Below are 56186 nucleotides of genomic sequence, written 5' to 3'. Positions count from 1 at the left end.
TGACGAAGACCACCGGCGCCAACGTGCCGGTGCTCGGCTCGATCCCGATCGACGTCCGTCTGCGCGAGGGCGGCGACGACGGCCGGCCGGTCGTCCTCTCCGACCCGGACTCCCCCGCGGGCGCGGCGCTGCGGGCCATCGCGGGCAAGCTGGGCGGACGCCAGCGCGGTCTGTCGGGCATGTCGCTGGGGATCACCCCCAGGAACAAGTTCTAGAGCGGCACACTACGAGTAAGGGGCGCCCGGCAACTGTCGGCGCCCCTTACTCATGGCCGCGCCCGAGGCGGACCGACCTAGGCGTACGACGTGATGTCCACCACCGCGAACCCGAGTCCGTAGGCGCTCATCCCCCGCCCGTACGCCCCCAGGTGCATGCCGCCCCCGGCGGAGCCGGCCAGCACCCACCCGAACTCGGACTCCCGGTAGTGGAACGGCGTCGCGACCCCGTCGACCGGCAGCGAGAGCGTGGTCCAGTCCGCCCCGGCGAGGTCGTCCGCCAGCTCCCAGGCCGCCTCGGTCTGCTGGTCCAGCCACTCACCGCGCCGCACGTGGTCCATTTGGGCGGGCCAGGTGAAGGAGAGCAGCCCGGACCCGGCGAGCCAGGCCGCGGAGGAGACCGTGGTGGCCTCCAGCACTCCCGTACCGTCGCCGCTGCGGCGCGTGGGGTTGGCCGGGACGTTCACCACCACCGCGAAGCGCTCGCGGTCGGCCGAGCGGTCGGCTGTGTCTTCGCGGGCCGGCCGTATCGACGGCTCGTCGCCGTGGCCGATGGAGCCGTGCTGCACGGTGCCGTCGGCCGCCGTGGCCACCTGCATCAGCCAGCGCGGCCCGGTGAAGGCCTGATCAAGGCCGTACCAGGCGAACGGTGCCCGCAGAAAGCCGTCGACCGTACGCCGGGCCGCCGGCACCCCTTCTGGTGTGGACGGGGTGTCCTCGGTGGACCCCTGTGCCGAAACCCGACTCGTCGTCTCCACTGCCCGGCCGCCTCCTCATCCGTAGGTGTCCGCAGCGGCCCGCCCCCCTCGGGCGTCCTGGCTGCCGGACCTATGGAGGATAGCCACCCCGGTCGCGTCCACCGGGAATGACGGTACGGACGTGGCTCGGATTGACGGTGCGTACGGAATTCGGGGGGTGGTGTCAGGTCGCGTCGGCGTCGAACGGGGGGCGCTCGCCCGGGTCGAGCTTCTCGCGCTTCTTGAGGAGGTCGGGCGTACCCGGCACACCCGCGGCCGAGCCGTTGGCGGCGGTCGTCGGGGCGGCGGAGGCGCTCTCGCGTCCGTGCACCGCGTCCGCGACCTCCTCCATGTCCTTGCGCAGGTCGAAGCTGTTGCGGATCTCCTTGAGACCCAGGTCGTCGTTGTCGAGCAGCTGCTTGCGCACGAACGTCTTCGGGTTCAGGTCCTCGAACTCGAAGTCCTTGAACTCGGGGCCGAGTTCGGCGCGGATGTCCGCCTTGGCGGTCTCCGAGAAGCTGCGGATCTTGCGGATGAACCCCGAGACGTCCTGGATCAGCTTGGGCAGCTTGTCCGGGCCGAAGATGAGCACAGCGAGGACCACGAGGGTGACGAGCTCCATGGGCCCTATGTCGTTGAACACCTGCTGCTCCTCGTGGCTGCTGCTCCCGGGTCCAGTCATGGACCGCTCCACGGTACCCGCCGAAACTGTCGAAACGGTACCTACCCGGTGACCTTTGGCCGCCGCTCACCCGTCGGGTGACCGATAGGTGACCCGGGGTGCGGGCCGCGGCGGCGTCCCGGGCGCACGTCAGGACGTGGCGGAGCCCAGTGTGAGGGTCAGCCGCTGCTCCTGGCCGCCCCGTCTGAGCGTCAGCTCCAGACGGTCGCCGGGGCGGTGCGCGCGGATCTTGACGATGAGCTCCTCGGCGCTGTGCACCCGCTGGCCGTCGACCTTGGTGATCACGTCCTCGGGCCTGATGCCCGCGGTGGCGCCGGGGCCGCCGGGGGTCACGGAGGGCTTGCCGTCGGCGGCCTTGGCACCGACCCGGGCCCCGTCGCCGGAGTACTTCATGTCGAGGGTGACCCCGATGACCGGGTGGGTGGCCCTGCCGGTGTTGATCAGCTCCTCGGCGACCCGCTTGCCCTGGTTGACGGGGATGGCGAAGCCGAGCCCGATGGAGCCGCCCTGGCCACCGCTGTCGCTGTTGCCCGCGGCGCGGATGGCGCTGTTGATGCCGACGACGTGCGCGCGGGAGTCGAGCAGGGGGCCGCCCGAGTTGCCCGGGTTTATCGGGGCGTCGGTCTGGAGCGCGTCGACATAGCTGACATCGCTGCCGTCGCCCTTCTCGCCGCCCGCGGTGATCGGGCGCTCCTTGGCGCTGATGATGCCGGAGGTGACGGTGTTGGAGAGGTCGAAGGGGGCGCCGATGGCCACCACCGGGTCGCCGACCTGGACGTTGTCGGAGTTGCCGAGCGGCAGCGGCTTCAGCCCGGAGACACCGGTCACCCGGACCACGGCGAGGTCGTACCCGGAGTCGCGGCCGACCACCGTGGCGCGGGCGCTCTCGCCCCCGCTGAAGGTCACGCTGATGTCGCCGGACGAGCCCGCGGGCTGCACGACGTGGTTGTTGGTGAGGATGTGTCCGGCGTTGTCGAGGACGAAGCCGGTGCCGGTGCCGGACTCGCTCTCCCCGCTGACGTGCAGCGTGACGACGCCCGGCAGGGCGCTCGCGGCGATCCCGGCGACGCTGTCGGGCGCGCGGCCGATGGGCCCCTTGCCGGCCTGCGGGAGGCTGACGTGGGTGGTGCCGGTGCGCTCGACGTACGCGCCGACCCCGCCGCCGATGCCGCCCGCGACCAGCGCGAGGACGACGGCCCCGAGGACGAGCGGCCCGCGCCGGGGCCTGCGCCCGAGCGGCGCCCCGGCCGTGCTCAGCGGCTGCTGCCCGGCCGCGCCCCACGGGTCGTACTGCACCCACTGGGACGAGGGCGGGACCGGCGGCGCGCTGTCCGGTACGACGTACGGAGCCGGGGCCTCCGGCGCCGGGTACGCCCCCTGGGGCGGCACGGCACCGGCGAGCGGCGCCGGATGCTGGACGGGCGGCGCGGGCGCCCACGGGCCGGGCCCGCCGTACGGCGGTGTCCCGTACGGATCGGGCTCGTGCAACGGCCGCCGGGGCGGCACGCTGCCCTCGGCCTCCGGGCCCGGTCCGTCGAAGGATGCCTCGACCGGGGCGGGCGGCTCATGGGCGACGGCTCCGACCGACGCCGGCCCGTGGCCGGCCGGGGCGGGGGCCACGGACCCAGACCCGGCGGGCGCCACCGGTTCCGGGCCGGCGGGGGCCCCAGGTCCAGTGGGCGCCACGGGTCCCGGACCGGCGGGCGCGGGTGGCGCCAGCCGGTACGCGGACTCGTCCTCGACGGGCGCCCCCGGTGCCAGTCGGTACGGCACGTCCCGGTCGCCGGAACCTTCCGGCACGGCGGCTCCGGGCGCGGCCGGCCCGTCCGGAGCGGACGCGTCCGGCGTCGCGCCCCCGGGCGGGGCCAGGTCGTACGTCTCCTCGGCCGCGGAGCCGTCCTCGCGCGGGGTGGGACGGCTCCACCATCTCGCCTTGGGCCCGGTGGGCTTCCCGTCGTTCATGCTCTCCCCGCAACTGTCCCGCGTGCCCCATGAGGCACCCCTCCCAGGGATTCAATCAGGTTTGCCGGGAGGAGCGCAGGGCAGGCGGTCAGTGCCGGGGAGCCGCCAGCCGCGTCGGCGACGAGGACGGACTCGCCCCCGGCTGCACGGACAGCGGCGGGACCGGCCGCTCCGCCAGGGTGGAGACCGCCGGCCGTATCAGCGGAGGCAACGCCGAGGTGCTCATCAGCGCCGCGCGGAACGGGTTGCCGAACTGCTGCGGCGCGGGCTGGGACGGTATGCCGTTGAGCCCGGCCAGCCCCATCGGAGCCGGCGCACCGCTCTGCGCGGCCGACGGCGCGCTAGCCGCGCCAACACGTCTGCGCTGCGACTCCAGGGACAGCGGCGACCCCGAAGCGGCACCGGCCGAGGGGCTCTGGGCCCGCACCGGGGTGACCTTGCTGCCCGAGCCCTCGCCCCGGGCGGTGGTGTCCGCCCCCGAGTCCGAGGGGATCGCGCCGCCGAGCGCGATCGCCGCCAGGGAGACCGCGCTCGCCGCGGCGAAGGCGATCCTGCGCCCGCGCCACGGCGAGCCCGAACGCTCCTCGGCGCGGGCCACTTCATGGATGCGGAAGCCCCGTCCGGGCAGCCCGCCGAGGACGGCCGCGTGCGCCCCGTCCGGCGCGTATCCGAAGCGGCCGGCCGGGTCGCCCGGACCGCTCAGGGCGCCGGGGGTGAAGACCCCTCCGGCGAGGCGGCCCCCGCCGAATGGTCCCCGACCCTCGTCGTCACCTCCGGGGCCCCCGGGCAGCCCCTGGAGCCGCGCCAGCAGCCCCTCGGAGGGGGTGGGCTGCGTCGTCTGCGCGAAGACGCTCTTGACGCGGCGCTGGGCGTCGGCCTCGACCTTGCACTTGGGGCAGGTGGCCAGATGCGACAGGACGCGCTCGCGCGCGTCATGGCTGAGCTCGCCGTCGACCAGGGCGGCGAGGCGGTCCCCCAGATGCTGCTCTGCGGGGGTGGGACCGGTGCCGGTCACGCGGTCCCCTCTCCGGCCGCCCCCGGGGCGCCGGGCGCCACCCCCGCGAGGGCACGCTGCTGCTCGGCACGGGCCTCGGGCGAACGGTGCTTGAGGGCCTTGCGCAGATGCGAGCGGCCACGGTGGATCCGGCTGCGCACGGTGCCGAGCTTCACCCCGAGGGTGGCGGCGATCTCCTCGTACGACAGGCCCTCGATGTCGCAGAGGACGACGGCCGCGCGGAACTCGGGCGCGAGGGTGTCCAGCGCCTGCTGGACGTCGGCGTCGAAGTGCGCGTCGTTGAAGACCTGCTGGGGGGAGGGGTCGCGGCTGGGGAGGCGCTCGGCCGCCTCGTCGCCCAGCGCGTCGAAGCGGATGCGCTGGCGGCGGCGGACCATGTCCAGGAAGAGGTTGGTGGTGATGCGGTGGAGCCAGCCCTCGAAAGTGCCCGGCGTATACGTGGACAGGGAGCGGAAGACGCGGACGAAGACCTCCTGGGTGAGGTCCTCGGCGTCGTGCTGGTTGCCCGTCAGGCGGTAGGCCAGGCGGTAGACGCGACCGCTGTGAGTGCTGACGATCTCCTCCCACGTGGGAGGGGTCCACGCCGGGGATTCCGCGTCGGCGAAGGTCGCGGTGGTTGCGGAAGGTGCGGCGGTGATGGGGGTCCCTCCCAAGCCATGGGGGCCCTGGGGGCGGTCAGCGGTCTCGGTCACGGATTTCGGCTCACCCGCCGACCTGAGAAAGCGCCGCAGCACTCCACCCCGATCCACAGGCGCAGCCGCACCTCCCCTGTCGGCTCTGGTGGTGTCCAGTGGAGCCCCTACCATAGCCACCTCGCCCGTTAGCTCCGGATAAGAATCTTTACGCGCATTTGGGACTGGCTTCCCGCCCCGTCGAGCGCGCTGCTTCACGGCCCGTTCGCGGACCGGGATTTGGTACTCGTCCGTCTCGTCCATGTATCCCCCCGCCCTTCATAACGCCCGGTCCCATCTGCGGGTTCCCGGGTGCAGCGGATACAGTCACCGTTGCGCGCCAACTACGGGGACAGGAGAGGGCCATTACCGCCAACCGGCAGACGAGCTGGGCGTTCGCCGACGCCTTTGTCGCCGAGGACGACGCGCTGCGCTGGGCCCGCGAGCGGTCCCGGGAGGCAGGACTGCGTTCGGTGTCCCCGGGGACCGGTGCCGCGCTGCGCCTGCTCGCTGCCACCGCCGACGCCAAGGCGGTCGCCGAGATCGGCACCGGAACGGGCGTCTCCGGGATCTATCTGCTCCAGGGGCTGCGGCCGGACGGCGTGCTCACCACCGTCGACCCCGAGGCGGACCGCCAGCAGTTCGCCAAACAGGCGTTCCGGGCGGCGGGGTTCGCCGGGAACCGGGCGCGGTTCATCCCCGGGCGCGCCCTGGACGTACTGCCGCGGCTGGCCGACGGCGGATACGACCTGGTGTTCTGCGACGGCGACCGGGCGGAGTCCCTGGACTACCTCGCTGAATCGTTGCGCCTGCTGCGGCCCGGCGGAATCGTCTGCTTCGAAGGGGTCTTCGCCGACGGCCGTACGGTCGACTCGGGCGTCCAGCCCGCCGAGGTGCTGCGGCTGCGGGACCTGCTGCGGACCGTGCGCGAGAGCCAGGAGCTCGTCGGGTCGCTGCTGCCGGTGGGCGACGGGCTGCTCTGCGCCGTGAAGCGGGCGTAGCGCCGGCACCGCGGGCGCCACCGGTCTCCGTACGCCGCAGGTCTCTTCCGTCCGGCCACGCGCCGGGAGCCGGCCGTCCGTGCCGGGAGCCGGAAACCACTCCGCCCCGGGCCGGTACGTGCGTACCGGCCCGGGGCGGGCACAGATCGGGGGTCAAGCCTGCTGAATCAGCCGACGACCTTCTTGAGCGCGTCACCGAGCGCCTCGGCCTCGTCCGGGGTCAGCTCGACCACAAGCCGTCCGCCGCCTTCGAGCGGAACGCGCATGACGATGCCCCGCCCCTCCTTGGTCACCTCGAGCGGGCCGTCGCCCGTCCGCGGCTTCATGGCCGCCATGCTGTTTCCCCTTCCTGAAACCAGCTCATCGCAGCCGGCGGCCCCATGACAGGCACCGTGTTACCGGCATCGAACACATTGCTTCCAGGTCATTATCCCGCATCGCAGGACCCGATGACCAACATCGGTCGGCATCGCTTGCGCAACGCGCTCTATCAAAACCACTCAATTCGGCGATCCGCCTGCGATACTTCGCCACCCCCGGTCCGGATGGTGCCCGGGTTTGTTTGACGCAGGTCACATGTGCGGCGTCGATGATCTCCGCCATGCTGGGCGGACACGACACCGCAACGGAGGGGATCCATCCCAATGGCCGACACCGTGCTCTACGAGGTGACCGACGGGCTCGCGACGATCACGCTCAACCGTCCCGACGCCATGAACGCCATGAACACCGAGGCCAAGGTCGCCCTGCGGGACGCGGCACGGGCCGCCGCCGCGGACCCCTCGGTGCGGGCGGTCCTGCTGACGGCGACCGGCCGGGCGTTCTGCGTCGGCCAGGACCTCAAGGAGCACGTGGCCCTGCTGGCGGCGGACCGCGAGGCGGGCACCAAGGTCACGATGAGCACGGTCCGCGAGCACTACAACCCGATCGTGGAGGCCCTCACCGGGATGCCCAAGCCGGTGGTGGCCGGGGTGAACGGCGTCGCGGCGGGCGCGGGCCTCGGCTTCGCGCTGGCGGCGGACTACCGGGTGGTGGCGGACACCGCCGCCTTCAACACCTCCTTCGCGGGGGTCGCGCTGACGGCCGACTCCGGCGTCTCCTGGACGCTGCCCCGACTGATCGGCCAGTCGCGCGCCGCCGACCTGCTGTTCTTCCCGCGCTCGATCTCCGCGCGCGAGGCGTACGACCTGGGCATCGTGAACAAGCTGGTCCCGGCGGACGAGCTGGCGGCCGAGGCGGCGGCCGTGGCGCGCGCGCTCGCCGACGGTCCGACGCTCGCGTACGCGGCGCTCAAGGAGTCACTGTCGTACGGGGCCGGGCACTCGCTGGCCGAGGCGCTGGAGAAGGAGGACGAGCTCCAGACGCGGGCGGGGGCCTCCGAGGACCACGGGATCGCGGTGGCGGCGTTCCTGGCGAAGGAGAAGCCGAAGTACGTGGGGCGCTGAGCCATCCGTGGCGGCCCGGCCCCGGGGACGGCGGCCAGGCCCCCGTCCCCCGGGCCGCCGCACGGCTCCCCCCGCCCCGGGAGGGCTCTGCCGGGCGCCTCAGACAGCGCCGCCCCGGGACACACAGTTCTCCAGGTGGTCGTCCACCAGGCCGCACGCCTGCATCAGCGCGTACGCCGTCGTCGGGCCGATGAAGCGCAGGCCGCGCTTCTTGAGGGCCTTGGACAGCGCCGTCGACTCGTCGGTGACCGGGGGGACGTCCGCCAGGGTGCGGGGAGCCGGGCGGGTGGCGGGGTCCGGGGCGTACGACCAGATCAGCTCGTCCAGTTCGCCGGGGGCCCAGTCGGCCAGTACGCGCGCGTTGGCGAGGGTCGCGTCGATCTTGGCGCGGTTGCGGATGATCGTTTCGTCGGTCAGCAGCCGCGCCGCGTCCTCCTCCGTGAACGCGGCCACCTCGGCGATGCGGAAGCCCGCGAAGGCGCGGCGGAAGCCCTCCCGGCGGCGCAGGATGGTGATCCACGACAGCCCCGACTGGAAGGCCTCCAGGCACAGCCGTTCGTAGAGGGCGTCGTCGCCGTGGACCGGCCGGCCCCACTCGGTGTCGTGGTAGGCCACGTAGTCCGCGGTGGACAGCCCCCACGGGCAGCGCGGTCGGCCGTCGGGTCCGGGGATGGCGGCACTCACTTGCGGGGCTCCTCGTCACGGCGGGTGTGGGCGGCGCTGAGCGCCTGCTGGAGGCCGGCGATGCGGGCGTCGCGCTCGGCGAGCTCCGCGGCGAGGCGGCTCAGTACGTCGTCGACCTCGGCCATGCGGTAGCCGCGCGCGGCCACCGGGAGCCGCAGGGCGTCGATGTCCGCGCGCTCCACCGGGCGGTCGCCGGGCAGCGGGTCGGCGAGCCGCTCGGAGCCCGTCTCGGGCAGTACGGCGTCGTCGCCGCCGCCCACCACGGCCAGCGTCACCGCGGCGACCACCACGACCATGGCGATCAGCAAGAACCAGAACACGCGCGAAGCCTCTCCCCGCCAGCCGGAAACCGTCGGGTCCGATCGTGCCATGCGGAGCTGGGAGTTAGGGTCTGTCGGGCGGCACAGGCCCGGCCCACCGGCCACGGAACCAGAGGTCACGGGCGTCTTACCCGAGGAGGAAACAGCGGATGCTGCGGCTGGGACGGCGCGAGTTCGACGCGTACGAGCCGGTGATCATGGCGATCGTCAACCGGACCCCGGACTCCTTCTACGACCAGGGCGCGACCTTCCACGACGAGCCCGCGCTGGCGCGCGTGGAGGAGGCGGTGTCCCAGGGAGCCGCCATCGTCGACATCGGCGGGGTGAAGGCGGGCCCCGGCGAGGAGGTGACGGCCGAGGAGGAGGCGCGGCGCACGGTCGGCTTCGTGGCCGAGGTCCGGCGGCGCCATCCGGACGTGGTGATCAGCGTCGACACCTGGCGCCACGACGTCGGGGAGGCGGTCTGCGAGGCGGGCGCGGACGTGCTGAACGACGCGTGGGGCGGGGTCGACCCCAAGCTCGCGGAGGTCGCGGCGCGGTACGGCGCCGGTCTGGTGTGTACGCACGCGGGCGGCGTCGAGCCGCGTACCCGGCCGCACCGGACCGCGTACGAGGACGTGATGGAGGACATCCTCCGCGTCACCGTCGGGCTCGCGGAGCGGGCGGTCGCGCTCGGGGTGCGGCGGGACGGGATCATGATCGATCCCGGTCATGACTTCGGCAAGAACACCCGCCACAGCCTGGAGGCGACCCGGCGGCTCGGGGAGATGACGGCGACCGGGTGGCCGGTCCTGGTCTCCCTCTCCAACAAGGACTTCGTCGGGGAGACGCTGGACCGGCCGGTCAAGGAGCGGCTGATCGGGACGCTGGCGACGACGGCGGTGTCGGCGTGGCTGGGAGCGCGGGTGTACCGGGTGCACGAGGTCGCGGAGACGCGTCAGGTGCTGGACATGGTGGCGTCCATCGCGGGCCACCGTCCGCCGGCCGTCGCCCGGCGCGGACTGGCCTGACCCCCGCCCGCGCCCCTGGCCGCGCAGGGGCGCGGGCGGTGGGTCACCGCCCGGCGGGGCCTACCGCCCCACCTCCTTCGTCACCAGTGCCACCGCCTCCTCCACGCTGTCGGTGACGTGGAAGAGCAGCAGGTCGCTCTCGGAGGCCTTGCCGCCCGCGACGACCGTGTCGCGGAGCCAGTCGACCAGGCCGGTCCAGTACTCGGAGCCGAACAGGACGATCGGGAAGCGGGTCACCTTGCCGGTCTGGACGAGCGTGAGCGCCTCGAAGAGCTCGTCCAGCGTGCCGAGGCCGCCGGGGAGCACGACGAAGCCCTGGGCGTACTTCACGAACATCGTCTTGCGGACGAAGAAGTAGCGGAAGTTGACGCCGATGTCGACGTGCGGATTGAGCCCCTGCTCGAAGGGGAGCTCGATACCGAGGCCGACCGAGACGCCCCGCGCCTCGCGCGCCCCCCGGTTCGCCGCCTCCATCGCCCCCGGCCCACCGCCGGTGATCACCGCGAAGCCCGCCTCGACCAGCGCCTGGCCGATGCGCACGCCCGCCTCGTACTCCAGCGAATCGACCGGGGTGCGGGCCGAGCCGAAGACGCTGATGGCGCTGGGCAGTTCGGCGAGGGCGCCGAAGCCCTCGACGAACTCGGACTGGATGCGCATCACCCGCCAGGGGTCGGTGTGCACCCACTCCGAGTCGCCCTCGGTGTCCAGGAGCCGCTGGTCGGTGGTTCCGGGCTGCACCTGCTCGCGGCGGCGCAGCACCGGTCCGAGCCGCTGCTCCAGCCGCTGTTCGCCCGGAAACTCTCCCTCGGGATAGGCCATTGCGTGCTCCCTTCCGCTGACTGAAGTCATATGACGCGTCCGGCCAGGGTAGGACGACTTACGTGACGAATGATGAAATTCAGGCGGTCAGCCAGGCGTGAAGTCGCCGTTCGCAGTGGGTGATCCGGTCGACGGCCACGTGTTCGTCGCGCTTGTGCGCGTACAGGGCGTCGCCGGGGCCGTAATTGACGGCCGGGACGCCGAGCTCGCCGAAGCGGGAGACGTCGGTCCAGCCGAACTTGGGCTGCGGGGTGCCGCCGACCGCCGCCATGAAGGCCGCCGCGGCCGGGTGTGAGAGCCCGGGCAGGGCAGCGCCGGAGTGGTCGTCGACGGTGAACTCCGTGACACCGCAGTCCGCGAAGACCTCGTGGACATGGGCCAGCGCTTCCTCGGGGGTGCGGTCCGGGGCGTAGCGGTAGTTGACGGTGACCGCGCACGCGTCGGGGATGACGTTGTCGGCGACGCCGCCCTCGATCCGTACCGCGTTCAGGCCCTCGTGGTACTCCAGCCCGTCGATCACCGGCCGGCGCGGCTCGTACGCGGCCAGCCTGGCCAGGATCGGGGCGGCGGCGTGGATGGCGTTGGAGCCCATCCAGGCGCGTGCGGAGTGGGCCCGCTCCCCCGCCGTGTGCAGGATGACCCGTAGGGTGCCCTGGCAGCCGCCCTCGACCTGGGCGTCGGAGGGCTCCAGGAGCACCGCGAAGTCGCCCTCGATCCAGTCGGGGTGCGCCTCGGCCACGTGCCCGAGCCCGTTGAGGTGGGCCGCGACCTCCTCGTTGTCGTAGAAGACGAAGGTGAGGTCGCGGTTGGGCTCGGGGACGGTCGCCGCGATGCGCAGCTGCACGGCCACGCCGGACTTCATGTCGGAGGTGCCGCAGCCCCACAGGACGCCGTTGTCGTCGAGGCGGGAGGGCACGTTGCCGGCGATCGGGACGGTGTCGATGTGCCCGGCGAGGACGACCCGCTCGGCGCGCCCCAGGTTCGTGCGCGCGACGACGTTGTTGCCGTGGCGGTCCACGGTCAGATGCGGCAGCGTCCGCAGCGCCGCCTCGATCGCGTCCGCGAGCGGCTTCTCCGTTCCGCTCTCGGACGGGAAGTCGACGAGCCACGCGGTGAGCGCGGGGCCGTCCAGGGTCAGGTCGAGTGCGCTGTCTGCCATGGCACCGACCCTAGCGCGACCGCCCCGGCCAGGGCCGGGGCGTCCACGGGCACCCATGTGGCGCCCGGCCCCGGGGTCCCCGCCCCGCCCTCCAGTACGGTGGTCCCCGTGTCCCAGCCCCGCACTCCCGAACGACCCGCACGCCGCGGCCGTCTCTTCCGTTTCGTGGCCGCGGCCGTCGTGCTGCTCGCCGTCGCCGGTTATCTGGTGGTGCAGTACCTGAGCGGGGGGCCCGGGGCGCCGAGGTGCACCGTGGGGTCCGGGGACGACACCTTCCGGCTCAGCCCCGAGCAGGCCGAGAACGCGGCGACGATCTCCGCGGTCGGCACCTCGCACGGGATGCCCGAGCGGGCGGTGACCATCGCGCTGGCCACCGCGCTCCAGGAGTCGGGTCTGCGCAACATCACGCACGGCGACCGCGACTCCGTCGGGCTCTTCCAGCAGCGGCCCTCGCAGGGCTGGGGCAGCGTGCAGCAGATCATGGACCCGGTCTACTCGGCCGGGAAGTTCTACCAGCGCCTGGCCGAGGTGCCCGGCTACTCGCGGCTGCCGCTGACCGTGGCCGCGCAGCGGGTCCAGCGCAGCGGCTTCCCGCAGGCGTACGCCAAGCACGAGCCGGACGCGGCGCTGCTCACGGCCGCGCTCACCGGCCGCAGCCCCGCCTCGCTGACCTGCACCATCGCCAAGGACACCCGCCCGGGCGACCCGGCGCAGGTGCGCGCCGAGCTGGCCCGCGCGTTCGGCGCGGGGGTGGTCCCGGACAAGGGCGAGGGGCGTGAGCTCAGCGTGCCGGTGCGCACGCCCGCGCGCGCCGGGGCCGACGCCGAGGACGGCGCCGAACAGCGCGGCTGGGAGCTGGCCCACTGGGCGGTCGCGCACGCCGCGGCGTTCCGCGTGGAGCGGGTGTCGTACGCGGGGCACACCTGGCGCGTGGACGGCTCCCGCAAGGGCTGGCACACCGACGACGCCGAGGCGGACACGGGTGCCACCAGCGGGAACACGGCCGACGGGACGGCCGGCGCGGGCAGTTCCGGCGCGGTCGGCCGGGTCCGTATCCAGCTCGCCCCCTAGCGCGCGACACCCGTTCGGGCAGCCACTCGTACGGGGCACAGACACCTTTCGCGTACACCGTTTCGTACACCCACCCCCGCACCCGTCCGAAGAATCGTCAATTCCCTTGGGAACAAAGGGATGTGGCGGCGTTCAGCCTATTGTCGCCACGGCTCGTTTGCCCGTTTTTATCCGAACCCGATAATGCGACGCATTGCGAACTCTTTACCCGGGCCCTCCGCAACCTGAGCCGCACCCCGAGGAGTTGTCACAGCGTCCGAACGCCGTTCCTCCCGTCTCAAGGAGCATCATGTCCCTCCCCCTGACCCGTCGGATCGCCCGTGCCGCGCTGCTCGTCGCGGCGGGTGCAGTTCCCGTGGTCGGCGCGGCCGGCGCGGCGAGCGCCGCTGCCCTTCCGGAGACCACGAACCTGGGCGGTCTGACCGCCCTCGACGGCGCGAACCTCGGCAACACCGTCGACGGCACCGCGCAGAAGGCCACCGGCCTGGCGGGCGACACCGGCGGCAAGGCCGTCAAGCAGGCGGTCCCGGCCGCGGGCAGGACCGTCGGCAAGGCGGGGAAGACGGCGACCCCGGCGGCCCAGAAGGCGGCGGGCGACGCCGCGGGCAACGCGGGCGACCTCCTCGGCTCCACCGCCAAGTCGGCCAGCCTGGACGGCCTTCCGGTCGGGGGGCAGCTGCCCACCCAGGGGCTGCCCTCCACCGACCAGCTGCCGCTCAAGGGCCTGCCCGTCGGCTGAGCCGCGCTGCCGCGCACCCCGCGCGGCGCAGCGCCGAAGGGGCCCCGGGAACTCTCCCCCCGGGGCCCCTTCTCATGCCGTCCCGGCCGCGCGGTGGCCGCCCAGCCGCTTCACGGCCGCCTCGACGCGCTCGTCCGTCGCCGTGAAGGCCACCCGGACGAAGTCCGCGCCCGCCTCGCCGTAGAAGTCACCGGGCGCCACCAGGATGCCGAGCTCGGCGAGGTGGGCCACGGTCTGCCAGCAGCCCTCGCCGCGGGTCGCCCACAGGTAGAGGCTGGCCTCGCTGTGCTCGATCCGGAAGCCGTGCCCGACCAGCGCCTCGCGCAGGGCGGCGCGGCGGGCCGCGTAGCGCGCCCGCTGCTCGCGCACGTGGACGTCGTCGCCCAGCGCCGCCACGGTGGCCGCCTGGACCGGCGCGGCCGTCATCATCCCGCCGTGCTTGCGGATCTGGAGCAGCTCGCCGAGGACGGCCTCGTCGCCCGCGATGAACGCGGCGCGGTAGCCGGCCAGGTTGGAGCGCTTGGAGAGCGAGTGGACGGCGACGAGACCCTCGTACGTACCGCCGCAGACGTCCGGGTGCAGCACCGAGACCGGCTCGGCCTCCCAGCCCAGCTCCAGGTAGCACTCGTCGGAGACGACCAGGACGCCGTGCTCGCGCGCCCAGGCGACGATCCGCACCAGCTCGTCCTTGGCCAGCACCCGGCCGGTCGGGTTGGACGGCGAGTTCAGCCAGAGCAGCCTGAGCCCGGACGGGTCGAGCTCGGTGGGGTCCTCGTAGACGACGGACTCCGCGCCGCAGAGCCGGGCGCCCACCTCGTACGTCGGGTAGGCCAGCCGCGGGTGGGCGACCTTGTCGCCCGGGCCCAGGCCCAGCTGGGTCGGCAGCCAGGCCACCAGCTCCTTGGAGCCGACCACCGGCAGCACGTTGCGGTGGCCGACGCCGACCGCGCCGAGCCGGCGCCCGACCCACCCCGTGAGCGCGTCGCGCAGCTCCGTGGTCCCCCACACCGTCGGATAGCCGGGCGAGTCCGCGGCCTGGGCCAGCGCCTCGCGGATCAGCTGCGGGACCGGGTCGACCGGGGTGCCCACGGACAGGTCCACGATGCCGTCCGGATGGGCCGCGGCCGTCGCCTTGTACGGCTCCAGCTTGTCCCAGGGGAAGACGGGCAGGCGTGCGGAGACTGCGCCCACGGGAGGTGCTCACTTTCTTCTGCGGAATGCCGTGCCGGGCAAACGCCTCGGTCCCGCAGGGCGCTGGGCGCCGTACGGGACCGGGCGGACACGTGGTGCGGGTGTCAGTGCTCGCTGTCGGCGTTGATGTCGGCGGGGAGCGCCGCGATGAAGGGGTGGTCGCGCTCGATCAGGCCGAGCTTGGAGGCGCCACCGGGCGAACCGAGCTCGTCGAAGAACTCGACGTTCGCCTTGTAGTAGTCCTTCCACTCCTCCGGGGTGTCGTCCTCGTAGAAGATGGCCTCGACCGGGCAGACCGGCTCACAGGCGCCACAGTCGACACATTCGTCCGGGTGGATGTAGAGGGACCGCTGGCCCTCATAGATGCAGTCGACCGGGCACTCTTCGATGCATGCCTTGTCCTTAAGGTCGACACAAGGCTCCGCAATGACGTAGGTCACGCTGTCGTTCCTCCTCGATAGGGCGCGGCGGGCCGGTCTGCGGCTCCGTCCACGTGGCGCGCGGGAGCGCGGCGTCGTCGATGCCCGCACCTAGTATCTCCGTTCCGGGGCGCGATCCGAACAGGAGGGGCGAAGAGAGCTGTGGAGTTCACCACCGGCGGACGGCTGGTCGTCAGAATCACGCCGGAAGATCAGGGCAAACGCGTATCAGTCAGACACCTGACGGGGTCCGGGGAGCGGGGCCCGAAGTTCACCGACACGGTCGGCGTTCTCACATCGTGGGATGCCGGGGTGCTGTCGATCGTCCGCAGGAACGGCGAGGCGGTACGCGTCCCGGAGAGCGAGATGGTCGCGGGCAAGGTCATCCCCGCCGAACCCGCCCGGCGCCGTGGCCCGGCCGCCACCTTCCGGGAGTTGGCGCTGGTCAGCGCACGTGCGTGGCAGCCCGTGGAGAGCGCGGAGCTGGGCGGCTGGACCCTGCGGGCGGCCGGCGGATTCACCCGGCGGGCCAATTCCGTGCTGCCGCTCGGCGAGCCGGGGATGCCCCTGGAGGACGCCCTCGCGTACGCGCGCGCCTGGTACACCGCCCGTGGTCTTCCCACGTACGTACAGACGTCCACCGGCGCCGAGGGGACCCAGGAGGCCCTCTGTGTCGATCTTGAAAAGTTTGGGTGGGTTCGCGAGGTAAGCGCCCAACTGCGGATCGCCGCACTTGCCCCGATCGGGGACCTCGACACGGACGTCTCACCGGTGGAACTGTCCCGTTCCGTCGGTTCCGCCTGGCTCGCCCGCTACCGGCGCACCGGCACGCCCGGACCCCATGTGCGCACGGTACTGGAGAGCGGCCCCTCCACCTGGTTCGCCACCGTGGCCGGGGACGGGGACGTTCCCGCCGCGATCGGCCGGTGCGTGGTCGACGGCCGCTGGGCGGGGTTCATGGCGGTCGAGGTGGACCCGGCGCAGCGCCGCCGGGGGCTCGCCACGGCCGTGATGACCGCGCTGGCCCGGCAGGCGCTCTCCGAGGGCGCCTCGGCGGCCTGGCTCCAGGTCGAGGCGGACAACGAGGGGGCCCACGCCCTCTACGAAGCCCAGGGCTTCGCCACCCACCACACCTACCACCACTTCCGGCAGGGCTGAGCGCCGGACTTTCCGATCTCCACGAACGGGTACGAGGCGGTTATGGAACCCGAAAGCCCCGGCGCCGAGGACTGGCGGCGGCAGTTCACCGAGGAGGCCCGGTCCGCGCGGCCGGACCTGACCACGCTGTGCCTGCTGATCGGCGCGGTGGCCGATCCCGGCCTCGGCCGGCCCGGCCTGGACGCGGCGCAGATGGAGCTGGACCGGCTGGCCGGCCTGCTCCCCTACGGCGTCGCCGGGGCCCGCCCCTGGGCGCTGACCCTGGCCGCGCTGCTCGGCGGCGACTGCGACTTCCGGGGCGGCCCGGCCGAGTACCAGCGCCTGGAGTCCTCGCTGCTGCCGGAGGTGCTGCGGCGCCGCCGGGGGCTGCCGATCCTGCTCTCGGTGGTCTGGATGGAGGTGGCGCGCAGGGCCGGGGCCCCGGTGTACGGGGTGGCCCTGCCCGGCCACTTCGTGGTGGGCTTCGGCAGCCCCGAGGAGCGGGTGCTCGCGGATCCGTTCGACGGGGGCCGGCCGCTGTCCGGTGCGGACGCCGAGCTCCTGGTGGCCGGGGCCACCGGCGCCCCGCTCGACCCGTCGATGATCACCCCGGCCGACCCGCTGGCGGTCGTGCTGCGCGTCCTCAACAACATCCGCGCCTGGGCCGCGGCCCGCCCGGAGCGGAGCGACGTGGCCCTGTGGGCGCTCGATCTGTCCCTGCTGCTGCCCACCCACCCCGCCCGGCTGCGCTACGACCGCGCCCAGCTCCTGGTCCAGCGCGGCGACTTCCTCACGGGCGCCGCGGAGTTCGACAGTTACGCGGACATCCTGGAGCCGGTGGAGCCCCGCACCGCCGAGACGGTCCGGGGCCGGGCCCAGGCGGCGCGGGCGATGCTGAACTGACGCCGGGTCCGCGTCAGAGCCAGCCCTTCTCGCGGGCGATGCCCACCGCCTCCGCCCGGTTGCGGGCGGCCAGCTTCTGGATCGCCATGGAGAGGTAGTTGCGGACCGTGCCCTGGGAGAGGCGGAGCGTCCGGGCGAGTTCGGCGTTGGTGGCGCCGTTCGCCGCCGCGCGCAGGACGTCGCGCTCGCGGTCGGTCAGCGGGTTGGCGCCCTCGGCGAGCGCGGCGGCGGCCAGCGTCGGGTCGATCACCCGCTCCCCCGCCAGCACCCTGCGCACCGCCGCCGCGAGCTGCGCGGCCGGGGCGTCCTTCACCAGGAAGGCGGCGGCTCCCGACTCCATCGCGCTGCGCAGATAGCCGGGGCGCCCGAAGGTCGTCAGGATCACGATCCGCAGCTCGGGCAGCTCGCGGTGGAGGACCGCAGCGGCCTCGATGCCGGTCATCCCGGGCATCTCGATGTCCAGGAGCGCCACGTCGGGGGCGCAGGCGCGGGCCGCGGCCAGCACCTCGTCGCCCCTGGCCACCTGGGCGACCACGTCGAAGTCGGGCTCCAGGCCGAGCAGGGCCGCGAGGGCTTCGCGGACCATGGACTGGTCTTCGGCCAGGAGAAGGCGGATCATGCCCGGATTCTAGGCGCCGTCGCGGTGTCGGCGTCGCCCGGTCGCGGGCCCCGCGCCCACCGGCCGTGTCCGTGCGGCGGAGGAGCCGCACCCGGCTTCCCCCGCGCCCCTAGGGGGTGGCCAGCGGGACCCTCGCCGTCAGGGTGAAGCCCTTGCCCTTGTGCGCCGACGGCTCCAGTGTGCCGTCCACCTCCGACAGACGTTCCGCCAGGCCCGTCAGCCCGTTGCCGGCCGTGACGGCGACGGCGCCCCGGCCGTCGTCCGCGACCTTCAGTTCCAGGAAGCGGCCGTCCAGGGTCTGGCACTCCCCGAGGCTGATGGCGCAGCTGCGGGCGCCGCTGTGGCGGACCACGTTGGTGACGGCCTCACGGACCACCCAGGCCAGGGCCTCCCCCGCGCCCGGGGAAAGACCGGGCGGGAGTTCGTCCGTCACCGGCAGGTCCGCGGCCACTCCCGCCGCCGTCAACGCGGTGCGGGCACCCGCCAGTTCCCCGGTGAGGGTCGCCCTGCGGTAGCCGGTGACCGCTTCCCGTACGTCCACCAGGGCCTGGCGGCTGACCTGTTCGATGTCGGCGACCTGCTGGGCCGCCTGGTCGGGACGGCCCGGGAGCATCCGGCCCGCCAGCTCGCTCTTGAGCGTGATCAGGGAGAGCGAGTGGCCCAGCAGGTCGTGCAGGTCGCGGGCGAGGCGCAGCCGCTCCTCGTTGGCCGCGAGCTGGGCCACGGTCGCCCTGGCCTGGCGCAGCTCCACGGTCGTACGGACGAGGTGGCGCACCCCCGTCATGGCGAAGCCGCCGAGCAGGGCCGGGATCGCCAGGCCCGGCACGAAGTCGCCCCAGACGCCCCGGGTGGTCAGGCCGATGAGGGCCATCACCGCCGTGGCGCCCGGGATCGCCCAGCGGGCGAGCGGCAGCGGCAGCACCGCCCCGCAGCCGACCGAGACGTACACGAAGAGCACCAGCCAGGGCGCGTCCAGGGTGAGCGACGTGGCCACCGCGATGCCGGTCAGGAAGACCAGCATCGAGGCGACCGTGACGCGGGCGAAGGGGCGGGCGGTGTGACGGAAGACCAGGGCCAGATAGACCGCCACGAACGCCACCAGGGCGAGCCAGCCGAGCGCGGTCGCCCACGCGGTGTGCTCCTCCTTCAGGAGGTCGGAGACCGGGGCGCCGAGGAACGCCAGCCAGATACCGATCCACAGCAGCTTGCGCAGCGCCTCCTGGCGGTTCTGCGGCGGGCGGCCCGGCAGGGGTCCGCGGTCTTCCCTCACGCTCGTCACGCCTTCAGGGTGTCCTTCCGGTACAGCCAGGCCGCGCCGCCCGCGAAGAGCAGGAAGTAGGCGACGAGGACGGCCACGTCCTTGGTGTGCGGGGCGCTGCCCGCCTCGATGGCCTGCCCGAGCGCAGCGTACGCGTGGGTGGGCAGCCAGGTGGCGAGCGACCGCAGCCAGGGCGCGAACGTCGTGGTGGGCATCCACAGACCGCCGAGGATGGAGAGGCCGAAGTAGATGATCATCGTGATCGGCCGGACCGCGTCACCGCTGGCGAGGTAGCCGATGGCCACGCCGAGCGCGGCGAAGCAGAGCGAGCCCGCCCAGATGGCCCCGGTCAGCGCCAGCCACTGCCAGGCCGCGAACCGTACGTCCTTGACGGTGGCCGCCACCAGGAAGACCACCAGGATGCACGGCAGGGTCACCACCGCGGCGCTCGCGATCTTCGCCAGGACGTAGCCCCGGCCGGGCAGCGCGGTCAGCCGCAGCTGGCGCACCCAGCCCTTCTCGCGCTCCTTGGCGATCTTCTCGCTGTTGCCCATCAGGACGGCCGTGATCGCGCCGAACGAGGCCATGGAGACCATGAAGAAGGCGGGGAAGGTCAGATCGGTGCCGCCGATGGTGTCCGTGGTGTTCTGCGAGCCGGAGATCAGCAGGTAGAGCGCGGAGGGGTAGATCACCGAGAAGAACATGAACTTCTTGTTCCGCAGGGTGCGGACGACTTCGAGCCTGATCAGGGTGTTCATGCGGTCCTGGCCTCCTCGGCCTCGGTGATGGCGACGAAGGCCTGCTCCAGGCCGAGGCCCGCGACTTCGAGGTTGCGGGGGTAGAGACCGAGCCCGTACACCGCGTGGACGGTGGCGTCGGCGTCCGTCGACTGGAGGCGGACCGTGCGGCCGGAGACGTCCAGGGCCGCCAGGAAGGGCAGTCCGCGCAGGACCGCCTCGTCGATAGCGCCCTCCAGGTCGAAGGCGATCCGGCGGGCGCCGGCCTTCGCCTTGATCTCGGATGCGGTGCCGTCGGCGAGGAGACGGCCCTTGTGCAGGACCAGGACGCGGTCGGCGATCGCGTCGGCCTCCTCCAGGTAGTGGGTGGCGAACAGGACCGTACGGCCCTGCTGGGCCTGCTCGCGCATGGTCGCCCAGAACGCCTGGCGGGCGGTGACGTCCATGCCCGTGGTCGGCTCGTCCAGGACGATCAGGTCGTTGGCGCCGGCGGTCGCGAGCGCGAAGCGCACCCGCTGCTCCTGGCCGCCGGAGAGCTTGTTGACCATGCGGTCGGCGATCTGCGTGACACCGGCGCGGTCCAGCACCTCGTCGACCGGGTGCGGACGCGGGTGCAGGTCGCAGGCGAGCCTGACCAGTTCGCGGACCTTGACCTCCTCCATCAGACCGCCGCTCTGGAGCATCGCGCCGACGCGGCCGTCCTGGATGGCCCGCTCGGGCGTGGTGCCGAACAGGCGCACCGCGCCCGCGTCGGCCTTGCGCAGCCCGAGCAGCAGGTCGAGCGTGGAGGACTTGCCCGCGCCGTTCGGCCCGAGGAGCGCGACCGTCTCGCCGGGGTGCAGCTCCAGGGAGAGGTCCGCGACGGCGCGGACGTCCCCGTAGCTCTTGCTCACGCGCTCGAAGCTCACCACGGAGGTGGTGGTGGAGGTGGTGGTGGTCATGCCCCAAGGGTGGCCCGCGGGGCCGGTCCGGGGTCAGTGCCGGGTGTCGTGACTGTCGGATGACAGATGTCATGCGCCCGGCATGACACGGCCCCCGTACGCGCCGGGGCGTACGGGGGCCGGAGAACAACCGCGGGTCAGCTCGGGTTCAGCTCGATCGTCACGACCCGCTGCGCCGGGGTCTTGCCGCGCAGCGCGCTCTGCATCGCCTTGGCCACGTCGTCCGCGGTCAGCTGGTGCTTCTGACCGTCACCCTTCATGATCATCACGCCGTCGAAGGCGCTGCCCATGAGCTGGTCGATGGCCTTCTTGTCGTAGACCTCGATGAGCTTCCCCTCCACCGGCTTCATGGAGAGGATCTTCGGGAGCGACTTCACCGGACCGAAGTCGATCTTCTTGCCGCCCGCCTTGATGGTGATCAGACCGGACATGGCGGGCTTGGCGAACTCGTTCATCGCCCGGTCGATCTCGGCCTCGGTGATGGTCGGGCGGCGCCCGGTGACCGGCAGCTGGACCTCGTTGGGCCGGCCCGTCTGGACCTGCGCCCGGTACGCGTCCTTGACCGCGATCATCGAGCGGGCGACGTCGAGGCTCTTGCCCGCCCTGCCGGGGACGGCCACGGCCTTGCCGGGGACGAACTTGATCGTGCCCTCGACCGCGGAGCCCGAGGCGCCCGCGAGGTCGGTGAGCGCGACGCCGAGCTTCTCCTCGTCGACCGGGATGACCGGTTCGGCGACACGCTTGCCGCCGAAGAGCGAGGAGATGACGGAGACCGGGTTGTAGTCGCTGCCCGCCGCGTTGCGCACGGTCGACTGGCTGTCCAGGGTGAGACCCGCCTTGTCCGGCGCGAGCGTCTCCTTCTTGCCGTCGACGGTGAGCCGCAGCGGCTGGGCGGCGCGCTTGCCGAGCGTGGCGTCGAGCTTGGCGACGGCCTGCTCCTTGCTGCCGCCGCCGATGTCGACGCCGAGGACCGTGGTGCCCTTGGGGACCTCGGAGTGGTTGAGCAGCAGCCCCGCGCCGTACGCGACGACCGCGGCGCCGACGGCCGCCACCGCGAGCAGGACCAGCTTGGAACGGCCCTTCTTCTTGGCGGGCGGCGCGCTCGTACGGGCCGGGGCGGGCGGCTCCTGGACCGGGCGCGGCCCGTCCGGCGTCCCGGGACCGAGGTCGGGCCCCGGGCCCGCGCCGGGCGGGAACGAGGAACGGTTCTCCTCCGGTACGACCGGAATGCCGCTGGTCAGCGTGTCCCCGGAGACATGGCCGGCCGGCGGCGGCGCGGTGACGCGCGGCGCGCCCGGCACCGGGGCGGGGGCCTGCGGCGTCAGGATCGCCGTGTCGTCGGAGAGCGGCGGCACCGGCGCGACCGGGCCGGGCCGCACACCCCGCGGGCCCGGGACCGGGGTGCCGTGGGCGGGCGTACCGCCGGGACCCCGCGAGCCCGGGACCGGGGTGCCGTGGCTCGGCGTGCCGCCGGGGCCGGGGCCCTGCCCGTCCGGGGCGCCGCCGAGCCGCTGCTGGCCCTTGCGGGGGCCGACCGGGCGGGTGGGCAGCGCGGAGGTGCCGGTCACGGGTCCGGTGGTGGGTCCGGCGGGGCCGCCGTTCCCGCCGGAGGAGGCACGGCCCGAGCCGTTGGCGGAGGCCGGACCGGGGCGGAAGCCGCCGGTGGCGTCCGGGCCGCCGGCGGCGAAGCCGTGGTCCTCGGCGCCGGAGCCCGCGGGACCGGCCGGGCCGGCGGAGAAGCCGTGGCCGTCGGTGCCGCCCGGGCCCGCGAAGCCGTTGCCGTCGCCGTCACCGCCCGGCCGGGCGAACGAGCCGGTGGCCGAGCCGTCGTCGGGCGCGCCCTGCGGGCCGTCCGAGAAGTACGGAAGGCCGGAGCGCGGGGTGCCGGACGGCGGGGTCGCGCCGGAGCCCGCTCTGCGGGGCGCGAACCAGTCGCTGGCCGGCTTCTCCTCGGCCGCGGCGGCGGTCGCCGCCTCCTCGGCCTCCGCGGCGGCCCGCTCGCGCTCGCCGCGGGCGGCGGACGCCTTGTCGGCGTCGCTCACCGGCGTTCTCATCACGACCGGCGGGATGGGCCGGGACCCGGGGATGTTGATCCGGATACGCGTCGTCAGCGTGGTCTCGGTCTTCGGCTCGTCCGGCTGGGCGGCGGCTTCCGGGGCGTCGTGCGCCGGAGAGTGCGGCGTTCCGTACGGCGGGGTACCCGACGGGTACGCGGCTCCGCCGCGCCCCTGGGGGCCGGAGGTCGAACTGTCAGTTTCACGACTCAAGGCAGGTTCTCTCCCGATCGGCTCCGCCACCCGCTCTTGTCTCGTGTGCCTGTGCGCGGACGGCTCGGCGGCGCGCACCACCATACTGGCCGCCGCCGACGCGCACCGGACGGCCCGGGGAAGCGGGGCACCACAGCCTGTACTGCGCCGCCGAAGCCCCGCACGTCACTCGCCCGTTCGGGCCGAAACTCCGGGCGGTCGCACGAGATTTCCGACCGTGGCACAGATCACAGCCGCCAGCATGCCGCCGAGCAGGAAGACGTACGAGCCGAGTCCCGCGCCGAAGACGAAGTCGCCCTCGGGCCGGGTGGCCGTCAGGAACAGCACCGCGACCAGCCATCCGGCGGCCGAAGAACCGACCCCGGCGCGGCTGCCCGTCAGGGCCGTGCCGGTCCAGAAGAGTCCGGCGGAGGCGGCCAGCGAGAGCAGCAACCCGCCGGGGAACCAGGCGGCTTGGACGAGCGCGCCCGCGGCCCCGGTGAGCGCGCCGAGCAGGAACAGCCCGAGGAAGGCGGCGATCCGCCCGGGGCGGGCGCCCGCCGGACGGGAGTTGACGGGCGCGGGGGAGGTACGGGACGCGGCGCTCATCACAGCCCCAGCCCGGCGAACAGGTCGTGCTCGCGCTCGCCGGCCGGGGCCCCGGACACGCCGTCCACCAACTCGTAGTACTCGGTCGTGAAGAGGGGCTGCGCCAAGTCGTTGGAGAGCGCGAAGACCGGGCCGTCCACGGTGATCTGGGTGGCGTGCGCGCGCATCGCGGCGGCCTTCGCCCCGGCGTGGGCGGTTCCGTCGATCTCGGCGGTGACCCGCCCGTCCTCGATGACGCCCGGGATGTCGGCCACGTCGGCGACGCCGGGGAAGGGGGTGCCGGTCTCCCGCAGCCGCGCGAAGCCGGCCTCGGCCACCGAGCGCGGCACCCGGTTCCAGTAGGTCTTGGCGATGGTGTGCGGCTCACCGAGGCCGGGGCGGTAGGCGGGGTCGGCGGCCAGCTCGGCGGCGCGCATCGCCACCCGGTGGGCCTGGATGTGGTCGGGGTGGCCGTAGCCGCCGTCCGGGTCGTAGGCGACCAGGACCTGCGGGCGGACCTCGCGGATCACCTCGACCAGATGGGGGGCCGCCTCGTCGACGTCGGTGCTCCAGAAGGCGCCGGGGCGGTGGTTCTGCTCCAGGCCCGCCATCCCGGAGTCGCGGAAGTGGCCGGGGCCGCCGAGGAAGCGGTGGTCGGTGACCCCCAGCTCCTTCATGGCCGCCGCGAGTTCCTGGACGCGGTGGGCGCCGAGGCGGTCCTCCCGGTCGGCGGTCAGGTGCGCGAGATCGGCCGGGATGACCTCGCCCTCCTCGCCGAGGGTGCAGGTCACCAGGGTGACCAGCGCGCCTTCGGCGGCGTAGCGGGCCATGGTGGCGCCGTTGTTGATCGACTCGTCGTCGGGGTGGGCGTGCACCAGGAGCAGCCGCCGGGCGGGGAGATCCGTCATACGGGACAGCCTACGAGGCATGCCTCGGATCCCCCGGCCGCGCCGGGCGGCGGCGTGGCCCTGGAACTTGATGTCGCTAGAACTTGATGTCGCTGATCATGCCCGCGACGTTGTTGCTGAGGTCGTTGATGGTGGGCGCCATGGACGAACTGGCGAGGTAGAACCCGAGCAAGGTGCAGACCACCGCGTGTCCGGCCTTCAGTCCGGACTTCCTGACCAGCAGGAAGACGATGATCGCCAGCAGCACCACCGCCGAAATCGAGAGTGCCACGGCGGTTCACCTCCATCTGTCGGTCGGGCAGGGCCAGTCGGTCGGGCAGAACAGCGTGCCTGGGGGCATGCAGATGTCATACCCACCCCCCACTATGGATCATAACTATCCGGCGGAACGCATTGATCGGTGCACGGGCGCACAAGGGGCGCACACCCCTCACGTACGAGCAGGTGCGGGCGGCTGCCGCTAGGTTCGCCCCATGACCTCAATTGCCCCCGGAAAGACCTCGTTTCCCCGTCAGTACGCCAGGACCCAGCGCTTCACGCTCGGTGCGCCCCGCGCCTTCACGGTGGCCCCGGACGGCAGCCGGGTGGCCTTCCTGAGGGCTCCTGGGGGTACGGATCCGGCCAACAGCCTCTGGGTGCTCGATCTGGCGGACGGCGCGCGCGAACGGCTCGCGGCGGACCCCCGGGCGCTCCTGGGCGGCGCCTCGGAGGAGCTGTCGGACGAGGAGCGGGCGCGGCGCGAGCGCAGCCGCGAGGGCGCGGCGGGCATCGTGGGGTACGCGACGGACGCGACGGTGGAGCTGGCCGCGTTCACGCTCTCCGGGCGCCTTTTCACGGCCGAGCTGCGCGCCGGAACCACCCGTGAACTGCCCGTTCCCGGGCCGGTGATCGACCCGAGGCCGTCCCCCGACGGCCGGTTCGTCGCCTATACGGCGCGGGGCGCCCTGCGGGTCACCGGGGCCGGCGGCGAGGGCGACCGGGCGCTCGCGGAGCCCGAGGCGCCCGAGGTCACCTATGGGCTGGCGGAGTTCATCGCGGCCGAGGAGATGGACCGCGCCCGGGGCTTCTGGTGGTCGCCGGACTCGGACGCGCTGCTGGTGGCGCGGGCCGACGAGAGTCCGGTGCGGCGGTGGTGGATCTCCGACCCGGCCAACCCCGACCGTGAGCCGCAGCGGGTCGCCTACCCGGCCGCGGGCACGCCCAACGCCGAGGTGCGGCTCTTCCGGTACGGGCTCGACGGGACCCGGACCGAGATCGTCTGGGACCGGGCGCGCTATCCGTACCTGGCCCGCGTGCACTGGTCGGCGGCGGGCGCCCCGCTGCTCCTGGTGCAGGCGCGGGACCAGCGCGTCCAGCTGCACCTGGCCGTGGACACCGCCTCGGGGACGACCCGGACCGTCCACGCGGACGAGGACGAGGTGTGGCTGGATCTCTTCCCCGGCGTTCCGGCCTGGGCGCCGGACGGACGGCTGGTGCGGATCGCGGACGAGGGCGGGGCGCGCGTCCTGGCGGCGGGCGACCGTCCGCTGACCGGCGAGCAGGTGCAGATCCGGGCCGTGCTCGACATCGGGGACGACGACATCCTGGTCTCGGCGTCGGCCGGGGAGGCGGCCCGTGCACCCGAAACCGGCGAGATCCATGTGTACCGGGTCAACGAGCTGGGTATCGAGCGGGTTTCGGAGGGTGCCGGGGTGCACTCGGCGGTCCGGGGCGGACCGGTGACGGTACTCACTTCGGCCCGTCCGGACAGCCCGGGCACCACGGTCCGGGTGGAGCGGGACGGCAAGACGGTCGCGGTGATCGACTCGTACGCCGAGACCCCGGTGCTCACGGCCCGGGTGCGGCTGACCGAGGGGGGCGCGCGGCGCATCCCGTGCGCCGTACTGCTCCCCACCGATTACTCGGAATCGGATGGTCCCCTTCCGGTGCTGATGGATCCGTACGGAGGGCCCCACGGCCCCCGCGTCCACGCCGCCCACAACGCCCATCTCACCTCGCAGTGGTTCGCGGACCAGGGCTTCGCGGTGATCGTGGCCGACGGGCGCGGCGCCCCCGGCCGCTCACCCGCCTGGGAGAAGGCGATCCGCGACGACTTCACGCTCACCCTCGACGACCAGATCGAGGCGCTGCACGGCCTGGCGGGCGCCTTCCCGCTGGATCTGGGGCGGGTGGCGATGCGCGGCTGGTCCTACGGCGGCTATCTCTCGGCCCTCGCGGTGCTGCGCCGCCCGGACGTCTTCCACGCCGGGATCGCGGGCGCGCCGGTGACCGACTGGCGGCTCTACGACACCCACTACACCGAGCGCTACCTGGGCGACCCGCAGGGCAACCCCTCGGTGTACGAGGCGAACTCGCTGGTCACCGACGCCGGGCTGTCCCAACCGGCCGAGCAGCACCGGCCGTTGATGATCATCCACGGTCTGGCGGACGACAATGTGGTGGCCGCCCACACCCTGCGGCTCTCCTCGGCCCTGCTGGCGGCCGGCCGTCCCCATGAGGTCCTGCCCCTCACGGGCGTGACCCATATGACCCCGCAGGAGCAGGTGGCGGAGAACCTCCTCCTGCTCCAAGTGGACTTCCTGAAGCGCTCCTTGGGGATCTGACCGGCCGCGCCGGGCCTCCCCGGCGTCCTCACCAGCCGGGCGGCGGCGAGGAGGGCGGCGGGGGCGGTCCGAAGCCCGGCGGCGGCGGTCCGAAGCCGCCGGCGGCGTCGTGCGGGGGCTGCGGTGAGTACGGCGAGTAGGGCGAGTGCGGCGGGTACCGCGGGGCCCACGGCGCCCCGGGGGTGTCCGCCGGGTCCCCGGGCCCGCGCCGGGCGAGCACCGGCACCAGCAGCAGGCCGGCCACCAGCTGGAAGAACCACGTCACGATCTGCAACTGCGGCGCGGTGTCCAAGTCCCCGAAGCGGTCGAGGAGTTCGAACCGGGCCGCCAGCGCCACGCCTTCGGCACCCACGGCGATGAGGGCGGCGGCGGCGATCAGCCCCAGCGGCCGTACGTGCAGGGCCCGCGCCGGGCCGCCGGCCGCGGCCGTCAGCGCGATGACCGCGAGGACGACGGCCACCCAGCCACCGGGCATCCACAGCAGCGGCAGATGGGCGCCGGTGAACCGGGCCCGGTACTCCTCCCCGGACAGCTCCACGGCCCAGAACAGCTCCCAGGCGACCGTCACCAGACCGGCCGCGCCCAGCACCAGCAGCGCGGTGACCGCGGCTCCCGGACCCGGCCGGGCCCGCGACACCGGGCCGGACACCGGACCGGAAACCGGACCGGACATTGGACCGGGCACGGAATCGGCCACCGGATTGGGCCGGCGTCCGGCAGCGGCCGTGATCACCAGGGCCAGCCCGGCCGCCAGCGCCGCGAAGGTGCTGAGCAGGGCCCGCCGGTGCAGATCGTGCAGCGCGGTCGAGTCCGTCCAGTCGTCGTGGTGGAGCACCCACAGCGAGGAGACCCGCAGCAGCGCGGTGACGGCCCCGACGCACCACAGCACGGCGGTGGCGGAGGGCGAGCGCGGCACGACGGCCGCCGCCACCGCGTAGACCAGCAGGAGGACGGGGTCGAGGATGCCGGTGGTGAGCGGGGTGCCGCCGCCGTGCTTGGGCGCTCCGCCCCAGAACCACCCGAGGTCCGCCAGACTCCGGGCCGCGTGGATGTCGCGGCCCACCCAGGCGGCCGTGATCAGCGCGAGCAGGGCGCACAGGACGGCGCCGGTCAGCCGGGCCCCGGCCGTGAGTGTCTGTGGCTGCCTCATGCCCCTTGCCGTCCCCCCGGTTGGCGTGGCGCGTGCCTGCTGGGCGAATCCTCCACCCGGGCGCTCGGATGGACAAGAGGGGCGCGCGGCAAGGGCGTTGGACGGGCGGTCGGCCGGGACGGTCTGACCGCCCCGGCCGGCCTACGGCACCCGCACGGCCGTACGGTGTTCAGCGTGGCGCGTTCGTATATCGGTGTTGCGTCAGTCAAGTTGCCTGCTTGTTAACGAAATTGATGGGCATTTATGGAGCCATGTCGCCCGCTCCGTCGTACTGTCAAGCACGCAGTCGCCTCGATGTGCGAAATCTTGTGCCAAGTTCTCCCGTGATCACACATAAGCACGCTCAGACCTCTTGACGCACAAGGCCCGGGCCCATGAATGTTCCGGTCAATCAATGACGCCTTCGGGCGCCGTTCGACTCTCTCGGTGCGGGGGCTATGCGCGATGACGAGTTCAACCCAAGCCGCCACTGAACCAACCGATCCCCTTCCCTCCGGCGGGGATCCGGGCACGGGCACGGGACTCAAAGCGACCGAACTCATGGGACGCTCTCCCGGCCGCCTCGCATGGGCGCGGTTCAAACGCGACCGGGTGGGCATCGCCTGTGCCGTCACGGTGCTCGCGTTCATTCTCATCGCCTTCGCGGCGCCCTTGATCGCGAAGCTGTACGGGAAAGATCCCTACCAGCTCTACGGACAGGACCGCGGGCTGCTGAACAGCTACGGCATTCCGCTGAAACCCAACGGGGGCGTCGACGCGGACTTCTGGTTCGGTGTCGAACCGAACCTGGGCCGCGATGTGTTCACGCTGCTGATCTACGGGATCCGGACCTCGCTGTTCATCGCGCTGGCGGTCACCGTGGTCTCGGTGGCCACCGGTGTGCTGATCGGCCTGGTCCAGGGCTATCTGCACGGCAAGGTCGACTACTTCCTGGGCCGGTTCTCGGATCTGATGCTGTCGTTCCCGCAGCAGTTGTTCTTCATCGCCTTCACCCCGGTGATCGTCGCGCTCTTCGTCTCGCCGCGCGACGAGGAGCCCACCTATGTGCGGATCGTGGCGCTGATCCTGGTGCAGTTCCTGCTCGGGTGGATGGTGGTGGGCCGCCTGGTGCGCGCCCAGGTGCTTTCGCTGCGGGAGCGCGAGTTCATCGAGGCGGCGCGGCTCAGCGGTGCGTCGAACTGGCGGATCATTCGAAAAGAGATCTTGCCGAACATCTGGTCGACCGTCCTCGTCCAGTCCACACTCCTCCTTCCGGCCAATGTCACGGCGGAGGCGGGACTTTCCTTTCTGGGCGTCGGCATTCAGCCGCCGACCCCGGACTGGGGACTGCTTTTCCAGTCGGGCGCCTCGTACTTCGAGTCCGACGTCACCTTCATGTTCTTCCCCGGCATCGCGATGCTGATCTTCGTCGTCGCCTTCAACCTGCTCGGGGATTCGGTCCGGGACGCACTCGACCCCAAGACCGTCCGCTGAACCGTCCACATCCTGACAGGCAGGAATCAATGAGAATTCGCAAGGCGCGCTACGCCTCCGCGTTTCTGGCGGTGGGTGCTCTGACACTGTCTGCTGCGTGCAGCAGCGGCGGGGCCGACGACGGGAAGAAACCCGCGGGCGACGACAAGAAGGCGTCGGTGCAGAACTTCGGCCTGGGCACCAAGGCCGACTCCACCGGCCCGGCGGTGCCCGTCGCGGGCGCCAAACCGGGGGGTACGGCCTACGACCTGGACCAGGCGGGCTTCGACTACCTCGACCCCGGCCAGCAGTACGTGAGCGACATGCTCTCGCTCCAGCTGCTCTACAACCGCTCGCTGACCGGCTACAAGATCGACGCCAAGACCGGCAAAACGATTCTGGTGGGCGACCTCGCCACCGACACCGGCACCTCGTCGGACGGCGCCAAGACCTGGACGTACACCCTCAAGGACAACCTGAAGTTCGAGGACGGCACGCCGATCACGTCCAAGGACATCAAGTACGGCATCGAGCGGCTCTTCGCGGACTACCAGACGCAGGGCCCGCAGTACGTCCAGAAGTGGATGCTCGGCACCGACTACCGCAAGGCCTACAAGGGCCCGTACGACGGCAAGGAGCTGCCCGACACGGCCCTGGCGACTCCGGACGACAAGACCGTCGTGTTCCACTTCAAGGAGCCGCACGCGGACGCCCCGTACGCGATGTCCATGCCCAACGTCTCGCCGGTGCCCAAGGCCAAGGACGACAAGCAGAAGTACAACAACCACCCGGTCGCCTCCGGCCCGTACCGGATCGCCGACTACAAGCCCGGCAAGTCCCTCTCCTTCGCGCGCAACACCAACTGGGACCCCAAGAGCGACCCGATCCGCAACGCCTACCCCGACAAGTGGGAGTTCCAGCTCGGGATCTCCGAGCCGGGCCTCACCAACCGGATGGCCGCCCAGTCCGGGCCCGACAAGTACGCCGTGAACATGTCCGGCTCCGCCGACCCGTCGAAGATGCAGACGCTGACGACGGACTCGCAGTACAAGTCGCGGATCGTCAACGAGTACCAGCCGTACGTCGAGGTCATCAACATCAACACCAAGCGGATCACCAACCCCAAGGTCCGCCAGGCGATCATGTACGCCTTCCCGATGCAGCAGGTCCAGCAGGCCTTCGGCGGCGGCGCGCAGGGCGAGCTCGGCACCACGCTGATCAGCCCGACGGTGGCCGGCTGGAAGAAGTTCGACCCGTTCGGCAAGCTCGACAAGCCGATGGGCGACCCGGAGAAGGCCAAGCAGCTCCTGAAGGAGGCCGGGGTCACCACCCCGGTCAAGCTCTCCTACGCGTACGCCAACACCCCGCGCTGGCAGAACGTCTCGCTGACCCTGCAGAAGGCACTGGAGAAGGCCGGCTTCCAGGTGGAGCGCAAGGCCATCGACCCGACCTCGTACTACACGGTGGTCGGCAAGGTGAACACGCCGTACGACATCTACCGCACCGGCTGGGGCGCCGACTGGCCGAGCGCCTCCACCGTGGTGCCGCCGACCATGGACGGCCGCAACCTCCAGGACGGCACCAACAACTACGCGTTCCTGAACGACCCGAAGGTGAACTCCGAGATCGACCGGATCATGGCGCTCACCGACATCAACAAGCAGAACGACGAGTGGCGCAAGCTCTCCGAGTACGTGCTCCAGTCCGACACGTCGCAGATCCCGTTCATCTACGACAAGTACTTCAACCTGCACGGTGACGGCCTCGGCGGCGTCACCTACAACCAGGTCTTCGGCACCATCAACCCGAGCACCATCTTCGTGAAGCAGTAGCAGTGGCGGCCCGGTCCCCGGCCCGCCCACGGGCCGGGGACCGCATACAGACGGAAGAGTCCGATGCTCCGTTTCCTCGTGCGACGACTGCTCGGCGCCGCGGTCATCCTGCTGCTGATCAGCGCCATCACGTACTTCCTCTTCTTCTTCCTGCCCTCCGACCCGGCGCTGCTGTCCTGCGGCAAGAACTGCGACCCGCAGAACGTCGCCCTGATCCGCAAGAACCTCGGGCTCGACCATCCGATCTGGGTGCAGTACTGGCACTTCATGGTCGGCATCTTCGCCGGGCGCGACATGCCCGTCGGCAACTGCCCGGCGCCCTGCTTCGGCTACTCCTTCGCCGACCAGCAGCTGGTGTGGAACACCATCTCCGACCGCTATCCCACGACGCTCTCGCTGGGCGTCGGCGGCGCCGCGATCTTCCTGACCGTCGGCGTCGGCCTCGGCCTGGTCTCCGCCTGGCAGCAGGGCAGGCTCTTCGACCGGGTCGCCAGCGCGGCCTCGCTGCTCGGCCAGTCCGTGCAGATCTACTTCATCGGCCCGATCGCCATCCTGCTGCTCTCCACCAAGGTGCACCTGCTCGACCGCGGCCACGACCCCCACTGGACCAGCGACCCCGCCGGCTCGGTGTCGGGACTGCTGCTGCCCTGTCTGATCCTCTCGGTGATCTTCTGGTCCAACTACAGCCGGCAGACGCGCTCGCTGATGGTCGAGCAGATGTCGGAGGACCATATCCGCGCGGCCCGCGCCAAGGGCATGAGCTCGCGCTACGTCTTCCTGCGGTACGCGCTGCGCGGCGCGATGGCCACCGTCGTCACCATCTTCGGCGTCGACCTCAGCGCGGTGCTCGGCGGCGCGATCATCACCGAGGTCACCTTCGGCCTCCACGGCCTCGGCTCGCTCTCGGTGCAGGCCGTGCTCCGCAGCGACCTGCCGCTGGAGATGGCCGTGATGCTCATCGGCGCCACGATCATCGTCCTGTGCAACATCGTCGTCGACATGGCGTACGCCTTCATCGACCCGCGGATCCGGCTCTCCTGAAAGAGCACGTCGACCCTCACGGTCCCGGAACCCCGGGACCCAGGCACCTGCGGAGGAGAAACCGTCCGTGAGCACCCTCAGCCAGCCAGCGGCGAAGCCGGCCGCCGACACGTCCCGCGGCTTCCTCTCGGTCCGTGACCTGTACGTCCACTTCGCCACCGAGGACGGGATCGTCAAGGCCGTCGACGGGCTCTCCTTCGACCTGGAGCGCGGCTCGACCCTCGGCATCGTCGGCGAGTCCGGGTCGGGCAAGTCGGTCACCAACCTCGCCGTCCTCGGGCTGCACAACCCGCGCAACACCACGATCCGGGGCGAGATCCTGCTCGACGGGCAGGAGCTGACCGGGGCCTCGGAGCGCCGGCTCGCCCAGCTGCGCGGCAAGAAGATGGCGATGATCTTCCAGGACTCCCTCGCCGCGCTCTCGCCGTACTACACGGTGGGCCGCCAGATCGCCGAGCCGTACATGAAGCACATGGGCGCCTCCCGCAAGGAGGCCAGGGAACGGGCCGTGCAGATGCTCGGCAAGGTCGGCATCCCGCAGCCCAAGCTGCGCGTCGACGACTACCCGCACCAGTTCTCGGGCGGGATGCGCCAGCGCGCGATGATCGCGATGGCACTGGTCTGCGACCCCGAACTGATCATCGCGGACGAGCCGACCACCGCGCTGGACGTGACCGTCCAGGCCCAGATCCTCGACCTGCTCAAGGACCTCCAGCGGGAGACCGGATCGGCCATCGTCATCATCACGCACGACCTGGGCGTGGTGGCGAAGACCGCGGACCAGGTGATGGTGATGTACGCGGGGCGCTGTGTGGAGCGCGGCACGGTACGGGAGATCATGCGCACCCCGCGCCACCCCTACACCTGGGGGCTGCTCGGCTCGATCCCCCGGCTCGACTCCCCGGTCGACCTGCCGCTGGTGCCGATCCCAGGCACTCCGCCGAGCCTGCTCTCGCCACCGCCGGGATGCCCCTTCCACCCCCGGTGTGCCTTCCCCGCCCAGGTGCCGGGCGGGGCCTGCGGCTCGGTGCGTCCGGCGATCGAGGAGGGCGAGCCGCACGGGGCGGCCTGCCATCTGACGTCCGACCAGAAAACCACCATCTTCGCCGAGCAGATCCGGCCGCGGCTGCGCTGACCCCGAGCAGGAGTCGAGAACACATCATGAGCGAACAGCTGAGCCTCACCAAGGTGCCGGGGCCCCGCGACGAGGGCGGACAGGAGGGCCCGGAGCCGTCCGCGCCGCTGCTGGAGGTGGCCGGGCTCGTCAAGTACTTCCCGATCACCAGCGGTCTCGTCCTCCGCCGCCACATCGGGGACGTACGGGCCGTGGACGGCGTCGACTTCACCATCGGGCAGGGCGAGAGCCTGGGTCTGGTGGGCGAGTCGGGGTGCGGCAAGTCGACCACCGGGCGGCTGATCACCCGCCTCCTCGAACCGACCCGGGGCACCATCACGTACGACGGCCGCGACATCAGCCGCGCCTCGCGCAAGGAGCTGGCGCCGATCCGGTCCGAGATCCAGATGATCTTCCAGGACCCGTTCGCCTCGCTCAACCCGCGCCAGACGGTGGGCGACATCATCTCCAACCCGATGGCCGTCAACGGGATCAGCCCGCCGGGCGGGCGGGAGAAGCGGGTCCGCGAGCTCCTGGAGATCGTCGGGCTCAACCCCGAGCACTACAACCGCTTCCCGCACGAGTTCTCCGGCGGGCAGCGCCAGCGCATCGGGGTGGCGCGGGCGCTGGGGCTCAGGCCCCGGCTGATCGTGGCGGACGAGCCGGTCTCCGCGCTCGACGTGTCGATCCAGGCGCAGGTGGTCAACCTGCTCCAGAACCTCCAGCGGGAGATGGGGATCGCGTTCCTTTTCGTCGCCCACGACCTGGCGATCGTGCGGCACTTCTCGCAGCGGGTGGCCGTGATGTACCTGGGCCGCATCGTGGAGATCGGCGACCGGGACTCCATCTACCACCGGCCCCGCCACCCCTATACGCACGCGCTGCTGTCGGCCGTGCCGGAGGCGGTGGTGGACGACGAGGGCGAGGGGCGTGAGCGGATCCGGCTCGCCGGTGACGTGCCCTCGCCGATCGACCCGCCGTCGGGCTGCCGGTTCCGTACGCGGTGCTGGAAGGCGGCCGAGCGGTGCGCCACGCAGACGCCGCCGCTGGTGCGGCTGGAGGGTAACCGGGAGGGGCATCTGACCGCGTGCCACTTCCCCGAGGAACCGACGGTCGCGGCGCGGGGTGCGGACGTGGTGCTCGATCCCGCGCTCGCCGCGATCGAGGAGGCGACGGATACGGCCCGTTGACCCGAGCGGCCGGTGCCTCCGCTTCGGAGCCGGGCCCGCGTCCGCACACCCCGGCCACCACCGCGGACACGGGCCCCGGCGCAACCGCTCACCTGCGCGCCGGTGGATGGCCGGTCGCGCAGTTCCCCGCGCCCCTGAAGGGCTCGGCTCCGCCATCGCCGCACCCCCGAAGGGGCGCGGGGAACTGCGCGAGGGGTCTGTCACGTGCCCGGGGATGCCTCCTCCGGCGGCACCACCCGCTTCTCCTCCGCGAAGTGGCACGCCGACGGATGGTGCGCCGGGCCCGTCGCCAGGCGGAACGCCGCCGGGACCGCCAGTTCCGGCACCTCCAGCGCGCACCGCTCCCGCGCCTTCCAGCACCGCGTACGGAACCGGCACCCGGAGGGGATGTTCGCCGGGGACGGCACATCCCCGGTGAGGATGATCCGCTCGCGGTGCTCCCGCGCGGACGGATCCGGCACCGGCACCGCCGACAGCAGCGCCTGGGTGTACGGATGCGTCGGATGGTCGTAGATCTCCTCGTCCCGCCCGGTCTCCACGATCCGGCCGAGGTACATCACCCCGACCCGGTCGGAGATGTGCCGCACGATCGACAGGTCGTGCGCGATGAACACGTACGACAGCGAGAACTCGTCCTGAAGGCGTTCCAGCAGATTGACCACCTGCGCCTGCACCGACACGTCGAGCGCGGAGACCGGCTCGTCCGCCACGATGACCTCGGGCCGCAGCGCGAGCCCCCGCGCGATCCCGATGCGCTGGCGCTGGCCGCCGCTGAACTGGTGCGGGTACCGGTTGATGTACTCGGGGTTGAGCCCCACCACGTCCAGCAGGTCCTGCACCTTGCGCCGCCGGTCGCCCTTGGGCGCGACCTCGGGGTGGATCTCGTACGGCTCCCCGATGATGTCCCCGACCGTCATCCGGGGGTTGAGGGACGTGTACGGGTCCTGGAACACCATCTGGATGTTGCGGCGGACCGCCCGCAGCGCCTTGCCGGACATCTTCGTGATGTCCGTGCCCTTGTACTTGATCTGCCCCGCCGTCGGCCGCTCCAGGTTCACCAGCATCCTGGCGACCGTCGACTTGCCGCACCCCGACTCCCCCACGATGCCCAGCGTCTCGCCGGCCGCGAGGTCGAAGGAGACCCCGTCGACCGCCCGCACGGCGCCGATCTGCTTCTTGAAGAGGATGCCCCGGGTCAGCGGGTAGTGCTTGACCAGGTCGCGCACTTCGAGAATCGCCTCAGTCATCCAGGCACTCCTTCCAGAAGTGGCACGCGCTCCTGCGGCTCTCGGAGACGACCGCCAGCGGGGGGACGTCGGTACGGCACACGTCCCGCGCCATCGGGCAGCGCGGATGGAAGGCGCAGCCGGGCGGGATGTGCATCAGGTTCGGCGGCAGGCCCCTGATCGCGTACAGCTCGCGCCCCTTCTGGTCCAGGCGCGGGATCGACCGGAGCAGGCCCTTGGTGTACGGGTGCGCGGGCGCCCGGTAGATCTCGTGGACCGGGGCCTCCTCGACGATCCGGCCCGCGTACATCACCGCGATCCGGTCCGCGACGTCCGCGACCACGCCGAGGTCGTGGGTGATCAGGATCAGCCCCATGTTCATCTCGCGCTGGAGCTCCGCGAGCAGGTCCATCACCTGGGCCTGGACGGTCACGTCGAGCGCGGTGGTCGGCTCGTCCGCGATGATCAGCGCGGGCTCCAGCGCCATCGCCATGGCGATCATGATGCGCTGGCGCATACCGCCGGAGAACTGGTGCGGATACTGGTTGACCCGCTCCTTCGCGGCCGGGATGCGCACCCGGTCCATCAGCTCGACGGCCCTGGTCCTGGCGTCCGCCCGGGACATCCCCCGGTGCACGGTGAACATCTCGGCGAGCTGCGCCCCCACGCTCAGGACCGGATTGAGCGAGGACAGCGCGTCCTGGAAGATCATCGCCATCCCGGACCCGCGGATCCCGCGCCGCTGGTCCTCCTTGAGGGTGAGCAGGTCCCGGCCCTGGAAGAAGATCTCGCCGCCGGTGATCCGGCCCGGCGGCATGTCCAGGATGCCCATCACGGCCTGGGCGGTCACCGACTTGCCCGAGCCGGACTCGCCGAGCACGGCCAGTGTCTCGCCGGCCGCCACCGAGTAGGTCACCCCGTTGACGGCCCTGGCGACGCCGTCGCGCGTACGGAACTCGACCTGGAGGTCGCGCACTTCGAGCAGCATGGTGTCCAACTCCTCAGCGCAGCTTGGGGTCGAGGGCGTCGCGCACCGCGTCGCCGAGCATGATGAACGCCAGCACCGTGATCGCCAGCGCCCCGGCGGGCCACAGCAGCATGTGCGGCGCGTTGCGGATGTACTGGGAGGCGGCCGAGATGTCGATGCCCCAGGAGACGGACGGCGGCTTCAGCCCGACGCCGAGGTAGGAGAGCGTGGCCTCCAGGGAGATGTACGTACCGAGGGCGATGGTCGCCACGACGATCACCGGGGCCACCGCGTTGGGCGCGATGTGCCGCAGCAGCATCCGTGAGTTGGAGGCACCGAGCGCGCGGGCCGCCTGGACGTAGTCGTTCTGTTTGGCGGTGATCACCGAGCCGCGCGCGATACGGGCGATCTGCGGCCAGCCGAGCAGGATCATGAAGCCGATCACCGGCCAGACGGTCGTCGAGGTGACCACGGAGAGGAAGACCAGACCGCCCAGCACCACGGGGATGCCGAAGAAGATGTCGGTGATCCGGGAGAGCAGCGCGTCCCAGCCGCCGCCGAAGAACCCGGCGAGCCCGCCCAGGACCGAGCCGAAGAGCGCGACCCCGAGGGTGGTGCAGACGCCGACGGTGACCGAGGTGCGGGCCCCGTAGACGGTCCGGGTGTAGACGTCGCAGCCCTGGCCGTCGTAGCCGAAGGGGTGACCGGGCCGGGAGCCCAGCTGGGCCTTGGAGAGGTCGCACTTGAGGGGGTTGCCGGAGGCGATCAGGGACGGCCACAGCGAGATGACCACCAGGAAGAGGATGATCACGCCGGAGATCAGGAAGACGGGGTTGCGCCGCAGGTCCCGCCAGGCGTCGCCCCACAGACTGCGGGGCCTGCCCGTCGGGCCGGTGCCTTCCGGTCCGCCGGACGCCCGCTTCTCCAGGGTCGCGCCCTCGCTGATCGCGAGGTCCATGGCGCCACTGGTGCCGGTGGGGGCGATGGCTCCCTCGTCGACACCGCCCGCACCCGTCGCGGCGACCGAACGTTCGTCGAAGTCGGGCTCAGGCATAGCGGATCCTCGGGTCGAGTACGGCGTACAGGAGGTCGACGACGAGATTCGCCACCAGGAACACCAGCACCAGAACGGTCACGAACCCGACGACGGTCTGGGTGCTCTGGCGCAGGATGCCCTGGTAGAGCTGGTAGCCGACGCCGTGGATGTTGAAGATCCGCTCGGTCACGATCGCCCCGCCCATCAGGGCGCCCACGTCCGTACCGATGAAGGTGACCACCGGGATCAGCGAGTTGCGCAGCAGATGCCGGGTGATCACCCGGCGGCGGGGCAGGCCCTTGGCGACGGCGGTACGGACGTAGTCGGCGCGGGAGTTCTCCGCGATCGAGGTCCGGGTGAGCCGGGTGACGTACGCGAGCGAGACCGAGGCGAGGACCAGGCCCGGCAGCAGCAGTTCGTCGAAGGGGGCCTCCGGGGAGACCGAGGGCTTGATCCACCCCCACTCGACGCCGAGCAGCAGTTGGAGCACCAGACCGGTGACGAAGGTCGGGATCGCGATGACCACCAGGGTCAGGATCAGCACCGCGGTGTCGACCGGCCGGCCGCGCCGCAGACCGGTGACCACACCGAGGGTGATGCCGATGACGATCTCGAAGAGGATCGCGATGATCGTGAGCCGGATGGTGACGGGGAAGGCGGTCGACATCAGCTCGGTGACCTTCTGGCCGTTGAACGCGGTCCCGAAGTCACCGGTGAACACGTTCCCCATATAGGTCGTGTATTGCTGCCAGACCGGCTTGTCGAGGCCGAACTCCCGCTTGAGGCGGGCCGCGGTCGAGGGGTCGCAGGCCTTGTCGCCGCAGAGCCCCGCGATGGGGTCGCCCATCACGTTGACCATCAGGAAGATCAGCAGCGTGGCGCCGAAGAAGACCGGGATCATCTGCAGCAGACGCCGGATCACATAACGTCCCATGAACCGCTCCGAGAGTCTGGGAAGGGGTCCGGCCCGGCGCGGGGGCGCGCGCCGGGCCGGACCGCCACCGGCGTCAGCTGACCTTGATCTCGTTGTAGACGGGAACGCTGAACGGGTTCAGGGCGACGTTGGAGATCCGGGAGGAGTAGCCGGCGCTGCCGTTCTGGTACCAGAGCGGGATGGCCCCCATCTCGTCGCGGAGCACGCCCTCGGCCTTCTGGAAGATGCCGATCGCCTTGGCCTTGTCCGTCTCGGCGTTGGCCTGGTTCACCAGCTTGTCGAACTCGGCGTTGGTCCACTTGCCGTCGTTGGAGGAGGCGTTGGTGTAGTACAGCGGCTGGAGGAAGTTCTGGATCAGCGGGTAGTCCATCTGCCAGCCCGCCCGGAACGGCCCCGACATCTTGCTCTGGGTGATCTGGTTGCGGAAGTCGGCGAAGGTGCCGACCGGGTTGCCGACGCACGCCCGGTCGTTGCCCAGCGCGTTGTTGACGCTGTTGCAGATGGCGTCGATCCACTCCTTGTGCGAGCCGGTGTCCGCGTTGTACGAGATCTTCACCTGGCCGCCGGGGATCCCGCCGCCCTCCTCGATGAGCTTCTTGGCGGCGGCCGGGTCGTACTTGCAGGCGTCCCCGCAGAGGCCCGCCTTGTAGCCGCCGTCCGCGCCCAGCACGGGTGAGGTCCAGTCGGTGGCCGGGGTGCGGGTCTTCTGGAAGATGGTGTCGGTGATCTGCGCGCGGTTGATCGCCATGGACAGGCCCTTGCGGACCTTCGCCGCGCCCGGGGTGTTCCAGGCCTCGTCGTAGTACGGGAAGGCGAGGGTCTGGATGATGCCGGCCGGGGTGTTGATGTACCGGTCGCCGAGGTCCGCCTTGACGTTCTTGAGCTGGGAGGCGGGCACGTCGTCGACGAGGTCGAGGTTGCCGGCGGTCAGGTCGGTGTAGGCGGTGTTGTTGTCGGTGTAGACCTTGAGGTCGACACCGCCGTTCTGCGCCTTGTCCGGCCCCGGGTAGCCGTCCCACTTGCGCATCTCCAGCTTCGAGCCCTTGGTGTACGAGTTCACCGTGTACGGGCCGTTGCCGACCGGCTTGGACAGCCACGCGGCGTGGTTGTCGAAGAAGGCCCTGGGCAGGGGGGCGAAGGCGGCGTAGCCGAGGGTGTCGGGCCAGGTGGAGAACTTCTGGTTGAGCTTGACGGTGAAGGTGCGCTCCCCGGTGACCTTCAGCCCGGAGAGGCTCTCGGCGCTGGGCTCGCCCTTGTCGGGGTGGGTCTTGTCGTAGCCCTCGATGTACCCGAAGAAGTACGCGTTCTTCTGGTTGTTCTTCAGGTTGGCGCCGTAGTTCCAGGCGTCCACGAAGGACTTCGCGGTGACCTTCTCGCCGTTGGAGAACGTCCAGCCGTCCTTGACGGTGACGTTGAAGGTGGTCGAGTCGGTGGTCTCGATCTTCTCGGCGAGCATGTCCTTGGCGGCGCCGGTCTTCGGGTCGTACCGCTTGAGCCCCCGGAAGAGCATGTCGAGGACCTTGCCGCCCTGCACCTCGTTGGTGTTGGCGGGCTCCAGCGGGTTCTGCGGATCACCCCAGGACGAGCTCACGATGCCCGAGGCGCCACCGCCACCGCTGTCCCCGCCCCCGCAGGCCGTCGCCGCGAGAGCGACGACCGCCGCGCAGGCGGCCCACTTGGCGTGCGTGGCTCCGCGCATGGAGTCCTCCTAGAGTCCCAAGTCCGACTTAGGGCCAAATATCACCCCGGGAGGGGAAGGGGTGCATGTCTGCTGCACCCGAATGGGCGGAGGAATCAACGGGTGGGGGAACGACGGGGGCGCGGGGCCGACGCCGAAGGGGCGCCCGGGACCGTGAGGTTCCGGGCGCCCCTTCCGTGTGGCGCGGGGGTCGCGCGGTCAGGCCGCGCCCACCACGTCCTTCTCCTCGGCGAAGTGGCACGCCGACTCGTGCGCGACCGGGCCGTCCTGACCCTGGAAGCGCACCGGCACGGCGAGCAGCGGCTCCTCGGTGGCGCAGCGCTCCTCCGCCTTCCAGCAGCGGGTGCGGAAGCGGCAGCCCGACGGCGGGTTGGCCGGCGACGGGACGTCACCGGTGAGGATGATCCGCTCCCGGTGCTCACGGGCGTCCGGGTCCGGCACCGGCACCGCGGAGAGCAGCGCCTGGGTGTACGGGTGCGTCGGGTGCTCGTAGATCTCCTCGTCCGAGCCGATCTCGGCCAGCTTGCCGAGGTACATCACACCGACGCGGTCCGAGATGTGCCGGACGATCGACAGGTCGTGCGCGATGAAGAGGTAGGAGAGGTTGAACTCGTCCTGCAGCTTCGCCATCAGGTTGATGACCTGCGCCTGGACCGACACGTCGAGCGCCGAGACCGGCTCGTCGCAGATGATGATCTCGGGGTTGAGCGCGAGGCCGCGGGCGATGCCGATGCGCTGGCGCTGACCGCCCGAGAACTGGTGCGGGTAGCGGTTGATGTACTCGGGGTTGAGGCCCACGACGTCCAGGAGCTCCTGGACCCGGCGGCGCCGGTCGCCCTTGGGAGCCACCTCGGGGTGGATCTCGAAGGGCTCCCCGATGATGTCGCCGACCGTCATCCGCGGGTTCAGGGACGTGTACGGGTCCTGGAACACCATCTGGATGTTGCGGCGGACGGCCTTCAGCGCGCGCCCGGACAGCTTGGTGATGTCCTGGCCCTTGTAGAAGACCTCGCCCGCGGTCGCCCGCTCCAGCGTCATCAGCAGCTTGGCGACGGTGGACTTGCCACAGCCGGACTCGCCGACGATGCCGAGGGTCTCGCCCTGGTAGAGGTCGAAGGAGACCCCGTCCACGGCCTTGACCGCGCCGATCTGCTTCTTGAACAGGATGCCCTGGGTCAGCGGGAAGTGCTTGACCAGGTTGCGCACCTGGAGGATCGGCTCGCCGCGGTCGACCTTGACGTCGAGGAGCGCCTCGACCTCGGTCGTCGTCGAGGCGTCCTTCTTCACGACGTCGGTGACGCTGGGAGTCGCGTCCACGGCCTCGTCCTTCTTGGCCGGCTCAGCCATGGATCGTCTCCTTCCAGAAGTGGCAGGCGCTGCCACGGCCGGTCAGGACCGTGCCGTCGGCCTCGGTGACCTGGTGCAGCGGCGGCGCGTCCGTACGGCAGATGTCCTGGGCCTTCGGGCAGCGCGGGTTGAAGGCGCAGCCCGAGGGGACCTTGAGCAGGTTGGGCGGCAGGCCCTTGATCGCGTACAGCTCCTGGCCCTTCTGGTCCAGGCGCGGGATCGAGTCGAGCAGACCCCGGGTGTACGGGTGCGCCGGGCGCTTGTAGAGCTCGTGCACCGGCGCGGTCTCCACGATCCGGCCCGCGTACATCACCGCGATCTTGTCCGCGACGTCGGCGACCACGCCGAGGTCGTGGGTGATCAGGATCAGACCCATGTGGAACTCGCGCTGGAGCTCCGCGAGCAGGTCCATGACCTGCGCCTGGACCGTCACGTCGAGCGCGGTGGTCGGCTCGTCCGCGATGATCAGGTCGGGCTCCAGGGCCAGCGCCATCGCGATCATGATGCGCTGGCGCATACCGCCGGAGAACTGGTGGGGGTAGTCGTTGACCCGCGCCTTGGCGGCGGGGATCTTGACCTTGTCCATCAGCTCGATGGCCTTGGCCTTGGCCTCCTTGCGGGAGGCGCCCTGGTGGACCCGGAACATCTCGCCGAGCTGGTAGCCGACGGTGAGCACCGGGTTGAGGGAGGAGAGCGCGTCCTGGAAGATCATCGCGATCTTCTGGCCGCGGATCTTCCGCCGCTCCTCGCCGGACATCTTCAGCATGTCCTTGCCGCGGAACAGGATCTCGCCCTGCGGGATGCGGCCCGGGGGCATGTCCAGGATGCCCATGATCGCCTGCGCGGTCACGGACTTGCCGGAGCCGGACTCGCCGAGGACGGCGAGGGTCTCGCCGGCCGAGACGGTGTAGTTGACACCGTTGACGGCCTTGGCGACGCCGTCCCGGGTGTGGAACTCGACGTGCAGGTCGCGGACTTCGAGGAGCGGCGCGGAGTCGCCCTCGGAACGCGGGGCGGGTACACCCGCCGTTTTCTCAATGATGGTCATGGAGTACGCCCTCCCTAGCGCATCTTCGGGTCGAAGGCGTCGCGGACCACGTCGCCGAGCATGATGAACGCCAGCACGGTGATGCTGAGCACGGCGGCGGGGAAGAGCAGGGCGTGCGGGGAGGTCAGGAACCGGTCCTGCACGTCACTGATCATCAGACCCCAGGAGATGTTGGGGTGCTGGATGCCGATGCCGAGGTAGGAGAGCGCCGACTCGGCCGAGATGTAGACACCGAGGTTCATCGTCGTGACGACGATGACCGGGGCGAGCGTGTTCGGCAGGATGTGCCGGAACGCGATCCGCTTGGTGTCCGCGCCCAGCGCCTTGGCCGCCATCACGTAGTCGTTGTACTTGTTGGCGATGACCTCGCCGCGCATGATCCGGTAGACCTGCGGCCAGCCGAGCACCGCGAGGATGAACGACACCGACCAGGGGTCGCCGCCGCCGATGATCGACATGATCAGCAGCGCGCCGACGATGAGCGGCAGCGCGAAGAAGACCTCGGTGACCCGCGAGAGGATCGCGTCGATCCAGCCGCCGCGCAGACCCGCGACCATGCCGAGCAGCGCGCCGAAGAACGTCGTCATCAGCGTGGTGGCCACACCGACGATGATCGAGTTCCGGGTGCCGAAGACCGTACGCGTGTAGATGTCGCAGCCCTGGAGGTCATAGCCGAAGAGGTGACCGGAGCTGGGCGGCTCCATCGAGTTCTGCAGCTGGCAGAAGCCGTCGCTGAACGGGCTGCGCGAGGTGAAGAGCCCGGGGGCGATGGCCAGCGCCAGCAGGACCACGATGACGAAGCCGGAGATCAGGAACATGGGCCGCTTGCGCAGGTCCATCCAGCCGTCGCGCAGCAGGCTCGCCTGGCGGGCCGCCGCCTTCTCCTCGGCCTCGGCCGCCTTGTCGCTCACCGTCGCGTCGGCCTGGGCGGCCTTCTCCATGGTCTTCTCACTCATAGCGAATCCTCGGGTCGAGCACGGCGTAGAGAAGGTCTACGACGAGATTGGCCACCAGGTAGATCAGGACGAGCAGGGTGACGATGCCGACCACCACGGGACGCTCGCGCAGATAGACGGACTGGGCCAGCTGTCCGCCGATACCGGGCAGGTTGAAGACCCGCTCCGTGATGATCGCGCCACCCATCAGCGCACCCAGGTCCATACCCAGGAAGGTGACGACGGGGATGAGCGAGTTGCGCAGCGTGTGGATGCCGATCACGCGGCGCCGGGGCAGGCCCTTGGCGATCGCGGTGCGCACGTAGTCCGCGCGGATCGACTCCATCATGCTCGCGCGGGTGAGCCGCGCGATGTACGCCATGGAGGTCGAGGCCAGCACGAAGGCGGGCAGGATGTAGCTGGTGGGCCAGCCGTCGTCGACACCGGCGACCGGCGTGATCTTCCACTTGACGCCGAACTCCAGCTGGAGCACGTTGCCGAGGACGAACACCGGGATCGAGATCAGCAGCAGCGTGCTGATGAGGACCAGGTTGTCGAGGAACTTGCCCTTCTTCAGCGCCGCGAAGATACCCGCGACGATGCCGATGACCGCCTCGATACCGAACGCGGTGAGCGCCAGTTCGAGGGTGATCGGGAAGCGCTCGCTGACGATCTCCGAGATCGAGCGTCCGGTGTAGGTCGTACCGAGATCACCGGTGAAGACACCACTGATGTAGTGCCAGTACTGCACGATCTTGGGGTCGTTGAGGTGGTACTGCTCGCGCAGCATCGCCGCGATGTTGGGGTCGGCGCGCTTCTCGCCCGCCAGGGCCTGGATCGGATCGCCCTTGAGTGCGAAGACCAGGTAGAAGATGAGGAACGTAACGCCTATCAGTACAGGGATCGCCTGCAAGATACGGCGCACGACGAATCGGCCCATCGGTTCTCCAGAGGGGTGCTGACTCGCCCGGTGCCGGTGAGGGGTGGCAGTGCGGACGGCTGGACGGCAGACAGGGTGGGCAGGGAGAGACCTCCAATGGACTCCCCCTGCCCACCCTCAGCCCGTTGGTTCACGGGCTGGATCGCTCAGCTGAGCTTGACGGTGTCCCAGAGGACGTCGCCACCGGCGATCTTCATGCTCTTGATCTTCGAGCTGTAGCCAGCGTTGAGCTTGTAGAAGTACACGGGGATGTACGGCATCTCGTCGAGCAGGATGTCGTCGGCCGCCTGGTACCCCTTGACGGCTTCCGCCGGGGTCTTGCCCTGGTCGCCCTGGACGAGAAGCTTCTCGAAGTTCTCGTTCGTGTAGCCCGCGTAGTTCGAGCCGTTCTCGATGGCGTCCTTGGAGAAGATCGGACGCAGGTAGTTCTCCGCGTTCGGGTAGTCCATGTTCCAGCCCATACGGAACCCGCCGCTGTACTTCTTGGCGTCGAGGTCGTTCAGGATGGTCTGGAACTGCTCGAACGGCTTCGCGGTGACCTTGATGCCGAGGTTCTGCTGGATCTGGTTGGCGACCGCCTCGATCCAGCCCTTGTGGTCGCCGTCGGCGTTGTAGCCGATCTCCAGCGTGTTGTTCGGCAGGCCGCCGCTCGTCTTGTAGAGCTCCTTGGCCTTCGCCGGGTCCAGCTTGCACGCGTCACCGCAGGCGCCCTGGCGGTAGCCGGTGATGATCGGGCTGATGAAGTCGTCGGCCGGCATACGGGAGCCGAGGAAGATCTTGTCGGCGATGGCCTTCCGGTCGATCGCCATCGAGATCGCCTTGCGGAGGTCCTTGTTCTTGAAGGCCTCGTTGTACTTCAGCGGGAAGCCGATGTAGCCGACACCGGAGTCCGACTCGTCGATCGCGCGGTCGCCGAGGTCCTTCTTGTACGTGGCGAGACCGGACGTCGGGATCGAGTCGTCGATGTCCAGGTTGCCCGCGACGAGGTCCTTGTAGGACGTGTCGGAGTTCGAGTAGATCTTGAAGTTGATCCCCTTGACCTCGTACTTCGAGGCCTCCGGGTACTTGTCGTACTTGACGACGGAGATCTTGTCGTTGTGCTGGAACTTGCCCGACATCTTGTACGGGCCGTTGCCGATCGGCGCCTCGCCGAAGGCCTTCGGGTTGTCGAAGAACACCTTCGGGAGCGGCATGAACGCCGAGAAGGAGAGCTGCGAGGTGAAGGCAGAGAACGGCGTCTCCAGGGTCACCTGGAGGGTGTTGTCGTCGACGGCCTTGAGGCCGGACATCTCCTTGGTGGTGACCTTCTTGCCCTTGCCGGGGTTCAGGTCCTTGAAGCCGGCGATGTGCGAGAAGAGCGGGTTCGTCTGCTGCGCGTTGTCCTGGTTGGCGCCGTAGTTCCAGGCGTCGACGAAGGACTTCGCCGTGACGGCCTCACCGTTGTGGAAGGTGTAGCCGGGCTTCAGCTTGATCGTCCAGACCTTGGAGTCCTTGGTCTCGATCGACTGCGCCAGGTCGTTGACGACCTCGTTCTTCTCGTTCAGCTTGGTCAGACCGGTGAAGACGGCCTTGACGACCTCGCCACCCTCGGTCTCGTAGGTGTTCGAGGGCACGAGCAGGTTCTGCGGCTCGCCGATCTCCATGGAGATGACGCCGTCCGAACCCCCCTTGCCCTTGCTGTCACCGTCGCCGCCACCACAGGCGGTCGCAGCCATGGCAACGATCGCCGCACCCGCGACCCACTTGGCGCTCTTGGCACCACGCATGGGTTCCTCCTCATGAGTCCACTTGTCACAACAAGAGGGGCATAAAAAGATCGCCGACACCCCTGACGGCGATCGATCAAACGCCCCGAGTGTGCTCGTGAGTCGGCACTCCCCACAGTGCGTGACCCATTGACCCGAGCTCAGTGGAGCCAACTATTAAGTACAGCCGGGCTGTAAACCACACTTAAAGGGTCTCGTTTTGACAACATCAGGTCAGGCCAACAGTCCGAAATCCGGACAAACAGAGCACAGACAGACACGCCCGAAACGGACCGTTAACACATCTTCCGGAGAGCGACGCTCGATATCCGAACAGCGTGTAGGGGAAAACAACTTGACCGCGTGACATGCGGAAGGCAGGGCCGTGCGGCCGGCAGGGGCCGGACTCAGCCGTGCTTGGCGCGCGAGGCCGTACGGCCGCGCTCCTTCTGGTCCAGGACGACCTTCCGGATACGGACGGCCTCCGGGGTCACCTCGACGCACTCGTCGTCGCGGCAGAACTCCAGGGACTGCTCCAGGGAGAGCTTGCGCGGCGGGACGATCGCCTCGAAGGAGTCGGCGGAGGAGGAGCGCATGTTGGTGAGCTTCTTCTCCTTGGTGATGTTGACGTCCATGTCGTCGGCGCGCGAGTTCTCGCCGACGATCATGCCCTCGTACACCTCGGTGCCCGGGTCGGTGAAGAGCACACCGCGCTCCTGGAGGTTCGTCATCGCGAAGGCGGTGACGGCGCCCGCGCGGTCGGCGACCAGCGAACCGTTGTTACGGGTCGTCAGGGTGCCGAACCACGGCTCGTGGCCCTCGTGGATGGAGTGCGCGATGCCGGTGCCGCGCGTACCGGTGAGGAACTCGGTACGGAAGCCGATCAGACCGCGGGACGGGACGACGAACTCCATGCGGACCCAGCCGGAGCCGTGGTTGGACATGTTGTCCATGCGGCCCTTGCGGACGCCCATGAGCTGCGTGACGGCGCCCATGTGCTCCTCGGGCACGTCCACCGTGAGGCGCTCGACCGGCTCGTGCACCTTGCCGTCGACGAGCTTGGTGACGACCTGCGGCTTGCCGATGGTCAGCTCGAAGCCCTCGCGGCGCATCTGCTCGACCAGGATGGCCAGCGCCAGCTCACCGCGGCCCTGCACCTCCCAGGCGTCGGGGCGCTCGGTGTCCAGCACGCGCAGCGAGACGTTACCGATCAGCTCGCGGTCGAGGCGGTCCTTCACCTGACGCGCGGTGACCTTGCGGTCCTTGACGGCCGCCTTCGCCGAGGCGCCCTTGCCGGTGCCGCCGCGGCCGACCAGCGGCGAGGTGTTGGTGCCGATGACCATGGAGATCGCGGGCTCGTCCACGGTGATCAGCGGGAGCGCGACCGGGTTCTCGGGGTCGGCGAGGGTCTCGCCGATCATGATGTCCGGGATACCGGCGACGGCGCAGATGTCGCCCGGACCCGCGACCTCGGCGGGCTTGCGGGTGAGCGCCTCGGTCATCATCAGCTCGGTGATGCGGACGTTGGAGATCGAGCCGTCGCGCTTGATCCAGGCCACGGTCTGGCCCTTGCGCAGCTCGCCCTGCTCGACGCGGAGCAGCGCGATACGGCCGAGGAAGTTGTCGGCGTCGAGGTTGGTGACGTGGGCCTGGAGCGGCGCGTCCTCCTCGTACGTCGGGGCCGGGACGTGCTCCAGGATGGTGGAGAAGAACGGCTCCAGGCTGGTGGAGTCGGCCGGGACCGTGCCGTCCTCCGGCTTGGTCAGCGAGGCGATGCCGTCGCGACCGCAGGCGTAGACGATCGGGAACTCGATCTGGTCCTCGTCCGCGTCCAGGTCCAGGAACAGGTCGTACGTCTCGTTGACGACCTCGTCGATCCGGGAGTCCGGGCGGTCGGTCTTGTTGATGCAGAGGATGACGGGCAGCCGCTGCTGGAGCGCCTTGCGCAGCACGAAGCGCGTCTGCGGGAGCGGGCCCTCGGAGGCGTCCACCAGCAGCACGACCGCGTCCACCATCGACAGACCGCGCTCGACCTCACCACCGAAGTCGGCGTGGCCGGGGGTGTCGATGATGTTGATCGTGATGGGGGCCCCGCCGTCCTTGGGGTGGTACTTCACCGCCGTGTTCTTGGCGAGGATCGTGATGCCCTTCTCACGCTCCAGGTCGTTCGAATCCATCATGCGGTCGTCGAGGGACTCGGCGGCGTGCGCGGCGAAGGAGCCGGCCTGCTTGAGCATGGCGTCGACGATGGTCGTCTTGCCGTGGTCGACGTGGGCGACGATGGCGACATTGCGGATGTCGTGGCGCGTGGGCATGCTGGCTGGCGCTTCTCTCGATCGGGAATCAGGCGTCTGACGGTCGAAGCCTCGTCCGCCCGCCGGGCGCGGACACGCCACGGCTAGTCCTATGGTACGGGCCTGGCGCGCCGGGGGCCTCCCGGGCCGAACCTGTGATCGTTTCTCGGGGTGCTGAGGAGCTGCGGGGCGCCCTGGTCGGAGCAGCCCCATGGCCGGGTCAAGGGCAGGTACGACCTTGCCCGCCGGCGGACCGACGGGCAAGGGACTTGAGCCAGTTCTGAGGTTGTGACCTGCTATTTCTTAGGACAACCCGGCAACCCTTCCGTCACTTCACAGGCCCCTTCGGGGCATTTTCCGACTTCTTGAAACCGATGTCCTGGAAGAGCGGTGTGGCGAAACCGAACGCGCCCGCATTGGCCACATTCGGTTTCACCGCGACCAGCTGCGGGCGCTGGTAGAGCGGGATGGAGGCCGCCGCCGCCCAGATACGGGCGTCCGCCTTGCGGACCAGCTCGCGGGCCTCGTCCTCGTCGAGCTCCCCGGTGGCCTGGTCGAACAACTGGTCGATGTGGTCGGTGCCGACGCGGGTGTAGTTCTGCTCGACGACCAGCGAGCCGTCCGAGGCCGGCTCGGGCTTGGCGAAGACCGGCCGGTCGTCGGTGGCCGGGTAGGCGGTGCCGGGCCAGGAGTACAGCGCCAGGTCGAAGTTGCCCGAGGCGATGTGGTCCTTGAAGTAGCTGTCGTCGGCCACCTTGGAGACCTCGGTGCTGATCCCGACGGCCCTGAGCATCTGGGCGACCCGGTCGCCCACCGACCGCAGCGCCTCGGAGCCCGGACCGGAGGGCAGGACGAACCGCAGGGTGAGCGGCTTGCCGTCCTTGCCGAGCGGCCCGGCCGCCGCCGGGGCCGCGGTGCCCTTGGGCGCGTACGCGCCGGGTGCGCCGCCCTGGTGCCGGGCCTGGCTGCGGTGGGCCTCCCCGGCCGTGCCGCGCTCCTTCTTCGCGCCCGCCTCGTCCTGGGCGGCGGCGCCCCGGTGTCCGGAGCCCGTGTCGTCCAGCGCGTCGGCCTGGCGCATCAGGGCGACTTCCTGGAGGGCGGCGGAGCGGGCCGGGGCGAGCACATGCGTGTCGGAGCCGCCGGGCCGGTTGTCGCCCGGCCTGCCGACCGGCCGGCTCCCGCCCGGCCGGTCGTCGCCACCGGAGCCCTCCCGGCCCCCCGAGGAGGCGGCGGGCCTCTCCTCGTCCGCGTAGTAGGGACCCTCGCCGACCTTCGTGCCGCCCAGGGAGTACAGGTTCGGGCTCGACCGGACCCGGCGGCCCTTGTCGTCGCCGACGATGTAGGTGCCGTCGTCCCCGGCGCTCTCCCGCTTGGCGTCGCCCTCCGCCGAGGCGCCGGACGCCTTGCTGCCCGCCTTGCTCGTGCCGGGCTTCTGCCGGGCGCCGCCCGGGGTCCAGCCCGCGTCCGCGAGCAGGGCCTGCGCCTCGTGGGTGTCCTGGCCGCCGAGCGCGCCGCTGTTGTCGGCGTACGCCGGCTGGCCCGCCAGCGCCAGATGGCTGCCGGGCGGCCGGGCGGGCAGCCCGAGCGGCTTGAGCACGATCTCCGCCAGCTCCTGGCGGTCCAGCGCCCGGGCCACCGCCCGGCGCACCCGTTCGTCGGCGAGCGGGCCGGAGCTGCCGTTGAGGGCGAGCTGGGTGTAGGCGGGCTCCAGGGACTTGCGGATGCTGAGCCCCGCGAGGCCGGTCTGCTCCCGCGCGTACCGGGCGACGGCCTCGCGGGTCTGTCTGCGGGCCCGTACCTCGGCCTCGGCGCGCTCCTCGTCGGAGCCGTGCGCGACGGCCCAGGAGCGCAGCGCGGAGGCGGGGGTGAGGGCGGTGCCGGGGCCGTGGGCGAGTCCGGGGCCGTCGGCGCCCCGGCCGGCGCCCTTGTCGCGCTCGGCCAGGGTGATGCGGTCGGCGGCGGACCGGTCGATCTCGGCCACGTCCAGGGTGCCGTCGGCGAGGGCGGCGACCCGCTTCTCGCGCGGCACGGCCCGGAACACCAGCTCGTCGAGCTTGCTGGGCCGGCCCCACCAGCGCGGATTGCGGGCGAGGGTGAGCGTGCCCTTGTCGCGGTCGGAGGCCTTCAGGAGAAACGGTCCTGCGGTGGCCTTCAGGGTGGTGCGGGCGCCGTCGTTGAAGGCGTTCGCCGTCCCGGTGACGTCCTTGGGGTAGAGCGGGCTGAACAGGGCGCGCCAGTCCGCGTACGGCTTGGCGAAGGTGACCTTGACCTCCAGGTCGTTGGCGCCCTTCTCGATCTTCTCGATCCGCTCGTACCCGGCGTTGCGCGCGGTCCAGAACGCGGTGTCGCGCCCGCTCAGCGCCCGCCACTGGGCGACGAAGTCGGGTGCGCCGACCTCCCGGCCGTCGCTCCACACCGCCTTCTGGTTGAGCTTGTAGAGCACGACCTGCTTGGGCTCGCGCTGGACGACCTCCGCGTTCTCCAGGTAGTCCGGGTTGCGCTGCGGGCGCCCGCGCTCGTCCAGGGTGAACAGGGACGGCAGCAGCGCTCCGGTGATCCGCGCGGTGGCGGCGTCGGCGTCGGCCTGGAAGGCGTTGAGCGTCTGGGGCATCGCGTCGACGGCCCAGCGCAGGGTGCCCCCGTCGGCGACCTGGGGCCGGGCCGCCGCGCCGATGTCCTGCGGCGCGACGAGCTCGCCGGCCGAGTCGTCGCCCGAGGAGCAGCCGGCCAGTGCGGGGAGCGCCAGCACACCGGAGGTGAGGAGCGCGACGGACCGGAGCGAAGCGACGGTGCGGATCGCGGCGACGGTGCGGGTCGCCCGGGATGCCCTCCCGCGCTGGACGCCGACGTGGGGCATGTTTGTACCTCTTCGTCAGTTTTTATTTGCTTGGTGGCATTTCGCGATGATCACACGTATTGCTCACCCACTGAAGAGGACGCCACGCCCGGGTGTACGGCGACACGGCGCGGCGGCGGCCGGATCCCACCCATGCGGCGCAACGAGGGGCGCGTACGGCTCAGTACGCGCCCCGGGAACCCGGTGCACACACCTTCACAACCACGGAAGTGACGCGCGACACTCTCAGGCGCATGACCTTTCGGGGGACCCGGAGGTCGCCCTCCGGAACGACCGGTCACCGCCCGCCACTGCGGAAGGTAGGGCACGTCATGTCCCTGCACGACGAGCTGACGGCAGTTCAGCGCTGTCTCGACGACCTGGTCAGGTCGGTGGGGCGGCTGGAGAAACAGGTCGGCGACGACGGCCTGGACATCCGCCGGATACGGACCGACACCGACCATCTGCGCGAGAGCGTCGCGCTGCTGCGCCAGACCGCGGCCCCCGCCACCGAGGCGCGCCCGGACCTGGTCACCATCCCGGACACGCCGTACGACACCTCGCTGTGGACGGACTCGGACGACGAAGGTCTGGGCGCCCGCGACCGGCGCGCCCCCTGACTGAACGGAACTGGAGCCACTGTTGGCCACAGGCACCGAACCCCAACCGCTCACCGGCGTGTCCGGCCCCACGCGCGCCGCCATCGCGCCCCGCCATCTGCGCACCGACCGCTGGTGGCTGGCGCCCGCCGTGACCGCCGCCGGACTGCTCGCCTTCGTCGTCTACTCGACCTGGCGGGCCTTCGTGAACGACGACTACTACGCCGCTCCCTACGTCTCGCCGTTCTACTCGCCGTGCGTCGCCGACAACTGCGTGCCGATGCGGGGCGGCCCCAACGCCGACCTCTTCGGCAGTTGGTGGGGCCTCTCCCCCGCCCTGCTGATCCTGATCTTCCCGCTGGCCTTCCGCGGCACCTGCTACTACTACCGCAAGGCCTACTACCGGGGCTTCTGGGCCTCGCCGCCCGCCTGCGCGGTGGCCGAGCCGCACAAGAAGTACTCCGGCGAGACCCGCTTCCCGCTGATCATCCAGAACATCCACCGGTACACGTTCTACTTCGCGCTGCCGGTCGCCGCCTTCCTCACGTACGACACCGTGCTCGCCTACCGCGACGAGCACTACCGGTGGGGCCACATGGGTCTGGGCACCCTCGTCTTCACCGTCAACATCGTGCTGATCTGGGCGTACACCCTCTCCTGCCACTCCTGCCGGCACATCGTCGGCGGGCGGCTGCGGCACTTCTCCAGGCACCCGGTGCGCTACCGGCTGTGGAGCTGGGCCGGGAAGCTGAACCGCCATCACATGCTGCTCGCCTGGGCCTCGCTCATCAGCGTCTCGCTGGCCGACCTGTACGTGTACTTCCTCGCCACCGGGGCCTTCGACGATCCGAGGTTCTTCTGATGACGCATGTGGAACGCCAGCAGTGGGACGTGGTCGTGGTGGGCGCGGGCGGTGCGGGCCTGCGGGCCGCGATCGAGGCCCGCGAGCAGGGCGCCCGTACCGCCGTGATCTGCAAGTCCCTCTTCGGCAAGGCCCACACGGTGATGGCCGAGGGCGGCATCGCCGCCTCCATGGGCAATGTGAACTCCGGCGACAACTGGCAGGTCCACTTCCGCGACACCATGCGCGGCGGCAAGTTCCTCAACCAGTGGCGGATGGCCGAGCTCCACGCGCGCGAGGCGCCCGACCGGGTGTGGGAGCTGGAGACCTGGGGCGCCCTGTTCGACCGTACGCCCGACGGGCGGATCTCCCAGCGCAACTTCGGCGGCCACGAGTACCCGCGGCTGGCCCATGTCGGCGACCGCACCGGCCTGGAGCTCATCCGCACCCTCCAGCAGAAGATCGTCTCGCTCCAGCAGGAGGACCGGCGCGAGTTCGGCGACTACGAGGCCCGCCTCAAGGTCTTCCAGGAGTGCACGGTCACCCGGGTCCTGAAAGAACACAGCCTGAAGGCGGACGGCCGGGTGTCGGGCGCCTTCTGCTACGAGCGCGAGTCCGGCCGGTTCTTCGTCCTGCAGGCCCCGGCCGTGGTCCTGGCGACCGGCGGCATCGGCAAGTCCTTCAAGGTGACGTCGAACTCGTGGGAGTACACCGGTGACGGCCACGCGCTCGCCCTGCTGGCCGGGGCGCCGCTGCTGAACATGGAGTTCGTGCAGTTCCACCCCACCGGCATGGTCTGGCCGCCCTCGGTCAAGGGCATCCTGGTCACCGAGTCCGTGCGCGGCGACGGCGGGGTGCTGCGCAACTCCGACGGCAAGCGCTTCATGTTCGACTACGTGCCGGACGTCTTCAAGGAGAAGTACGCGGAGTCCGAGGAGGAGGGCGACCGCTGGTACGAGGACCCGGACCACAACCGCCGCCCGCCCGAACTGCTCCCGCGCGACGAGGTCGCCCGCGCCATCAACTCCGAGGTGAAGGCGGGCCGCGGCTCCCCGCACGGCGGTGTCTTCCTGGACGTCTCCACCCGGATGCCCGCCGAGGTCATCCGGCGCCGGCTGCCCTCCATGCACCACCAGTTCAAGGAGCTGGCGGACGTGGACATCACGGCCGAGCCGATGGAGGTCGGTCCGACCTGCCACTACGTGATGGGCGGTATCGCCGTCGACTCCGACACCGCCGCCGCGCGCGGGGTGCCCGGACTGTTCGCGGCGGGCGAGGTGGCCGGAGGCATGCACGGCTCCAACCGCCTCGGCGGCAACTCCCTCTCCGACCTGCTGGTCTTCGGCCGCCGCGCCGGGCTGCACGCCGCTGGGTACGCAGCCGCCCTGGCGGGGGCCCGCCCGGCCGTCGACGAGGCCCAGGTCGACCTGGCGGCGGCCGAGGCGCTGCGGCCCTTCAGCGCCGAACCGGCCCGCACCGAGGGCGCCGCGCCGGAGAACCCGTACGCCCTGCACCAGGAGCTCCAGCAGGCCATGAACGACCTGGTGGGCATCATCCGCCGGGACGCGGAGATGCGGCAGGCCCTCCAGAAACTGGGCGAGCTGCGCGTACGGGCCCGGCGGGCCGGGGTGGAGGGGCACCGCCAGTTCAACCCCGGCTGGCACCTCGCCCTGGACCTGCGGAACATGCTGCTGGTCAGCGAGTGCGTGGCACGGGCGGCCCTGGAGCGCACGGAGAGCCGGGGCGGCCACACCCGCGAGGACTGGCCCGCGATGGACCGGGCGTGGCGGCGGGCGAACCTGCTGTGCCGGCTGGCCGAGCCCGCCGGCGACCCCGGGGCGGCCGACCCGGCCCGGGGGCAGATCCGCCTGGAACGCGAAGAGACCGAACCCATCCGTGCCGACCTGCTCGCCCTCTTCGAGAAGGAGGAGCTGGTCAAGTACCTCGCCGAAGAGGAGCTCTACGAGTGACCACGTATGACGCGAGCTTCCGGGTCTGGCGCGGCGACACCGGCGGCGGCGCCCTGAAGGACTTCACGGTGGAGGTGAACGAGGGCGAGGTGGTCCTCGACATCATCCACCGCCTCCAGGCCACCCAGGCCCCCGACCTGGCGGTGCGCTGGAACTGCAAGGCGGGCAAGTGCGGTTCGTGCTCGGCGGAGGTCAACGGGCGGCCCCGGCTGCTGTGCATGACCCGGATGTCGGTCTTCGCGCGCGAGGAGACGATCACGGTCACCCCGCTGCGGGCGTTCCCGGTCGTCCGCGACCTGGTGACCGACGTCTCCTTCAACTACGCCAAGGCGCGGGAGGTTCCCGCCTTCGTCCCTCCGAAGGGCGTCGCGGCGGGCGAGTACCGGATGCAGCAGATCGACGTGGAGCGCTCGCAGGAGTTCCGCAAGTGCATCGAGTGCTTCCTGTGCCAGGACACCTGCCATGTGGTGCGCGACCACGAGGAGAACAAGGCGGCCTTCGCCGGCCCGCGCTTCCTGATGCGGGTCGCGGAGCTGGACATGCACCCGCTGGACGCGGCCGAGGAAATCGGCCTGGACCGCAAGCGCACCGCCCAGGACGAACACGGCCTCGGTTACTGCAACATCACCAAGTGCTGTACGGAGGTCTGCCCCGAGCACATCAAGATCACCGACAACGCGCTGATCCCGCTGAAGGAGCGGGCGGTCGACCGCAAGTACGACCCGCTGGTCTGGCTGGGCAGCAGGATCGGCCGCCGGCCCGGGAGCCGGGACCGGTAACGGCCGTACGCAACGGGGCGGGGGGGGGGGGGGGGGAAAGAAGAAGAGAGAGACCAACCCCCCCACCACAGCCCCCCCCCCCCCCCCCTACCGGTGCCGTCACTCGCCCCGTTCGCGTGTGTAGTTCGAGC

The 56186-nt window shown here is 71.1% G+C and carries 51 protein-coding genes (1 of these 51 running past the window's edge); 18 read left to right on the top strand and 33 right to left on the bottom strand.

Annotated features, from left to right (window positions below):
• Nucleotides 1–215: the final stretch of an Mrp/NBP35 family ATP-binding protein gene (locus ACZ5ID_RS34020; RefSeq protein ID WP_468905850.1), read on the top strand. The gene continues 919 nt to the left of window position 1, outside the view; only the last 215 of its 1134 coding nucleotides appear in the window; its start codon lies off the left edge, out of view; the stop codon is at nt 213–215.
• A gap of 77 nt (nt 216–292) precedes the next feature.
• On the opposite strand, the gene ACZ5ID_RS34015 is transcribed toward ACZ5ID_RS34020, so the two are convergent.
• The 5 genes from ACZ5ID_RS34015 to sigE form a co-directional block, all read right to left on the bottom strand.
• Nucleotides 293–973: a hypothetical protein gene (locus tag ACZ5ID_RS34015; RefSeq protein WP_468905848.1), complete on the bottom strand. Its 681-nt coding sequence runs from the start codon at nt 971–973 to the stop codon at nt 293–295.
• Between the two features lie 163 nt (nt 974–1136).
• Nucleotides 1137–1595, bottom strand: a complete 459-nt coding sequence (locus ACZ5ID_RS34010; RefSeq protein WP_468905915.1) for a sec-independent translocase — start codon at nt 1593–1595, stop codon at nt 1137–1139.
• Between the two features lie 168 nt (nt 1596–1763).
• Nucleotides 1764–3596, bottom strand: a complete 1833-nt coding sequence (locus ACZ5ID_RS34005; RefSeq protein WP_468905845.1) for a S1C family serine protease — start codon at nt 3594–3596, stop codon at nt 1764–1766.
• Nucleotides 3597–3684: 88 nt separating this feature from the next.
• The gene (locus ACZ5ID_RS34000) at nt 3685–4611 is read right to left on the bottom strand and encodes a zf-HC2 domain-containing protein (RefSeq protein WP_468905843.1); all 927 of its coding nucleotides are present in this window, start codon (nt 4609–4611) and stop codon (nt 3685–3687) included.
• Nucleotides 4608–5417 (bottom strand): RNA polymerase sigma factor SigE, encoded by an 810-nt coding sequence (sigE, locus tag ACZ5ID_RS33995; RefSeq protein WP_468905841.1) that lies wholly within the window; start codon nt 5415–5417, stop codon nt 4608–4610. The genes ACZ5ID_RS34000 and sigE overlap by 4 nt, the downstream gene beginning before the upstream one ends.
• 161 nt (nt 5418–5578) lie before the next feature.
• Between sigE and ACZ5ID_RS33990 the strand changes: the two genes are divergently transcribed.
• Nucleotides 5579–6283, top strand: a complete 705-nt coding sequence (locus tag ACZ5ID_RS33990) for an O-methyltransferase (RefSeq protein WP_468905913.1) — start codon at nt 5579–5581, stop codon at nt 6281–6283.
• Nucleotides 6284–6450: 167 nt separating this feature from the next.
• On the opposite strand, the gene ACZ5ID_RS33985 is transcribed toward ACZ5ID_RS33990, so the two are convergent.
• Nucleotides 6451–6618: a DUF3117 domain-containing protein gene (locus ACZ5ID_RS33985; protein ID WP_009997451.1), complete on the bottom strand. Its 168-nt coding sequence runs from the start codon at nt 6616–6618 to the stop codon at nt 6451–6453.
• A 309-nt stretch (nt 6619–6927) separates the two neighbouring features.
• On the opposite strand from ACZ5ID_RS33985, the gene chcB reads away from it, so the two are divergent.
• Nucleotides 6928–7728 (top strand): 2-cyclohexenylcarbonyl CoA isomerase, encoded by an 801-nt coding sequence (gene chcB, locus ACZ5ID_RS33980; RefSeq protein ID WP_468905839.1) that lies wholly within the window; start codon nt 6928–6930, stop codon nt 7726–7728.
• A 99-nt stretch (nt 7729–7827) separates the two neighbouring features.
• Here the strand turns inward: chcB and ACZ5ID_RS33975 are convergent, their stop codons facing one another.
• Together ACZ5ID_RS33975 and ACZ5ID_RS33970 are read right to left on the bottom strand one after the other, a co-directional pair.
• Nucleotides 7828–8412 carry a DNA-3-methyladenine glycosylase I gene (locus ACZ5ID_RS33975; RefSeq protein ID WP_468905837.1) on the bottom strand — a complete coding sequence of 195 codons (585 nt, stop codon included), beginning with the start codon at nt 8410–8412 and terminating at the stop codon, nt 7828–7830.
• Complete coding sequence (locus ACZ5ID_RS33970) at nt 8409–8732, bottom strand: DivIVA domain-containing protein (protein ID WP_468905834.1); 324 nt, start codon at nt 8730–8732, stop codon at nt 8409–8411. Before ACZ5ID_RS33970 ends, ACZ5ID_RS33975 begins: the two co-directional genes overlap by 4 nt.
• 149 nt (nt 8733–8881) lie before the next feature.
• Between ACZ5ID_RS33970 and folP the strand changes: the two genes are divergently transcribed.
• A complete protein-coding gene (gene folP / locus ACZ5ID_RS33965) occupies nt 8882–9742 on the top strand; it encodes a dihydropteroate synthase (RefSeq protein ID WP_468905831.1) in 861 nt (286 codons plus the stop codon).
• 60 nt (nt 9743–9802) lie between these two features.
• Here folP and ACZ5ID_RS33960 read toward each other — a convergent pair whose 3' ends face one another.
• Nucleotides 9803–10561 carry an LOG family protein gene (locus ACZ5ID_RS33960; protein ID WP_468905829.1) on the bottom strand — a complete coding sequence of 253 codons (759 nt, stop codon included), beginning with the start codon at nt 10559–10561 and terminating at the stop codon, nt 9803–9805.
• Between the two features lie 79 nt (nt 10562–10640).
• Nucleotides 10641–11720 (bottom strand): succinyl-diaminopimelate desuccinylase, encoded by a 1080-nt coding sequence (gene dapE / locus ACZ5ID_RS33955; RefSeq protein WP_468905826.1) that lies wholly within the window; start codon nt 11718–11720, stop codon nt 10641–10643.
• Between the two features lie 108 nt (nt 11721–11828).
• Here dapE and ACZ5ID_RS33950 point away from each other — a divergent pair, with 108 nt between their 5' ends.
• Together ACZ5ID_RS33950 and ACZ5ID_RS33945 are read left to right on the top strand one after the other, a co-directional pair.
• Nucleotides 11829–12791: a hypothetical protein gene (locus tag ACZ5ID_RS33950; protein WP_468905824.1), complete on the top strand. Its 963-nt coding sequence runs from the start codon at nt 11829–11831 to the stop codon at nt 12789–12791.
• Between the two features lie 289 nt (nt 12792–13080).
• Nucleotides 13081–13530 (top strand): ATP-binding protein, encoded by a 450-nt coding sequence (locus ACZ5ID_RS33945; protein WP_468905822.1) that lies wholly within the window; start codon nt 13081–13083, stop codon nt 13528–13530.
• A gap of 72 nt (nt 13531–13602) precedes the next feature.
• Here the strand turns inward: ACZ5ID_RS33945 and ACZ5ID_RS33940 are convergent, their stop codons facing one another.
• Together ACZ5ID_RS33940 and fdxA are read right to left on the bottom strand one after the other, a co-directional pair.
• Nucleotides 13603–14721, bottom strand: a complete 1119-nt coding sequence (locus ACZ5ID_RS33940; protein ID WP_468905820.1) for a bifunctional succinyldiaminopimelate transaminase/glutamate-prephenate aminotransferase — start codon at nt 14719–14721, stop codon at nt 13603–13605.
• A gap of 104 nt (nt 14722–14825) precedes the next feature.
• The gene (gene fdxA, locus ACZ5ID_RS33935; protein ID WP_188276063.1) at nt 14826–15161 is read right to left on the bottom strand and encodes a ferredoxin; all 336 of its coding nucleotides are present in this window, start codon (nt 15159–15161) and stop codon (nt 14826–14828) included.
• 141 nt (nt 15162–15302) lie between these two features.
• On the opposite strand from fdxA, the gene ACZ5ID_RS33930 reads away from it, so the two are divergent.
• Nucleotides 15303–16298, top strand: a complete 996-nt coding sequence (locus ACZ5ID_RS33930; RefSeq protein WP_468905818.1) for a GNAT family N-acetyltransferase — start codon at nt 15303–15305, stop codon at nt 16296–16298.
• 42 nt (nt 16299–16340) lie between these two features.
• Nucleotides 16341–17180 (top strand): transglutaminase-like domain-containing protein, encoded by an 840-nt coding sequence (locus ACZ5ID_RS33925; RefSeq protein ID WP_468905816.1) that lies wholly within the window; start codon nt 16341–16343, stop codon nt 17178–17180.
• Nucleotides 17181–17193: 13 nt separating this feature from the next.
• Here the strand turns inward: ACZ5ID_RS33925 and ACZ5ID_RS33920 are convergent, their stop codons facing one another.
• The 8 genes from ACZ5ID_RS33920 to ACZ5ID_RS33885 form a co-directional block, all read right to left on the bottom strand.
• Nucleotides 17194–17799 carry a response regulator gene (locus ACZ5ID_RS33920; protein WP_468905814.1) on the bottom strand — a complete coding sequence of 202 codons (606 nt, stop codon included), beginning with the start codon at nt 17797–17799 and terminating at the stop codon, nt 17194–17196.
• A 109-nt stretch (nt 17800–17908) separates the two neighbouring features.
• Nucleotides 17909–19069, bottom strand: a complete 1161-nt coding sequence (locus ACZ5ID_RS33915; RefSeq protein ID WP_468905909.1) for a sensor histidine kinase — start codon at nt 19067–19069, stop codon at nt 17909–17911.
• Nucleotides 19070–19074: 5 nt separating this feature from the next.
• Nucleotides 19075–19815, bottom strand: a complete 741-nt coding sequence (locus tag ACZ5ID_RS33910) for an ABC transporter permease (protein WP_468905812.1) — start codon at nt 19813–19815, stop codon at nt 19075–19077.
• Complete coding sequence (locus tag ACZ5ID_RS33905; RefSeq protein ID WP_468905810.1) at nt 19812–20735, bottom strand: ABC transporter ATP-binding protein; 924 nt, start codon at nt 20733–20735, stop codon at nt 19812–19814. Before ACZ5ID_RS33905 ends, ACZ5ID_RS33910 begins: the two co-directional genes overlap by 4 nt.
• Nucleotides 20736–20872: 137 nt before the next feature.
• A complete protein-coding gene (locus tag ACZ5ID_RS33900) occupies nt 20873–23002 on the bottom strand; it encodes a peptidoglycan binding domain-containing protein (RefSeq protein WP_468905808.1) in 2130 nt (709 codons plus the stop codon).
• Between the two features lie 165 nt (nt 23003–23167).
• On the bottom strand, nt 23168–23590 hold the full coding sequence (locus ACZ5ID_RS33895; RefSeq protein ID WP_468905806.1) for a DUF6113 family protein: 423 nt from the start codon (nt 23588–23590) through the stop codon (nt 23168–23170).
• A complete protein-coding gene (gene mshB, locus ACZ5ID_RS33890) occupies nt 23590–24477 on the bottom strand; it encodes an N-acetyl-1-D-myo-inositol-2-amino-2-deoxy-alpha-D-glucopyranoside deacetylase (RefSeq protein WP_468905804.1) in 888 nt (295 codons plus the stop codon). Before mshB ends, ACZ5ID_RS33895 begins: the two co-directional genes overlap by 1 nt.
• A 76-nt stretch (nt 24478–24553) precedes the next feature.
• Nucleotides 24554–24748, bottom strand: a complete 195-nt coding sequence (locus tag ACZ5ID_RS33885) for an SH2 domain-containing protein (RefSeq protein ID WP_101389912.1) — start codon at nt 24746–24748, stop codon at nt 24554–24556.
• Between the two features lie 202 nt (nt 24749–24950).
• On the opposite strand from ACZ5ID_RS33885, the gene ACZ5ID_RS33880 reads away from it, so the two are divergent.
• On the top strand, nt 24951–27080 hold the full coding sequence (locus tag ACZ5ID_RS33880) for a prolyl oligopeptidase family serine peptidase (RefSeq protein WP_468905801.1): 2130 nt from the start codon (nt 24951–24953) through the stop codon (nt 27078–27080).
• Between the two features lie 28 nt (nt 27081–27108).
• Here the strand turns inward: ACZ5ID_RS33880 and ACZ5ID_RS33875 are convergent, their stop codons facing one another.
• The gene (locus ACZ5ID_RS33875; protein ID WP_468905799.1) at nt 27109–28230 is read right to left on the bottom strand and encodes a hypothetical protein; all 1122 of its coding nucleotides are present in this window, start codon (nt 28228–28230) and stop codon (nt 27109–27111) included.
• Nucleotides 28231–28674: 444 nt separating this feature from the next.
• On the opposite strand from ACZ5ID_RS33875, the gene ACZ5ID_RS33870 reads away from it, so the two are divergent.
• The 5 genes from ACZ5ID_RS33870 to ACZ5ID_RS33850 all read left to right on the top strand — a co-directional run bounded on the left by ACZ5ID_RS33870 (nt 28675) and on the right by ACZ5ID_RS33850 (nt 34859).
• The gene (locus tag ACZ5ID_RS33870) at nt 28675–29703 is read left to right on the top strand and encodes an ABC transporter permease (protein WP_468905796.1); all 1029 of its coding nucleotides are present in this window, start codon (nt 28675–28677) and stop codon (nt 29701–29703) included.
• A gap of 29 nt (nt 29704–29732) precedes the next feature.
• On the top strand, nt 29733–31514 hold the full coding sequence (locus ACZ5ID_RS33865) for an ABC transporter substrate-binding protein (protein ID WP_468905794.1): 1782 nt from the start codon (nt 29733–29735) through the stop codon (nt 31512–31514).
• Nucleotides 31515–31577: 63 nt separating this feature from the next.
• Complete coding sequence (locus ACZ5ID_RS33860) at nt 31578–32555, top strand: ABC transporter permease (RefSeq protein ID WP_468905792.1); 978 nt, start codon at nt 31578–31580, stop codon at nt 32553–32555.
• 67 nt (nt 32556–32622) lie between these two features.
• On the top strand, nt 32623–33690 hold the full coding sequence (locus ACZ5ID_RS33855; RefSeq protein WP_468905789.1) for an ABC transporter ATP-binding protein: 1068 nt from the start codon (nt 32623–32625) through the stop codon (nt 33688–33690).
• Between the two features lie 26 nt (nt 33691–33716).
• Nucleotides 33717–34859, top strand: coding sequence for an ABC transporter ATP-binding protein (locus tag ACZ5ID_RS33850; protein WP_468905787.1), 1143 nt, complete (start codon nt 33717–33719; stop codon nt 34857–34859).
• A 200-nt stretch (nt 34860–35059) separates the two neighbouring features.
• On the opposite strand, the gene ACZ5ID_RS33845 is transcribed toward ACZ5ID_RS33850, so the two are convergent.
• From ACZ5ID_RS33845 to ACZ5ID_RS33790, 12 genes are all read right to left on the bottom strand, one after another.
• Nucleotides 35060–36106 (bottom strand): ABC transporter ATP-binding protein, encoded by a 1047-nt coding sequence (locus tag ACZ5ID_RS33845; protein WP_468905785.1) that lies wholly within the window; start codon nt 36104–36106, stop codon nt 35060–35062.
• The gene (locus tag ACZ5ID_RS33840; protein WP_468905783.1) at nt 36099–37073 is read right to left on the bottom strand and encodes an ABC transporter ATP-binding protein; all 975 of its coding nucleotides are present in this window, start codon (nt 37071–37073) and stop codon (nt 36099–36101) included. The genes ACZ5ID_RS33845 and ACZ5ID_RS33840 overlap by 8 nt, the downstream gene beginning before the upstream one ends.
• A 13-nt stretch (nt 37074–37086) precedes the next feature.
• Entirely contained in the window at nt 37087–38106 is a 1020-nt protein-coding gene (locus ACZ5ID_RS33835) for an ABC transporter permease (RefSeq protein WP_468905780.1), read from the bottom strand.
• A complete protein-coding gene (locus ACZ5ID_RS33830) occupies nt 38099–39022 on the bottom strand; it encodes an ABC transporter permease (protein ID WP_468905778.1) in 924 nt (307 codons plus the stop codon). The genes ACZ5ID_RS33835 and ACZ5ID_RS33830 overlap by 8 nt, the downstream gene beginning before the upstream one ends.
• Before the next feature lie 73 nt (nt 39023–39095).
• Nucleotides 39096–40721 carry a peptide ABC transporter substrate-binding protein gene (locus ACZ5ID_RS33825; protein ID WP_468905776.1) on the bottom strand — a complete coding sequence of 542 codons (1626 nt, stop codon included), beginning with the start codon at nt 40719–40721 and terminating at the stop codon, nt 39096–39098.
• Between the two features lie 198 nt (nt 40722–40919).
• Nucleotides 40920–42068: an ABC transporter ATP-binding protein gene (locus ACZ5ID_RS33820; protein WP_389890176.1), complete on the bottom strand. Its 1149-nt coding sequence runs from the start codon at nt 42066–42068 to the stop codon at nt 40920–40922.
• Complete coding sequence (locus ACZ5ID_RS33815; protein WP_468905773.1) at nt 42061–43116, bottom strand: ABC transporter ATP-binding protein; 1056 nt, start codon at nt 43114–43116, stop codon at nt 42061–42063. The genes ACZ5ID_RS33820 and ACZ5ID_RS33815 overlap by 8 nt, the downstream gene beginning before the upstream one ends.
• Nucleotides 43117–43130: 14 nt before the next feature.
• A complete protein-coding gene (locus ACZ5ID_RS33810; protein WP_468905770.1) occupies nt 43131–44072 on the bottom strand; it encodes an ABC transporter permease in 942 nt (313 codons plus the stop codon).
• Nucleotides 44065–44991, bottom strand: a complete 927-nt coding sequence (locus ACZ5ID_RS33805) for an ABC transporter permease (RefSeq protein WP_468905768.1) — start codon at nt 44989–44991, stop codon at nt 44065–44067. Before ACZ5ID_RS33805 ends, ACZ5ID_RS33810 begins: the two co-directional genes overlap by 8 nt.
• A gap of 146 nt (nt 44992–45137) precedes the next feature.
• A complete protein-coding gene (locus ACZ5ID_RS33800) occupies nt 45138–46757 on the bottom strand; it encodes a peptide ABC transporter substrate-binding protein (RefSeq protein WP_468905766.1) in 1620 nt (539 codons plus the stop codon).
• Nucleotides 46758–47143: 386 nt separating this feature from the next.
• Nucleotides 47144–49051 carry a translational GTPase TypA gene (gene typA, locus ACZ5ID_RS33795; protein WP_389890161.1) on the bottom strand — a complete coding sequence of 636 codons (1908 nt, stop codon included), beginning with the start codon at nt 49049–49051 and terminating at the stop codon, nt 47144–47146.
• 307 nt (nt 49052–49358) lie between these two features.
• Entirely contained in the window at nt 49359–51887 is a 2529-nt protein-coding gene (locus ACZ5ID_RS33790) for an ABC transporter family substrate-binding protein (protein WP_468905763.1), read from the bottom strand.
• 311 nt (nt 51888–52198) lie between these two features.
• On the opposite strand from ACZ5ID_RS33790, the gene ACZ5ID_RS33785 reads away from it, so the two are divergent.
• From ACZ5ID_RS33785 to ACZ5ID_RS33770, 4 genes are read left to right on the top strand one after another with little or no spacing between them, the layout of a single operon-like run.
• Nucleotides 52199–52486 (top strand): hypothetical protein, encoded by a 288-nt coding sequence (locus ACZ5ID_RS33785; protein WP_406552018.1) that lies wholly within the window; start codon nt 52199–52201, stop codon nt 52484–52486.
• 22 nt (nt 52487–52508) lie between these two features.
• Entirely contained in the window at nt 52509–53327 is an 819-nt protein-coding gene (locus ACZ5ID_RS33780; protein WP_468905760.1) for a hypothetical protein, read from the top strand.
• Complete coding sequence (locus ACZ5ID_RS33775) at nt 53327–55276, top strand: fumarate reductase/succinate dehydrogenase flavoprotein subunit (RefSeq protein WP_468905757.1); 1950 nt, start codon at nt 53327–53329, stop codon at nt 55274–55276. Before ACZ5ID_RS33780 ends, ACZ5ID_RS33775 begins: the two co-directional genes overlap by 1 nt.
• The gene (locus ACZ5ID_RS33770; protein ID WP_468905755.1) at nt 55273–56055 is read left to right on the top strand and encodes a succinate dehydrogenase/fumarate reductase iron-sulfur subunit; all 783 of its coding nucleotides are present in this window, start codon (nt 55273–55275) and stop codon (nt 56053–56055) included. Before ACZ5ID_RS33775 ends, ACZ5ID_RS33770 begins: the two co-directional genes overlap by 4 nt.
• The last annotated feature ends 131 nt before the right edge of the window (nt 56056–56186 follow it).

It is taken from the genome of Streptomyces sp. NPDC031670, assembly GCF_055580545.1.
Note: the sequence above shows the minus strand (reverse complement) of the source record. Positions and strands in the feature narration are given on the sequence as shown.

What these genes read in the sequence shown, in the direction of transcription:
- ACZ5ID_RS34005 (WP_468905845.1), bottom strand. Translation starts at nt 3,596, where the DNA reads ATGAACGACGGGAAGCCCACCGGGCCCAAGGCGAGATGGTGGAGCCGT.
- ACZ5ID_RS33880 (WP_468905801.1), top strand. Translation starts at nt 24,951, where the DNA reads ATGACCTCAATTGCCCCCGGAAAGACCTCGTTTCCCCGTCAGTACGCC.
- ACZ5ID_RS33895 (WP_468905806.1), bottom strand. Translation starts at nt 23,590, where the DNA reads ATGAGCGCCGCGTCCCGTACCTCCCCCGCGCCCGTCAACTCCCGTCCG.
- ACZ5ID_RS33785 (WP_406552018.1), top strand. Translation starts at nt 52,199, where the DNA reads ATGTCCCTGCACGACGAGCTGACGGCAGTTCAGCGCTGTCTCGACGAC.
- ACZ5ID_RS33910 (WP_468905812.1), bottom strand. Translation starts at nt 19,815, where the DNA reads ATGAACACCCTGATCAGGCTCGAAGTCGTCCGCACCCTGCGGAACAAG.
- ACZ5ID_RS33925 (WP_468905816.1), top strand. Translation starts at nt 16,341, where the DNA reads ATGGAACCCGAAAGCCCCGGCGCCGAGGACTGGCGGCGGCAGTTCACC.
- ACZ5ID_RS33920 (WP_468905814.1), bottom strand. Translation starts at nt 17,799, where the DNA reads ATGATCCGCCTTCTCCTGGCCGAAGACCAGTCCATGGTCCGCGAAGCC.
- ACZ5ID_RS33945 (WP_468905822.1), top strand. Translation starts at nt 13,081, where the DNA reads ATGTCCCTCCCCCTGACCCGTCGGATCGCCCGTGCCGCGCTGCTCGTC.
- ACZ5ID_RS33840 (WP_468905783.1), bottom strand. Translation starts at nt 37,073, where the DNA reads ATGCTGCTCGAAGTGCGCGACCTCCAGGTCGAGTTCCGTACGCGCGAC.
- ACZ5ID_RS33800 (WP_468905766.1), bottom strand. Translation starts at nt 46,757, where the DNA reads ATGCGTGGTGCCAAGAGCGCCAAGTGGGTCGCGGGTGCGGCGATCGTT.
- ACZ5ID_RS33790 (WP_468905763.1), bottom strand. Translation starts at nt 51,887, where the DNA reads ATGCCCCACGTCGGCGTCCAGCGCGGGAGGGCATCCCGGGCGACCCGC.
- chcB (WP_468905839.1), top strand. Translation starts at nt 6,928, where the DNA reads ATGGCCGACACCGTGCTCTACGAGGTGACCGACGGGCTCGCGACGATC.
- ACZ5ID_RS33775 (WP_468905757.1), top strand. Translation starts at nt 53,327, where the DNA reads ATGACGCATGTGGAACGCCAGCAGTGGGACGTGGTCGTGGTGGGCGCG.
- ACZ5ID_RS33850 (WP_468905787.1), top strand. Translation starts at nt 33,717, where the DNA reads ATGAGCGAACAGCTGAGCCTCACCAAGGTGCCGGGGCCCCGCGACGAG.
- ACZ5ID_RS33960 (WP_468905829.1), bottom strand. Translation starts at nt 10,561, where the DNA reads ATGGCCTATCCCGAGGGAGAGTTTCCGGGCGAACAGCGGCTGGAGCAG.
- ACZ5ID_RS33860 (WP_468905792.1), top strand. Translation starts at nt 31,578, where the DNA reads ATGCTCCGTTTCCTCGTGCGACGACTGCTCGGCGCCGCGGTCATCCTG.
- mshB (WP_468905804.1), bottom strand. Translation starts at nt 24,477, where the DNA reads ATGACGGATCTCCCCGCCCGGCGGCTGCTCCTGGTGCACGCCCACCCC.
- ACZ5ID_RS33810 (WP_468905770.1), bottom strand. Translation starts at nt 44,072, where the DNA reads ATGAGTGAGAAGACCATGGAGAAGGCCGCCCAGGCCGACGCGACGGTG.
- ACZ5ID_RS33845 (WP_468905785.1), bottom strand. Translation starts at nt 36,106, where the DNA reads ATGACTGAGGCGATTCTCGAAGTGCGCGACCTGGTCAAGCACTACCCG.
- ACZ5ID_RS33870 (WP_468905796.1), top strand. Translation starts at nt 28,675, where the DNA reads ATGACGAGTTCAACCCAAGCCGCCACTGAACCAACCGATCCCCTTCCC.
- ACZ5ID_RS33865 (WP_468905794.1), top strand. Translation starts at nt 29,733, where the DNA reads ATGAGAATTCGCAAGGCGCGCTACGCCTCCGCGTTTCTGGCGGTGGGT.
- ACZ5ID_RS33985 (WP_009997451.1), bottom strand. Translation starts at nt 6,618, where the DNA reads ATGGCGGCCATGAAGCCGCGGACGGGCGACGGCCCGCTCGAGGTGACC.
- typA (WP_389890161.1), bottom strand. Translation starts at nt 49,051, where the DNA reads ATGCCCACGCGCCACGACATCCGCAATGTCGCCATCGTCGCCCACGTC.
- ACZ5ID_RS33875 (WP_468905799.1), bottom strand. Translation starts at nt 28,230, where the DNA reads ATGAGGCAGCCACAGACACTCACGGCCGGGGCCCGGCTGACCGGCGCC.
- sigE (WP_468905841.1), bottom strand. Translation starts at nt 5,417, where the DNA reads ATGGTAGGGGCTCCACTGGACACCACCAGAGCCGACAGGGGAGGTGCG.
- ACZ5ID_RS33905 (WP_468905810.1), bottom strand. Translation starts at nt 20,735, where the DNA reads ATGACCACCACCACCTCCACCACCACCTCCGTGGTGAGCTTCGAGCGC.
- ACZ5ID_RS33825 (WP_468905776.1), bottom strand. Translation starts at nt 40,721, where the DNA reads ATGCGCGGAGCCACGCACGCCAAGTGGGCCGCCTGCGCGGCGGTCGTC.
- ACZ5ID_RS33820 (WP_389890176.1), bottom strand. Translation starts at nt 42,068, where the DNA reads ATGGCTGAGCCGGCCAAGAAGGACGAGGCCGTGGACGCGACTCCCAGC.
- ACZ5ID_RS33835 (WP_468905780.1), bottom strand. Translation starts at nt 38,106, where the DNA reads ATGCCTGAGCCCGACTTCGACGAACGTTCGGTCGCCGCGACGGGTGCG.
- dapE (WP_468905826.1), bottom strand. Translation starts at nt 11,720, where the DNA reads ATGGCAGACAGCGCACTCGACCTGACCCTGGACGGCCCCGCGCTCACC.
- folP (WP_468905831.1), top strand. Translation starts at nt 8,882, where the DNA reads ATGCTGCGGCTGGGACGGCGCGAGTTCGACGCGTACGAGCCGGTGATC.
- ACZ5ID_RS33830 (WP_468905778.1), bottom strand. Translation starts at nt 39,022, where the DNA reads ATGGGACGTTATGTGATCCGGCGTCTGCTGCAGATGATCCCGGTCTTC.
- ACZ5ID_RS33805 (WP_468905768.1), bottom strand. Translation starts at nt 44,991, where the DNA reads ATGGGCCGATTCGTCGTGCGCCGTATCTTGCAGGCGATCCCTGTACTG.
- ACZ5ID_RS33815 (WP_468905773.1), bottom strand. Translation starts at nt 43,116, where the DNA reads ATGACCATCATTGAGAAAACGGCGGGTGTACCCGCCCCGCGTTCCGAG.